Annotated in this window: 47 protein-coding genes and 1 other annotated feature; of the genes, 19 read left to right on the top strand and 28 right to left on the bottom strand. The window is 52.1% G+C overall.

Features of this window, described 5'->3' with window-relative positions; translation table 11 throughout:
* Positions 1-111: 111 nt before the first annotated feature.
* Entirely contained in the window at positions 112-1,530 is a 1,419-nt protein-coding gene (locus SJI19_RS20210) for a S8 family serine peptidase (RefSeq protein WP_323480064.1), read from the top strand.
* Here SJI19_RS20210 and SJI19_RS20205 read toward each other — a convergent pair.
* Positions 1,519-2,286: a DedA family protein gene (locus SJI19_RS20205; protein WP_323480063.1), complete on the bottom strand. Its 768-nt coding sequence runs from the start codon at positions 2,284-2,286 to the stop codon at positions 1,519-1,521. The genes SJI19_RS20210 and SJI19_RS20205 overlap by 12 nt on opposite strands.
* 203 nt (positions 2,287-2,489) lie before the next feature.
* Between SJI19_RS20205 and SJI19_RS20200 the strand changes: the two genes are divergently transcribed.
* The 3 genes from SJI19_RS20200 (at position 2,490) to rluA (ending at position 8,930) form a co-directional block, all read left to right on the top strand.
* Positions 2,490-4,892: a DNA polymerase II gene (locus SJI19_RS20200; RefSeq protein WP_323480062.1), complete on the top strand. Its 2,403-nt coding sequence runs from the start codon at positions 2,490-2,492 to the stop codon at positions 4,890-4,892.
* A 430-nt stretch (positions 4,893-5,322) separates the two neighbouring features.
* Entirely contained in the window at positions 5,323-8,229 is a 2,907-nt protein-coding gene (rapA, locus tag SJI19_RS20195; RefSeq protein WP_323480061.1) for an RNA polymerase-associated protein RapA, read from the top strand.
* Between the two features lie 47 nt (positions 8,230-8,276).
* Complete coding sequence (gene rluA, locus SJI19_RS20190) at positions 8,277-8,930, top strand: bifunctional tRNA pseudouridine(32) synthase/23S rRNA pseudouridine(746) synthase RluA (protein ID WP_323480060.1); 654 nt, start codon at positions 8,277-8,279, stop codon at positions 8,928-8,930.
* 47 nt (positions 8,931-8,977) lie between these two features.
* Here the strand turns inward: rluA and djlA are convergent, their stop codons facing one another.
* On the bottom strand, positions 8,978-9,796 hold the full coding sequence (djlA, locus tag SJI19_RS20185; protein WP_323480059.1) for a co-chaperone DjlA: 819 nt from the start codon (positions 9,794-9,796) through the stop codon (positions 8,978-8,980).
* Between the two features lie 182 nt (positions 9,797-9,978).
* Between djlA and lptD the strand changes: the two genes are divergently transcribed.
* The 5 genes from lptD to apaH all read left to right on the top strand — a co-directional run bounded on the left by lptD (position 9,979) and on the right by apaH (position 15,964).
* A complete protein-coding gene (gene lptD / locus SJI19_RS20180) occupies positions 9,979-12,333 on the top strand; it encodes an LPS assembly protein LptD (protein ID WP_323480058.1) in 2,355 nt (784 codons plus the stop codon).
* A 66-nt stretch (positions 12,334-12,399) separates the two neighbouring features.
* Positions 12,400-13,695, top strand: a complete 1,296-nt coding sequence (surA, locus tag SJI19_RS20175) for a peptidylprolyl isomerase SurA (RefSeq protein ID WP_323480057.1) — start codon at positions 12,400-12,402, stop codon at positions 13,693-13,695.
* A 180-nt stretch (positions 13,696-13,875) separates the two neighbouring features.
* Entirely contained in the window at positions 13,876-14,694 is an 819-nt protein-coding gene (gene rsmA, locus SJI19_RS20170; RefSeq protein WP_323480056.1) for a 16S rRNA (adenine(1518)-N(6)/adenine(1519)-N(6))-dimethyltransferase RsmA, read from the top strand.
* A gap of 14 nt (positions 14,695-14,708) precedes the next feature.
* Positions 14,709-15,086, top strand: a complete 378-nt coding sequence (apaG, locus tag SJI19_RS20165; protein WP_323480074.1) for a Co2+/Mg2+ efflux protein ApaG — start codon at positions 14,709-14,711, stop codon at positions 15,084-15,086.
* Between the two features lie 2 nt (positions 15,087-15,088).
* Positions 15,089-15,964, top strand: a complete 876-nt coding sequence (gene apaH, locus SJI19_RS20160) for a bis(5'-nucleosyl)-tetraphosphatase (symmetrical) ApaH (RefSeq protein ID WP_323480055.1) — start codon at positions 15,089-15,091, stop codon at positions 15,962-15,964.
* A gap of 3 nt (positions 15,965-15,967) precedes the next feature.
* On the opposite strand, the gene folA is transcribed toward apaH, so the two are convergent.
* From folA to SJI19_RS20145, 3 genes are all read right to left on the bottom strand, one after another.
* Complete coding sequence (gene folA / locus SJI19_RS20155; protein WP_323480073.1) at positions 15,968-16,447, bottom strand: type 3 dihydrofolate reductase; 480 nt, start codon at positions 16,445-16,447, stop codon at positions 15,968-15,970.
* A 185-nt stretch (positions 16,448-16,632) separates the two neighbouring features.
* Complete coding sequence (locus SJI19_RS20150; protein ID WP_323480054.1) at positions 16,633-17,097, bottom strand: threonine/serine exporter; 465 nt, start codon at positions 17,095-17,097, stop codon at positions 16,633-16,635.
* A complete protein-coding gene (locus tag SJI19_RS20145) occupies positions 17,094-17,876 on the bottom strand; it encodes a threonine/serine exporter ThrE family protein (protein ID WP_323480053.1) in 783 nt (260 codons plus the stop codon). Before SJI19_RS20145 ends, SJI19_RS20150 begins: the two co-directional genes overlap by 4 nt.
* Positions 17,877-18,662: 786 nt before the next feature.
* Here SJI19_RS20145 and speFL point away from each other — a divergent pair.
* From speFL to SJI19_RS24905, 4 genes are all read left to right on the top strand, one after another.
* The gene (gene speFL, locus SJI19_RS20140; protein WP_323480052.1) at positions 18,663-18,767 is read left to right on the top strand and encodes a leader peptide SpeFL; all 105 of its coding nucleotides are present in this window, start codon (positions 18,663-18,665) and stop codon (positions 18,765-18,767) included.
* Positions 18,768-19,024: 257 nt separating this feature from the next.
* The gene (gene speF / locus SJI19_RS20135) at positions 19,025-21,187 is read left to right on the top strand and encodes an ornithine decarboxylase SpeF (protein WP_323480051.1); all 2,163 of its coding nucleotides are present in this window, start codon (positions 19,025-19,027) and stop codon (positions 21,185-21,187) included.
* Between the two features lie 96 nt (positions 21,188-21,283).
* Positions 21,284-22,603 carry a putrescine-ornithine antiporter gene (gene potE / locus SJI19_RS20130; RefSeq protein ID WP_323480050.1) on the top strand — a complete coding sequence of 440 codons (1,320 nt, stop codon included), beginning with the start codon at positions 21,284-21,286 and terminating at the stop codon, positions 22,601-22,603.
* 53 nt (positions 22,604-22,656) lie between these two features.
* Positions 22,657-22,860 (top strand): type II toxin-antitoxin system prevent-host-death family antitoxin, encoded by a 204-nt coding sequence (locus SJI19_RS24905; RefSeq protein WP_416347579.1) that lies wholly within the window; start codon positions 22,657-22,659, stop codon positions 22,858-22,860.
* Between the two features lie 221 nt (positions 22,861-23,081).
* On the opposite strand, the gene carB is transcribed toward SJI19_RS24905, so the two are convergent.
* The 8 genes from carB to ribF all read right to left on the bottom strand — a co-directional run bounded on the left by carB (position 23,082) and on the right by ribF (position 34,695).
* Positions 23,082-26,309 carry a carbamoyl-phosphate synthase large subunit gene (carB, locus tag SJI19_RS20125; protein ID WP_323480049.1) on the bottom strand — a complete coding sequence of 1,076 codons (3,228 nt, stop codon included), beginning with the start codon at positions 26,307-26,309 and terminating at the stop codon, positions 23,082-23,084.
* Positions 26,310-26,323: 14 nt separating this feature from the next.
* Complete coding sequence (gene carA / locus SJI19_RS20120; protein ID WP_323480048.1) at positions 26,324-27,472, bottom strand: glutamine-hydrolyzing carbamoyl-phosphate synthase small subunit; 1,149 nt, start codon at positions 27,470-27,472, stop codon at positions 26,324-26,326.
* Positions 27,473-27,939: 467 nt separating this feature from the next.
* The gene (gene dapB, locus SJI19_RS20115; RefSeq protein WP_323480047.1) at positions 27,940-28,761 is read right to left on the bottom strand and encodes a 4-hydroxy-tetrahydrodipicolinate reductase; all 822 of its coding nucleotides are present in this window, start codon (positions 28,759-28,761) and stop codon (positions 27,940-27,942) included.
* Between the two features lie 233 nt (positions 28,762-28,994).
* Positions 28,995-29,945: a 4-hydroxy-3-methylbut-2-enyl diphosphate reductase gene (gene ispH / locus SJI19_RS20110; RefSeq protein ID WP_323480046.1), complete on the bottom strand. Its 951-nt coding sequence runs from the start codon at positions 29,943-29,945 to the stop codon at positions 28,995-28,997.
* Positions 29,926-30,396 (bottom strand): FKBP-type peptidyl-prolyl cis-trans isomerase, encoded by a 471-nt coding sequence (gene fkpB, locus SJI19_RS20105; RefSeq protein ID WP_323480072.1) that lies wholly within the window; start codon positions 30,394-30,396, stop codon positions 29,926-29,928. The genes ispH and fkpB overlap by 20 nt, the downstream gene beginning before the upstream one ends.
* 5 nt (positions 30,397-30,401) lie before the next feature.
* Complete coding sequence (gene lspA, locus SJI19_RS20100) at positions 30,402-30,908, bottom strand: signal peptidase II (protein ID WP_323480045.1); 507 nt, start codon at positions 30,906-30,908, stop codon at positions 30,402-30,404.
* Positions 30,908-33,724: an isoleucine--tRNA ligase gene (ileS, locus tag SJI19_RS20095; protein ID WP_323480044.1), complete on the bottom strand. Its 2,817-nt coding sequence runs from the start codon at positions 33,722-33,724 to the stop codon at positions 30,908-30,910. The genes lspA and ileS overlap by 1 nt, the downstream gene beginning before the upstream one ends.
* A gap of 32 nt (positions 33,725-33,756) precedes the next feature.
* Positions 33,757-34,695, bottom strand: a complete 939-nt coding sequence (gene ribF / locus SJI19_RS20090; RefSeq protein ID WP_323480043.1) for a bifunctional riboflavin kinase/FAD synthetase — start codon at positions 34,693-34,695, stop codon at positions 33,757-33,759.
* 401 nt (positions 34,696-35,096) lie between these two features.
* Between ribF and rpsT the strand changes: the two genes are divergently transcribed.
* Positions 35,097-35,360, top strand: coding sequence for a 30S ribosomal protein S20 (rpsT, locus tag SJI19_RS20085; RefSeq protein WP_162364018.1), 264 nt, complete (start codon positions 35,097-35,099; stop codon positions 35,358-35,360).
* Positions 35,361-35,449: 89 nt separating this feature from the next.
* Here the strand turns inward: rpsT and nhaA are convergent, their stop codons facing one another.
* The 6 genes from nhaA to tal form a co-directional block, all read right to left on the bottom strand.
* Positions 35,450-36,649, bottom strand: coding sequence for a Na+/H+ antiporter NhaA (nhaA, locus tag SJI19_RS20080; protein ID WP_323480042.1), 1,200 nt, complete (start codon positions 36,647-36,649; stop codon positions 35,450-35,452).
* A gap of 172 nt (positions 36,650-36,821) precedes the next feature.
* Complete coding sequence (gene dnaJ / locus SJI19_RS20075) at positions 36,822-37,955, bottom strand: molecular chaperone DnaJ (RefSeq protein ID WP_323480041.1); 1,134 nt, start codon at positions 37,953-37,955, stop codon at positions 36,822-36,824.
* A gap of 108 nt (positions 37,956-38,063) precedes the next feature.
* Positions 38,064-39,989: a molecular chaperone DnaK gene (dnaK, locus tag SJI19_RS20070; RefSeq protein ID WP_323480040.1), complete on the bottom strand. Its 1,926-nt coding sequence runs from the start codon at positions 39,987-39,989 to the stop codon at positions 38,064-38,066.
* A gap of 333 nt (positions 39,990-40,322) precedes the next feature.
* Positions 40,323-41,639, bottom strand: coding sequence for an MFS transporter (locus tag SJI19_RS20065; protein ID WP_323480039.1), 1,317 nt, complete (start codon positions 41,637-41,639; stop codon positions 40,323-40,325).
* A 71-nt stretch (positions 41,640-41,710) separates the two neighbouring features.
* The gene (mog, locus tag SJI19_RS20060; RefSeq protein WP_323480038.1) at positions 41,711-42,325 is read right to left on the bottom strand and encodes a molybdopterin adenylyltransferase; all 615 of its coding nucleotides are present in this window, start codon (positions 42,323-42,325) and stop codon (positions 41,711-41,713) included.
* A gap of 113 nt (positions 42,326-42,438) precedes the next feature.
* On the bottom strand, positions 42,439-43,392 hold the full coding sequence (tal, locus tag SJI19_RS20055; RefSeq protein ID WP_323480037.1) for a transaldolase: 954 nt from the start codon (positions 43,390-43,392) through the stop codon (positions 42,439-42,441).
* Between the two features lie 259 nt (positions 43,393-43,651).
* Here tal and SJI19_RS20050 point away from each other — a divergent pair, with 259 nt between their 5' ends.
* Positions 43,652-43,834, top strand: a complete 183-nt coding sequence (locus tag SJI19_RS20050) for a hypothetical protein (protein WP_323480036.1) — start codon at positions 43,652-43,654, stop codon at positions 43,832-43,834.
* Between the two features lie 116 nt (positions 43,835-43,950).
* The gene (gene yaaA / locus SJI19_RS20045) at positions 43,951-44,727 is read left to right on the top strand and encodes a peroxide stress protein YaaA (protein ID WP_323480035.1); all 777 of its coding nucleotides are present in this window, start codon (positions 43,951-43,953) and stop codon (positions 44,725-44,727) included.
* 190 nt (positions 44,728-44,917) lie between these two features.
* Here the strand turns inward: yaaA and thrC are convergent, their stop codons facing one another.
* The 5 genes from thrC to SJI19_RS20025 form a co-directional block, all read right to left on the bottom strand.
* Positions 44,918-46,207 carry a threonine synthase gene (gene thrC / locus SJI19_RS20040; RefSeq protein WP_323480034.1) on the bottom strand — a complete coding sequence of 430 codons (1,290 nt, stop codon included), beginning with the start codon at positions 46,205-46,207 and terminating at the stop codon, positions 44,918-44,920.
* 3 nt (positions 46,208-46,210) lie between these two features.
* A complete protein-coding gene (gene thrB / locus SJI19_RS20035) occupies positions 46,211-47,140 on the bottom strand; it encodes a homoserine kinase (RefSeq protein WP_323480033.1) in 930 nt (309 codons plus the stop codon).
* A gap of 4 nt (positions 47,141-47,144) precedes the next feature.
* Complete coding sequence (gene thrA, locus SJI19_RS20030) at positions 47,145-49,604, bottom strand: bifunctional aspartate kinase/homoserine dehydrogenase I (RefSeq protein WP_323480032.1); 2,460 nt, start codon at positions 49,602-49,604, stop codon at positions 47,145-47,147.
* Between the two features lie 25 nt (positions 49,605-49,629).
* Positions 49,630-49,746 (bottom strand) — a sequence feature (Thr leader region).
* Complete coding sequence (gene thrL / locus SJI19_RS24900; protein ID WP_416347580.1) at positions 49,685-49,753, bottom strand: thr operon leader peptide; 69 nt, start codon at positions 49,751-49,753, stop codon at positions 49,685-49,687. Its footprint overlaps the feature before it by 62 nt.
* A 201-nt stretch (positions 49,754-49,954) precedes the next feature.
* Positions 49,955-50,647: a tRNA/rRNA methyltransferase gene (locus tag SJI19_RS20025; RefSeq protein ID WP_323480031.1), complete on the bottom strand. Its 693-nt coding sequence runs from the start codon at positions 50,645-50,647 to the stop codon at positions 49,955-49,957.
* 486 nt (positions 50,648-51,133) lie between these two features.
* On the opposite strand from SJI19_RS20025, the gene arcA reads away from it, so the two are divergent.
* On the top strand, positions 51,134-51,850 hold the full coding sequence (arcA, locus tag SJI19_RS20020) for a two-component system response regulator ArcA (RefSeq protein ID WP_323480030.1): 717 nt from the start codon (positions 51,134-51,136) through the stop codon (positions 51,848-51,850).
* A 53-nt stretch (positions 51,851-51,903) separates the two neighbouring features.
* Here the strand turns inward: arcA and creA are convergent, their stop codons facing one another.
* Positions 51,904-52,389, bottom strand: coding sequence for a protein CreA (gene creA / locus SJI19_RS20015; protein WP_323480029.1), 486 nt, complete (start codon positions 52,387-52,389; stop codon positions 51,904-51,906).
* Between the two features lie 205 nt (positions 52,390-52,594).
* On the opposite strand from creA, the gene robA reads away from it, so the two are divergent.
* A complete protein-coding gene (gene robA / locus SJI19_RS20010) occupies positions 52,595-53,467 on the top strand; it encodes an MDR efflux pump AcrAB transcriptional activator RobA (RefSeq protein WP_323480028.1) in 873 nt (290 codons plus the stop codon).
* On the opposite strand, the gene gpmB is transcribed toward robA, so the two are convergent.
* The gene (gpmB, locus tag SJI19_RS20005) at positions 53,464-54,111 is read right to left on the bottom strand and encodes a 2,3-diphosphoglycerate-dependent phosphoglycerate mutase GpmB (RefSeq protein WP_323480027.1); all 648 of its coding nucleotides are present in this window, start codon (positions 54,109-54,111) and stop codon (positions 53,464-53,466) included. The two genes, robA and gpmB, sit on opposite strands and share 4 nt — an antisense overlap.
* 49 nt (positions 54,112-54,160) lie before the next feature.
* Here gpmB and yjjX point away from each other — a divergent pair, with 49 nt between their 5' ends.
* On the top strand, positions 54,161-54,697 hold the full coding sequence (yjjX, locus tag SJI19_RS20000) for an inosine/xanthosine triphosphatase (RefSeq protein WP_323480026.1): 537 nt from the start codon (positions 54,161-54,163) through the stop codon (positions 54,695-54,697).
* Here yjjX and trpR read toward each other — a convergent pair.
* Both trpR and sltY read right to left on the bottom strand, forming a co-directional pair.
* Positions 54,694-55,014, bottom strand: a complete 321-nt coding sequence (gene trpR / locus SJI19_RS19995; RefSeq protein ID WP_323480025.1) for a trp operon repressor — start codon at positions 55,012-55,014, stop codon at positions 54,694-54,696. The two genes, yjjX and trpR, sit on opposite strands and share 4 nt — an antisense overlap.
* Before the next feature lie 120 nt (positions 55,015-55,134).
* The gene (gene sltY, locus SJI19_RS19990) at positions 55,135-57,063 is read right to left on the bottom strand and encodes a murein transglycosylase (RefSeq protein WP_416347578.1); all 1,929 of its coding nucleotides are present in this window, start codon (positions 57,061-57,063) and stop codon (positions 55,135-55,137) included.
* Positions 57,064-57,671: the final 608 nt, after the last annotated feature.

The raw sequence follows: 57,671 nt of genomic DNA, 5'->3' as shown, positions 1-57,671 counted from the left end.
TGTTACATAAATGAAGACCATGCGTTCTTAATAGTGAATAAAACATAAACTGATATTAAGTATGTTGCATATTTTTTATTTGAAGTTAACGACTTCTGGAGAATTTAAACAATGAACCTTAAAAGTCACAAAAAAATCGATTTTTATGCACGGCGTGGGGTGAAATACACCTATATAGTATTTCAATTGCGAAAAAGCAGTAACACATATTACTTTGCCGAAGCTCAACGCATTGAACATGAGTTAAAACTCACCTACGAAACCTTGGGAGTTAAGCCGTTATTTGATACTACCACCACGCTTGAGGATAGCGTCACCAGAGAATCCAGTCATCGACACGGGCTGGATCGTTATTTTATGGTGAGTTTTTTTAATGAAAATGTAAACGCCGAAAATTATATCAATGAAATCCTGCTGGCCATCGCGTTGACTAATACCGTTGAGTTAGTCTATCCCGCGAGCGACCCCATATCATTACGCGGCGGTAACCAGGACAGCCTATCGTTCGAACCAGCGTACACCAAACCCACGACCGGTCATGATACGACTACCCTATCCCTGGCAAATTATCAGCCTATGCAGCACTACCTCTGGCCGGCGAAGCATGTATCAACCGGTTATAAACTCGGTGGAATAGACGGTACCGCCGGCCTGGCATATCGCGGTGGAAGAGGCGAAAACGTGACTCTTATCACCAATGAATTAGATGCCTGGTTTACCGACCATATTAACCTGCCCCACAAACGGTCGCTGGTTGAAGGCAACACCAAGATAGGCGGCGATAATAGTGCCACGGTGGGCATCATGGCTGGCCAGAGTATCGGGCGGGGCATTGTCGGTATCACTCCCGCTGCCATGCTGGGATACGCCAGTCAGGGTGTACAAAATCTGTATCATCTCTACCATCGGCTCAAACCGGGAGATATCATCCAAATCGGGATGCAGCACCTGGGTGTGAAAATGGCCTACAGCGACACACCGGCTTATTTACCGGTGGAATTTGAATCAGCCTGGTTTGATATCATCTCTATGTTAACGGATAAGGGTATCCATGTTATCCAGTCCGCAGGCCACGGCGGCGTCAGCCTCGACCATCCAGCATTAAAAGGCAAATTTGATCGGAGCCAACGAGATTCGGGCGCGATCATCGTCGGGGCACTGGATCCGCGCACCGGCTTACGGCTTCCTTTCAGCAACTTTGGATCCCGCGTGGACAACGCCAGTTGGGGGACATCGGTCGTCACCACGTCTTATGGCCAGGCTACGTTATTTAATCAACCTAACGCGTGGTATATCAACAATTATTCCGGCACTGCTGCCGCTACCGCCATCGTTGCCGGGGCAGTGGCATGTCTGTCGAGCATCGCCATCGCCTATAACAAGTCGCTCTCGCCACAGCAATTAAGGCTGATCCTTACCAGTAATGGAACGATATTAAAAGAGAATAACTCCGCACTGATGGGTACCCAGCCGGATCTTGGCCGGGCCATTTATGCGATGTTTTCCTTACCCGAGCGCTTAGAAGCGTAGCACTTGCCAGAATTGGCTGGCGTATATCGGCATCAGCGGGTGGTGCAATACTGTTATCAACGCCACCATAGCAGCAAACAGCGTCAGTATTGTCAACCCGCGCAACATTGACAGTGGTAACCAGCGCGCCAGGCGATCGGGTGAACGTCTGCCCGTGCGCCACCAGCGCCAGGAAAACCACAGGGTCAACCAGATTAACAGGGCTACGGTCAGCAACAGCCAGCGGAATTGGCCGCTATGCTCACCGTCGGGAATGTTGATGGCCACACCTGCCAGGATACCCGGCAAAAAATAAACCGGTGGCCAGGTTATGCAACCGATGATATTAGGCACAGCGAATCGCAGAGGCGGTAAATCTAGCATCCCAGCAGCCATCGGTATCAGCGGCCGGGTCGGGCCAACAAACCGGCCAATCAAAATGGTGAGCACACTGTGTCGATGCAGCGCGTACTCAGTCTTATCAAGCAAGGTGCGATATTTGTTTAAAAACGACCACTTTCTCAACGGTTTTTTAAAACCATGGCCGATAAAATAAGACATCCAATCGCCGATAATGCAGCCGATCACCCCAACCCCCCAGGCGGGATAGAATCCCATCGTTCCGTGACCGATCAGCGCCCCCAAGCTCGCCATCATTACCGTGCCGGGCAACAAAAGCCCAACCAAGGCCAGTGACTCTAAAAACGCCACCAGAAAAACAGCGATCAGCGAAAAAGCCAAGGATTGGGTTACCCAATGTTCAAATAACGCGTTCATAACCCTCCCTGGGTAATCGAAGAGGCCGGATTGTCAGGGTATATAGCCACTGGGTCAACCCATCAATTGTATACAGATTTGCCGAAGGGCGTAACCACACCCTGATAAGCGCCCGATAGGCGCCGCTGGACAATAACTGTATAAATAATCATACTTATGCTTTAGCCGTCGACAGTGTATGTGTTCGTGGATATTCAAACGCTATGCTAGACCTATCGCCGCCACGTCAAGGTTTTGTCCTGACCCGCCATTGGCGGGACACCCCTAATGGCATTGTCATCGACTTCTGGCTGGCGACCGACGCGGGCGCACAAAAAATCACCCTGTCGCCACAACCCGCCATCGCCTTTATGCCGGCGGAATACCGGGAGCGCGCACAGCCATTATTGCTGGCAATAAAAGGCTGTAGCCTGCGATCACTGGATCTGCGCGACTTTCATCACCGGCCGGTGCTAGGCGTTTATTGTCGGCATTATCGTGACCTGGGGCGACTGGAAAAAAGCTTGAAAACTGCCGGCATTCCGCTTTATGAAGCCGATATCCGCCCACCCGAACGTTATTTGATGGAAAGATTTATTACCGCCCCGGTATGGTTTAGCGGCCAAACCTGCGATCAAAATAGCATTACCGACGCGCGTCTTAAACCGGATATGTACTACCGTCCCAAACTGAAACTGGTGTCACTGGATATTGAAACCAACCGCTTTGGCGAGCTCTATTGTATTGGCCTGCAAGGATGTGGCCAGCGGCAGGTGTACATGCTGGGCGAGCCGCCTGCACCATCAGATATTATCATCCCCGCCGACGAAGATCGGCCGTTCGAACAGCAGAATGTGGAATATGTTGCCACCCGTGCGCTGCTGATTCAACGCCTGAACCAATGGTTCACCGAGTGGGATCCCGATGCTATTATCGGGTGGAATCTGGTGCAGTTCGATTTACGTATCTTGCAAAAACATGCCGAGCGTTACCAGTTGCCGCTGCTGCTCGGGCGTGATGGTGGTACATTGGAATGGCGTGAACATGGGGCCAAGGCCGGTTACTATTTTGCCAACGCCGCCGGGCGGCTGATTATCGACGGTATTGAGGCATTGAAGTCGGCTTTTTGGCAATTTTCCTCCTTTAGCCTGGAAAACGTCGCGCAAACCTTGCTCAAAGAGGGTAAGGATATCGCAACACCTTACCAGCGCATGGACGAAATTGACCGCCTGTACCGCGAGGACCGGCCAGCGTTAGCCCGCTACAATCTTCGGGATTGCGAACTGGTTACCCGCATCTTCGAGCATACCCAACTGCTGGCTTTCCTGCTCGAACGGGCAACGGTGACCGGTCTGGCGGCGGATCGCAACGGCGGATCGGTGGCCGCATTTACCTGGCTTTATCTACCGCGGATGCATCGCGCCGGTTTTGTCGCACCCAATGTGGGGGATGTGCCGGTACATGCCAGTCCCGGCGGTTATGTCATGGATTCCCGCCCCGGCCTCTATGATTCAGTGCTGGTTTTAGATTATAAAAGCCTTTACCCCTCCATTATCCGCACCTTTTTAATCGACCCGGTGGGGCTGATCGAAGGTATGGCCGAAACTGACTCAGCCCACACCGTCGACGGTTTTATCAATGCGCGTTTTTCACGCACCCATCATTGTTTGCCAGACATTGTCAGTGACCTATGGCAGGGCCGCGAACGCGCGAAACGTCTGAAAAATCAGCCACTGTCCCAGGCCATGAAAATCATTATGAACGCATTTTATGGCGTACTGGGAGCGCCTAGCTGCCGTTTTTTCGACGCCCGGCTTGCCTCCTCGATTACCCTGCGTGGCCATGAGATCATGCATAAAACCCGTGAACTGATCGAAGCCCAGGGTTATCCCATCATATACGGCGACACCGATTCCACCTTCGTCTGGCTAAAACGGGCGCATGACCCGTTGGCTGCAGACGCCATTGGTCAACAGTTGGTCACTCATATCAACCAATGGTGGAAAACTCATTTATCGAGTACCTTGGGACTGGAAAGCGCACTGGAGATGGAATATGAAACCCATTTTACCCGTTTTTTAATGCCAACCATTCGCGGCGCTGAACTGGGCAGTAAAAAACGCTATGCTGGCCTGGTGCATGATGGTCAAGGCGATCGCATGGTATTCAAAGGACTTGAAACGGTACGTAGCGATTGGACCCCCCTGGCCCAACAATTCCAGCAACAACTCTATGAACGTATCTTTCGCCGCGAGCCCTACCGGGAATTTATCCTGGACTACGTGCGTCGTACCCTGAATGGTGAGTTGGACCATCTGCTGGTCTACCGTAAACGCCTAAGACAAAAACTGATTGAATATCAGCGCAATATCCCACCGCAGGCCCGCGCTGCCAGAATTGCCGATGAGTATAATCTGCAACAGGGTCGCCCGCAGCGTTACCAGAACGGGGGTTGGATAAGTTATATCATGACCGCCCAGGGGCCCGAGCCACTAGAGATCGTGCTAGCCAAACCGGACTACGATCACTACCTGCAAAAACAGCTGCAGCCGGTGGCAGACGCCATATTGCCCTTCCTAGAGGATGACTTTGCGACACTGCTATCAGGTCAGATGGGGTTGTTTTGACATAAAAGAGGTCGATTGGTAGGTGACGAAACCACCCTCATCCATTAACATAGCGCCCTTCCAGATCGCAATATTAACCCTAAACGATTTTTGCGCCGCAGTACCGGCCATCACCTGCTAGGTTATCGGCCTCTGCCTATACTGGCAACGGCCCTACCGTCCTCCTGGGTATGCCGCGTTACTGCCGTTATACCCAATAGATGTCGAGTTGCAAGAAGGCGGCAAGCGAGAGACAACTCTGTCGGGAACAGATTTGAACCGCGCTTACGCTGGCCCGAAGGGTGAGCCTCAGGATGAGGCTTATAAATCCCGATGAACTGACTGGGCAATTCGGGTGCATGAGTACCGCCAACGTACCTGCGACTCGAAAGATCACGGGTAGATATTTGCCTAACATACTTTGACCAACATAAAACCGAGCCGAGAATTTATGCCTTTTACCTTAGGTCAACGCTGGATCAGCGATACGGAAAGTGAATTAGGATTGGGAACCGTGGTCGCCCAGGATGCCCGCATGATTACCCTGTTGTTTTCCGCTACCGGTGAAAACCGTTTGTATGCCCGCGCGGATGCCCCTATTACCCGGGTGATATTCAATCCAGGCGACACCATCACCAGCCATGAGGGCTGGCAGCTCAACGTGGAATCGGTAGAGGAAAACGAGGGATTGCTGACCTATATTGGTACGCGTTTGGATAATAACGAGAGTAATACGGCGCTGCGCGAAGTATTACTTGATAGTAAACTGACCTTTAGCAAACCACAGGATAGGTTGTTTGCCGGCCAAATCGATCGGATGGATCGCTTTGCCTTGCGCTACCGGGCGCGAAAATTTCACAGCGAACAATTCCGCCAGGCCTGGAACGGACTGCGCGGCATTCGTGCCAATCTGATCCCCCACCAACTGCATATAGCTTCCGAAGTCGGGCAGCGTTACGCACCGCGGGTATTGCTGGCCGATGAAGTCGGCCTGGGCAAAACCATTGAAGCCGGCATGATCATTCATCAGCAACTCCTCACCGGCCGGGCCGAACGGATACTGATCATTGTGCCCGAATCGCTGATGCACCAGTGGCTGGTGGAGATGCTGCGTCGCTTCAATCTGCTGTTCTCCTTGTTTGATGAAGAGCGCTACGCCGAAGCCATGCAAGACAGTGACAACCCCTTTGAAACCGAACAGTTGGTGCTATGCTCGCTGGATTTTGTCAGGCGCAATCACGACCGTTTGGAAAAGCTGGGCAACGCCGACTGGGATTTAATGGTGGTGGATGAAGCCCATCATCTCTCTTGGAACGAAGAAACCCCGAGTCGGGAATACCAGGTCATCGAACAACTGGCGAACACCATCCCCGGTATCCTGCTGCTCACCGCCACACCGGAACAGCTGGGGCTGCAAAGCCACTTTGCCCGGTTGCGGTTGCTCGATCCCGACCGTTTTCACGACTACGCCGAGTTTGTAGCGGAACAGCAGCGTTACCGGCCGATCGCCGACGCCGTCACCTTGCTGCTTAACGGCAAGGCACTTGATGCCGATGCCAAAAATCTGCTATCCGAGATGATCGGCGAGCAGAATATTGAGCCATTACTCTCGGTGACCAATGGCCAGGATTCACGGGCGCAAGCCGCCCGGCGCGAGCTGATCGCCATGCTGATGGATCGTCACGGCACCAGCCGGGTGCTGTTTCGCAATACCCGCCAGGGCGTAAAAGGTTTCCCGCAGCGGATACTGCACCAGATTAAACTGCCGCTGCCCAGCCAATACCAGACCGCCATCAAGGTGGCCGGCATTATGGGCGGGAAACAAACCCTGGAACAGCGCGCACGTAACATGCTCTACCCCGAGCAAATTTACCAGCAATTCGAAGGTGAAAATGCCACCTGGTGGAACTTTGATCCGCGCGTAGAGTGGTTAATGGATTTTTTGCTGCAAAATCGCCAGGAGAAAGTGCTGGTGATCTGCGCTCATGCCGCCACCGCCCTGCAGTTGGAGCAAGTTTTGCGCGAGCGTGAAGGTATCCGCGCCGCTGTGTTCCATGAGGGTCTGTCGTTGCTCGATCGCGACCGTGCCGCCGCTTATTTCGCGTCCAACGATGAGGGCGCACAGGTGCTACTGTGTTCGGAAATTGGATCGGAAGGACGTAATTTTCAGTTCGCCAGTCAAATGGTGATGTTCGATTTGCCGTTTAACCCCGATCTGCTGGAACAGCGCATTGGCCGTTTGGATCGTATCGGTCAACATCACGACATCAGCATTTTTGTTCCTTATCTGGAGCAAACGGCTCAAGCGGTGCTGATCCGCTGGTACCATGAAGGACTGGATGCTTTCGAGCATACCTGCCCGACCGGCCGCGCGCTCTACGATCACTTTTTTCAACCGTTGATCGGTTACCTCGCTGAACCGACCAAATTTGAGGGATTCGATGCCTTTATCCACGACAGCCGCCTGGAGCACGATAGGTTAAAACTTCAGCTAGAACAGGGCCGAGATCGCCTGCTAGAACAGCATTCCAATGGCGGTGCCGAGGCTCAATCCTTGGCTGAAGCCATCGCCGGACAGGACAGCGATCCGCAATTGATCAATTTCGCGCTCAATTTATTTGATATTGTCGGCATTAACCAGACCGACCGTAGCGATAGTCTCATTGTCCTGACGCCGTCAGATCATATGCTGGTACCTGACTTTCCCGGTTTGCCGGAAGAGGGCTGTACCATTACCTTTAACCGTGAGCAGGCACTAGCGCGTGAAGAAACCCAATTCATCAGTTGGGAACATCCGATCATTCGCAACGGCCTGGATCTGGTATTATCCGGCAACAGCGGCACCAGCGCGGTATCGTTGCTAAGAAACAAAGCACTGCCGGCGGGTACCCTGCTGGTTGAATTGATTTATGTGGTGGAAGCCCCGGCACCAAAAAAATTGCAGCTCAACCGCTTTTTACCGGCGACACCGGTGCGACTGTTACTCGATCAAAACGGCAACGATCTTGCCGGTCAGGTAGAGTTCGAGCAATTTAATCGCCAGCTTAACGCGGTAAAACGCCACACCGCCGGTAAGCTGGTCAGCGCTGTACAGCCGGAAGTGCATGCGCTATTAAAAAGTAGCGAAGCACTGGTGGCTAAACAGGCGCAAGAGTTGATCGCGCAAGCCAGGATGTTGGCTGATGACAGCCTCACCACCGAGCTCAACCGACTGGAAGCGTTGAAAGCCGTGAATCCGGCGATTCGTGAGGACGAGTTGGAAACGCTGGCGTCAAACCGTCAACAGGTGCTGGCCCATCTGGATCAGGCCAATTGGCGCCTGGATGCCATTCGGCTGATCGTGGTGACCCACCAATAAGTACCCTATATGCTCCGCAACCCGTTTGCGGAGCAAGACGGAGCAGTATGGAACCCTATAATCCCCCCAGTGAGCCTTGGCTGCATATTTTATATCAAGATGCACATATTATGGTGGTGAACAAACCCAGCGGACTGCTGTCGGTGCCCGGCCGGGCACCGGAGCATCATGACAGCGTCATGGCGCGCGTGCAGCAGCAGTTTCCCCAGGCCCAATCGGTACACCGTCTGGATATGGCGACCAGCGGGGTGATCGTGGTGGCGTTGACCAAAGCAGCAGAGCGAGAGTTGAAACGGCAGTTTCGCGATCGTGAGCCACGAAAATCTTATATTGCCCGGGTGTGGGGACATCCTGATCGGGAAGAGGGAGAGATCGACTTACCTCTGATTTGCGACTGGCCGAACCGACCTAAACAAAAAGTGTGTTTTGACACCGGCAAAGCGGCACAAACCCACTATCAGGTATTAGCCTATGACGATGACAACACTGCCAGAATGTTACTGACGCCGGTGACCGGACGATCCCATCAGCTGCGGGTACATATGCAAGCTATGGGACATCCGATTTTGGGCGATGGTTTTTATGCTACGCCAGAAGCCTTGGCCAAATCGCCCCGATTGTTATTACACGCCCAGGAATTGGCCATTACCCATCCGGCATTTCATACGCCGATTCATTTTCGCTGCGAGGCGGATTTTTGAACCTGACCTATCATGCCGCCATGATAGGTTAGCTGTATACCAAGGGGTTAATGAAAACCCTTTTCGCGTTTGATCAAATCATAAGCAGCTTGAATCGCCTGGGTCTTCTGCTTGGCCATCTCCATCATTTCCGGCGGCAACCCCTTGGCCACCAGTTTATCCGGGTGGTGTTCGCTCATCAGTTTACGATACGCGCGTTTGATGGTGGTGGCGTCATCGGTACTGTTGACACCCAATACCTTGCAGGCGTCTTCGACCGTCGGACCACGATCGGCCCCTGGCGGATAATATTCGCCACCACCACCGTGTCCACCAAACTGCTGGCCGCCTTCCATCATGCGAAGGAACTGGTCGAACTGAATGCGGGAGATACCTAACTCCTCGGCAATCACGTACAGCACCTGGCGCTCATTGGGATGCAATGAACCATCGGCGAATGCCGCCTGGATCTGTATTTCCAAGAACATTCTAATCAGATCAAAACGTCCGAAACACACCTGCCGGAACTCACGCAACGTCTCACGCAGCGGAAACTGCGCCTCCTTCCCTTCACGAAAGGCTTGCTGCGCCGCCGTGCGTGCCAGGCCATCGAGACGCAGTCGATCCATCATCAGGTTGGCGTTTTGAATATCCAACTCGGTGACCCGGCCTTTAGACTTGGTCAGATGGCCCATAACCTGAAACGTGGTACGAAAAAAAACATTTTGTCTGGTTTGCTGGTCAGAAAAATAGCCGCCGCCTCCGAGCCTGGTGACACGCGCTTTGTCAACCATATGGCCAATAAGGAAACCAATAACTACGCCCCAAAAACCGGCTCCGGAAAGAAATCCCAGAATTACGCCCAACACCTTACCCCAATACCGCATATACTCCTCAATTCATCATGCCGTCAGTGCAATTTTGCTTTATCATACCTGTCATTTATCGCTGTGCCTAACGGTGCGCGGATAAACGGCGGGATTTAACACTGGCGCAACTCCGGTGAGTGAGATAGTCTCTGACCGTTTGACGGCATGAAGCCCAAGATGACGGAACACCTTAAAAGCATATGAAGAAACGTTTCCCCACATTGCTGGCCAGCCTAATCTGGTCGGCGCTTTATAGTCAGCATGCGTTGGCCGATTTCGCCGATCAATGCATGCTGGGCGTGCCCGCCTATACCAAGCCGCTGGTGAAAGGCGATCCTAATCAGTTACCGGTGCATATTCAGGCTGACCAGGCTACGGCCAACTATCCGGATAACGCGACATTTACCGGTAATGTGGATGTCGCGCAGGGTAATAGCAGCCTCACCGCCAAACAGGTGGAACTTGATCAAAAACAAGTGGCCAAAGGCGATCCGGTGCGTACCGTCACGGCGACCGGGGATGTGCACTACGACGATAACCAGATTAAACTCAGCGGCCCCAAAGCCTGGTCAAACCTGAATACCAAGGACACAGACGTCTATCAGGGGGATTACCAGATGGTCGGACGCCAGGGCCGTGGCAATGCCGACACCATGAAAATGCGCGGCAACAATCGTTATACGGTATTGGAAAACGGCACGTTTACCTCGTGTCTGCCCGGCGATGATAGCTGGAGTGTATTGGGTTCGGAAGTGATCCACGATCGCGAAGAACAGGTGGCGGAGATTTACAACGCCCGCTTTCGCATTGGCAACGTACCGGTATTTTACAGCCCTTATCTCCAATTACCGGTAGGTGATAAGCGCCGTTCTGGTTTTTTGATTCCCAACGCCAAATACAGCTCCAAAAGCGGTTTTGAAACCTCAATACCCTATTATCTGAACCTGGCGCCCAACTATGACGCCACCCTTACGCCGCATTATATGAGCAACCGCGGCACGCAGTTGCAAAGTGAATTCCGCTATCTGACCACACCCGGCCTGGGACTGGTGCAGTTCGACTGGTTGCCGAGTGATTCACAATATGCCAAAGATGCTGGCACTATCTATCCGAAAGACAGCAACACCGATCGCTGGATGTTTTATTGGCGGCATAACGGTGTTATGGACGACGTTTGGCGCTTTAACGTCGACTATACGCGGGTCAGCGACCCCAATTATTTCACCGATCTGACCTCGCAGTACGGCGCCACTACTGACGGTTACGCCACCCAGAAATTCAGCGTGGGTTACGCCGATGAGCATTGGGACGTTACGCTGGCGAACAAACAGTTCCAGGTGTTTTCTACCCAAAGCAATAACGATATTTATCGTGCCTCGCCCCAGTTAGACATTAACTACTACCAGAACGATGTGGGCCCGTTTAATACCCATATCTATGGCCAGGCCGCCAATTTTACCAATGTCAACGATTCGCTTCCTAATGCTACCCGGTTACATATCGAACCGGCGATCAGCCTGCCGCTGGCCAACCGCTGGGGCAGCCTGAACACCGAAACCAAGGTGATGGCGACCCATTGGCAACAAGAAAATCTCGATTATTACAATGCCAATAACCCCGATCAGCAGTTGCAAGGCTCGGTCAACCGGGTCATGCCGCAGTTTAAAACTGACGGTAAGATGGTCTTTGAACGAAATATGGATTGGTCGCAAGGTTATACCCAAACCTTGGAACCCCGACTGCAATACCTCTATGTCCCGTATCGCGACCAGAGTAATGTCCAGGTTTACGACTCCACGCTGCTACAGACAGACTATTCCGGCTTATTCCGCGATCGCAGCTACAGCGGCTTGGACCGCATCGCGTCCGCTAACCAATTGGCCGGTGGCGTCACCACCCGACTTTATGATGACGCGATGATTGAACGTTTTAACGCTTCTTTGGGTCAAATCTACTACTTCACCCGTTCGCGCACCGGCGTGGCTAATAGTAGCCTTGATCAAGATGCGCAAACCGGCAGTGCGGTATGGGCGGGAGATAGCTACTGGAAGATTGATAATCAATGGGGCGTACGGGGTGGGGTGCAGTATGATACCCGCTTGGACAAGGTGGCACTGGGCGACGCCGTACTGGAATACCGCCGTGATGAAAACAGGATGGTGCAGCTGAGCTACCGTTATGCCAGCCCCGAATATATTCAGGCCATGTTGCCTAATATTACCAATCCGGGTTATCAGCAGGGTATTTCGCAGGTCGGCACCATCGCCAGTTGGCCTATCGTCGACCGTTGGTCGGTGGTTGGGGCGTATTATTATGATACCAAGGCGAGCAAACCCGCCGAACAGCTGATCGGCGTACAGTACAATACCTGTTGCTGGGCGGCTACTGTGGGTTACTCGCATAAGATTACCAGTTGGAACTACAACAACAGTACCAGTACCTACGAAAATGCCGTGTCGTTTAATATACAACTACGTGGTCTGAGCAGCGATTACGGCCTGGGAACGGATAAAATGCTGGCGTCCGGCATCATTCCTTATCAACGGGCATTTTAAGGCTGTTTCACACCAGCGAACATTAAACTTGAATCCGCAAATGCGGCTGATATAAATGGAAAAGTTATGAAAAACTGGAGAACGCTTATACTCTGCATGGCGATGTACGCCGGTTCCGCGTTCGCAGCGCCGCAGATGGTGGATAACGTCGCCGCCGTGGTTGATAACAGTGTGGTTCTCGAAAGTGACGTTAATGGGCTGTTACAATCGGTTAAGCGCAATGCTGAAGAGGCAAAACAACAGGTCCCCGATGACGCAACGCTGCGTCACCAGATCCTTGAACGTTTAATCATGGATAATATTATCCTGGAGATCGCCAAACGTAATAACGTTACCATTACCGACGATCAATTGACCCAGTCCATCACCCATATTGCAGAACAGAACCAGATGACACTGGATCAGCTGCGTAGCCGTTTAGCCGCTGAAGGGACCACTTACGACACCTATCGTAAACAAATCCGCAAGGAGATGATGATCGCGGAAGTGCGTAACGGTGAAGTTCGTCGCCGCATCACCATACTGCCACAAGAAGTGGACTCCTTGATGCAACAAATCGCTGCCCAAACCGGTGACGGCGCCCAGTACAATCTCAGCCATATTCTGATCCCATTGCCAGAGAACCCAACTCAGGAACAGGTCGATAAAGCCGAAGCCAGGGCCGACGGGCTGGTTGAGCAATTGAAAAAAGGGGCGGATTTTGGCAAGCTGGCCATCAGCTATTCTGCCGATCCCCAGGCGTTGAAGGGCGGTCAAATGGGCTGGGGAAAACTGGAAGAATTGCCGACAATATTTGCTGAACGTCTGCATGGCGCGCCAAAGGGGGCGATTATCGGTCCGATTCGTTCAGGTGTTGGCTTTCATATCCTCAAGGTTAATGATATTCGTGGCGGCAATGAGAAAGTCTCGGTCACCGAAGTACATGCCCGACACATCCTGTTGCGTACGTCGGTGGTTATGACCGATCAACAAGCGGAAGCCAAGTTAAATGAGGTGTTGGCGCAGATAAGAAGCGGTAAGATCGATTTCGCTACCGCGGCCAAACAGATCTCTCAAGATCCCGGCTCGGCCAATCAGGGCGGCGATCTGGGCTGGTCCGCACCGGACGCTTACGATCCGACGTTCCGAGACGCACTTATGCGCCTCAAAAAAGGTCAAATCAGTCCGCCGGTACACTCGTCTTTCGGCTGGCATTTGATTCAGTTGCTCGATACCCGCCAGGTCGATCGTACTGAGGCTACCAAAAAAGATCAGGCTTATCGTTTACTGTTTAACCGTAAGTTTGCCGAAGAGTCGCAAACCTGGATGCAGGAACAACGCGCCGGCGCCTATGTTAAAATCATGGACAACAGCGCTCAATAAACCACCGCGGTCACCCCACCCCGGCAAGCGTGTCCGTGCGGCACCGACGGGGTGTCTGTGATCTTGCCTTAATTCGTCCCTTCGTCGATAGCATCCCGTGGTTAAAACCGGAACCTGTCGTCGAGGGCCGCAAGTATTAAACCGGCGTCCAATCTCGCCATAAAATGATAAATTATCGTAATGAGTAAACTTGTACATCAGGGCCATCTAGCCCGTAAACGTTTCGGTCAGAATTTTTTACACGACGAAAATATCATCGATTCCATCGTTTCGGCGATTTATCCACAGCCGGATCAGGCTATAGTGGAGATCGGACCGGGCTTAGGCGCATTAACCGCGCCGGTAGCTGAACGTATTGACCATATGACGGTGATAGAGTTGGACCGTGATTTGGCGGCCAGGTTGGCCACGCATCCATTTCTGCAATCAAAGTTAACCATCTTGCAGCAGGATGCCATGACAGTGGATTTTGCTGAGATGTCACGGCAATTGGGCCAGCCGTTACGAGTATTTGGCAACTTACCTTATAATATTTCCACGCCACTGATGTTCCATCTTTTCGGCTATACTCAGGCCATTCGCGATATGCATTTTATGTTGCAGAAAGAGGTCGTTAACCGACTGGTTGCCGGACCGGATAGTAAAGCCTATGGTCGACTGAGCGTAATGGCACAGTATTATTGTCAGATCATTCCGGTGCTGGAAGTTCCGCCGGCGTCATTCAGGCCCGCGCCGAAAGTCGATTCCGCAGTGGTCCGTCTGGTACCCTACGCACAACTGCCCTACCCGGTCAGCGATCTTCAGGTACTGGCGCGGATCACCAGCCAGGCGTTCAATCAACGCAGAAAGACGGTACGCAATAGTCTGGGTGGTCTGTTTAGCGTAGAACAACTGAAAGAATTGGGTATCGATCCCATCATGCGCGCCGAAAATATCTCAGTGGCGCAATACTGCCATCTCGCTAACTGGTTGGCGGAGCATCCTTCGCAACAGATATAACAGGAGCAGCTGTGATGATTAATTCGCCACGCGTTTGTGTACAGGTCCAGAGTATGTATGTCGAGACCCAGTCGCTTCCCGAACAGGAGCGCTATGTCTTTGCCTATACTGTCACCGTGCGTAACCTCGGACGACATAACGTACAGCTGGTCGGCCGTTATTGGCTGATAACCAATGCCAACGGCAAGGAAACCCATGTGCAAGGAGAAGGCGTGATTGGCGAGCAGCCACTGATCCTGCCCAACAATGAGTTTCAATATACCAGTGGGGCCATCCTGGAAACGCCATTAGGCACCATGGAAGGCCATTACGAAATGCTGGATCATGAAGGGCAGTCGTTCCGTATTGCCATTCCCGTCTTCCGCTTAGCGATCCCAACTCTTATACACTAATTATGTCGACATACTTAATCGGAGATATCCACGGCTGCTACCACGAGCTTAACGCGCTGTTGTCGCAGGTAAACTTTCAAGCCTCAACCGATGAGCTTTGGCTCACCGGCGATCTGGTGGCACGCGGACCAGACTCCCTTGGCGTTCTGCGTCTGGTACGCGATCTGGGCGATAGCGTCCGTTTGGTACTAGGTAACCACGATCTGCATCTATTGGCGGTATATGCCGGTATCAGTTGTAATAAACCTAAGGATCGCATTACCACGCTACTCGAAGCGCCCGATGCCGACGAGCTGATTAATTGGCTACGTCGCCAACCGGTGCTGCAAGTAGATGAGGAAAAACGGCTGGTGATGGCGCATGCAGGTATCACTCCGCAATGGGATATCGATACCGCGCGTGTTTGCGCCAGGGAAGTCGAGGCCATGTTATCGAGCGACAGTTACCCGCTATTCCTCGATTCCATGTATGGCGATATGCCAAACAACTGGCTACCGGAGTTAAGCGGCCTGGCACGGCTGCGTTTTAGCACCAACGCCCTGACCCGCATGCGTTTTTGCTTCCCCAAAGGGCAATTGGATATGATCAGTAAGGACGCACCGGATAGCGCGCCGCCGCCCTTGCGCCCGTGGTTTATGATCCCCGGACCAGTGTCGGAACACTACAGCATCGCATTCGGTCATTGGGCATCGCTGGAGGGCAAAGGTACACCTGCGGGCATTTATGCCCTGGATACCGGCTGCTGCTGGGGCGGCGATCTGACCATGCTGCGCTGGGAAGATAAACAGTATTTCCGTCAACCCGCCAGCCGCCCGGATGACCGTGGGATTGAAACTCAGTCTGATGCCCAGGCGCGTGATATCACACGCCTGGGTTAAGCCTTAGCGGCGATGAAGGATTTCAAAGCAAAAGCTATGGCTGTTTTTTTCGTCGGCGTCATGGAACTCACTAAACGTCGACTGCCACTGGTCGGGCTCATAATCGGGGAAATAGGTATCACCGTTGATTTCTGCGTCGATATGGGTCAGATAAAGCCTGGCAGCCTTTGGTAAAAAAGCGTGGTAAATCGCACCGCCGCCAATAACCATCAACTCCTCAACCTCACCCGCTGCGGCCAGGGCCTCATCGGGAGACCCCACCCAGACAACCCGGTCGTCAGTACCCGGATGGCGACTCAATACGATATTGCGACGTCCTGGTAAAGGCTGTCCTATGGACTCATAGGTGCGACGCCCCATCACCACGGGTTTATTAAGCGTAAGACGTTTAAACCATGCCAAATCGGCGGGCAAATGCCATGGCATGGCATTCTCTAGGCCAATCACGCGGTCAACAGCCAACGCGGCAATCAGGCTAATTATCATATGGACTCTTGAAGGCTTGAAAATTGCTGCCACTATACGGAAACCGTTGGCAGCCGTCGATAGCTTCACCCACTGGTTGTCACAAAATTCAGAAAGCGCCTAACAAAATGATCATGCTCTTTCGCTTTCAAGCCGCAGGTACATTGGCTGCTCGCTGCCAGGCAACGTATTCAGTATAGGCGTTAGACACCAGGGCGTTTACGATACAGCCACAATCCGGGCAGCGACAAACCTATGGACAGCGCACCGACGATAAAACCAGCCTTAAGGAACTGGGTGACTAAAATAGACATCAATCTATCATTGTAACCAAACTGGGCGATCTCTACCGCCGCGACCATGGCACTATAGGCGGAAATGCCTGGAAACATGGGGATCACCGCCGCCACGGTAAACACTTTGGGATGCGCGAGCAACCAGCGCGACCAGTGAATGCCGATCACGCCAATTAAGATGGCGGCCAACAGGGAAGCCCAGGCGATGTTTAGCCCATAATGCATCATCAGCATGCGCGAGCCATGCCCTATCGCGCCCAGCAACGCGCAGTAGCGCAACACCTTGACCGGCACATTAAATACCATGGCAAACCCCAACGCCGGTACCGCCGCCAACAGCATATCTTCCAGTAACGCCAGCAGCAGATTCATGACCAGCCCCGAAAGTCCCACACCGCCATGGACAATACGATGCCAATACAGATGGCGAGCGTCAGCAAGCTGGCCATGGTCCAGCGCGCCAGGCCGGTATTCACATGCCCCTTAAACATATCCGCCACTGCGTTAATTAACGGAAAACCCGGTACCAGCAACAGAACGCTGGCCGGCATAGCCACTAATGACGAGCCGGAAAATACCGGCACCCGCATCAATAGACCCGAAGCAGAGGTGGCGACAAAGGCAGTAATGCAGAAATTTATCAACGGGTTAATTTGCCGGGCAGTCAATAACTGACGGACATACATCGCCAAACCGCTTGCACACAGCGTAACGATAAACGCATCCCACCCCCCACCGTTAAGGCGGCTGAAACAGCCACAAGACAATCCTACCACCACCACCATCAGCCAACGGGGATAACGTAGTGACTTGATGTTGGCCAAGCGTTTGGCCACATCATCTGTATCCAATAGCTGATGTTCGGTCATTATCACGATATGTTGAACCTGGGTTACCACATGCATATTAATACCGCGATCGTTATTTTTGCGCGTGGAGGTCAGGCAAAAATCATTAACGATAGTGGTCAATACAATTGCGTTGGCGGAGATGGAACTTTCAACGCGATCCACGCCCAGAGCCCGGCCCAGACGCGTGGATAGCTGTTCTATCAGCATGCTTTCGGCGCCGTGTTGCAACAACATCAAGGCGCATTCAATACATAACCGGGTGATGACCCGCTGCTGATCCTGCGCTATCCTCTTATTCATCGGCCAATATCCCGCTCATTCACTCGGCAAAATCTGGGCAATAATAGCCGTTATTGCCTTAATTTGTAACAAAAACCTCAACTATTCGCCACTACGAACGGTGAATACGCTGGCTCGTGTAATATTCCCCGTACGCCACGTAAGATTTCCTCATGATAACTCAATACATACACCATATTAACTTTATTAAACTAAAGCTTGGGATTTTCTCGCTAGGTAATGTCAATACTTGTACATGGCATATATTATCATAAACATGCTGGATTTTAGCTTTTTGTGCTATTTTAGCAACAGTCATATTACGGCAAAAAAGGTGTTTTTTCACACTGTATGCGATAACGCACCAAAAAATATTTTTTTAGTTCATGCAGTTATTATGTGTTCTCATGCAAAATTGCTGCACACATTAGGGGCGATTGGCATATGGGCTCAAAAAAATTAAAAATCCACGAATGCACCTTTTGTCTAAATTTTTTATGGAATAAATGATTAAATGCTGTTTATGTTCATTACTTGTACATGTCATTTATTATTTTCCACTTAGCAATAAATTAATATGGTTTTATTTGTCATCTATGTTGTATTAAACCGTGATGAATTATCATGCGTTCTACTAAAAAACCCTACATGGAAAAATTATCAATTAAGCCAACTTAATTGCTTTTTGCCTGTTAATCCCTAACGATAAAAGCCGTACCAATCATGATACAGATCACGGTAAATAGCCTTACGGCCGATAGTATAGCTATTGTTAGTCTGTTTCTTACGCATGAATAGGTAACCAAAATGGAAAACAATAATAGTAAAATGGCGCATATCCGGAGAGTCAGACATATTATGATGCCGCGGTTTCGCGACTATTTCTCTTTCTCATTTTTTTCATTCAGATAACCCCCCAAGGAATATCATTCCATCCAAGCGGGCCTGCTATTGACCTGTTTCCACTGAAATATTTTCAATCAAGACGATCTCATTTATCTTGAGCAATGGCTATTGCCGTGGAAATTATCTATCCCACTTGCGGAGTGTTTCGCATCTATTAACAAAAGGTCATAGAGTGCCCATTATTTATAAAACGCTACATTGGGTAGCTGGGCCCCTATTGACCAAAATTTAATCTTTTTTTTAAATTAGGAGAATGTTTATATATGAACCAGTTAAAAATTGCCACCAGTCGTGGACTTGATAAATGTTTTAATACTCATCGACCCATAGTGGATATTAATTATTCTGACTTTTCAGATGTCGCAGCGGTGGTGTTGTCATTGCGCGAGGCCCATGATGGCGCGCTCGATACCATCAGGCTCACTGGGTTGAATATTCCCATATTTGTCGCCATCAATAGTAATGAAGAATTGGATAGCCAAGATCTTTCGAGAATTAATGGCGTATTCACCTTGGGCGATGGCAATGCTGATTTTTACGGGAAACAGTTGGAGGCCACTGCGGAAAAATATGAGAGCGAACTCTTGCCGCCGTTTTTCTCCGCATTAAAAAAATACGTGGAAATGGGAAATACCACCTTTGCCTGTCCCGGCCATCAAGGGGGACAATTTTTTCGAAAACATCCGGTAGGACGTCAGTTTTTTGAGTTTTTTGGTGAAACGTTATTCCGCTCTGATATGTGCAACGCCGACGTCAAAATGGGTGATTTATTGATTCATGAAGGGGTGGCCTGCGCCGCACAAATGCAGGCAGCCAAAGTATTTAACGCCGATAAAACCTATTTTGTCCTAAATGGCACCTCGGCGTCGAATAAAGTAGTCACCAACGCCCTACTGTCACGGGGAGATCTGGTGCTATTTGATCGCAACAACCATAAATCAGTGCACCATGGCGCACTCATCCAGGCAGGCGCGACGCCGGTTTACTTGGAAACCGCGCGTAACCCGTTTGGTTTTATTGGCGGGATAGATGCCCATTGCTTTGACGAGCATTACCTGCGGGAGCAAATTCGCCATGTCATGCCCGAGCGCGCCGGCGAACGGAGGCCGTTTCGCCTGGCGGTTATTCAACTGGGCACCTATGACGGCACGATTTACAATGCGCGCCAGGTAGTGGACAAGATCGGCCATCTATGCGACTACATTCTGTTTGATTCAGCCTGGGTCGGTTATGAACAATTTATCCCGATGATGAAAGAGTGTTCACCTTTATTATTGGAACTGAACGAAAACGATCCGGGCATTATCGTTACCCAGTCGGTTCATAAACAGCAGGCAGGGTTTTCGCAAACCTCACAAATACATAAAAAAGATCGACATATCAAGGGCCAGTCCCGTTACTGTAATCATAAACGATTCAATAATGCGTTTATGTTGCATGCATCCACCAGCCCATTTTATCCACTGTTCGCGGCACTCGATGTCAATACCAAAATGCATGCCGGTGAAAGCGGGCGACGTCTCTGGGCAGATTGCGTGAAACTGGGGATAGAAACCAGAAAAATCGTGCTAAACACCTGCTCGATGATTAAGCCTTTTGTACCACTCACCATCGACGGACGCCCTTGGCAGGATTTTGACACTGAGATTATGGTCAAGGATCTACGTTTTTTTGACTTCGTACCGGATGAAAAATGGCATGCATTCGAAGGCTACACGAAAAACCAATACTTTATTGATCCGTGCAAACTGCTGTTAACGACACCAGGAATTGATAGCGCCAGCGGTCAATATACCGATTTCGGCATTCCCGCGACCATACTGGCTAATTTTCTGCGCGAAAACGGTATTGTGTCAGAGAAATGCGATCTGAATTCTATCCTCTTTCTGCTCACGCCAGCTGAGGATATGGCGAAAATGCAGCATCTGGTTGCGCAAATTGCACGATTTGAACGTTATGTGTCCGAAGATGCTCCGTTGAACGAAGTCTTGCCAACGATTTATGCCAACCACAAGCAACGTTATCAAGGTTATGGCCTCCGGCGCCTTTGCCAGGAAATGCATGATTTGTACGTTAGCTACGATGTAAAGCAACTGCAAAAAGAAATGTTCCGCCAGGCCTATTTCCCCCGTATAGCGATGAATCCTCAGGATGCCAACAGCGAGTTGGTACGTGGCCACGTCGAACTAGTGCGTCTGAGCAAAGCAGAAGGACGCATTGCCGCCGAAGGGGCGCTGCCTTACCCCCCCGGAGTACTGTGCATGGTACCGGGAGAAGTTTGGGGTGGTCCGGTACAGCGTTATTTCCTCGCTTTGGAGGAAGGTATCAATCAGCTACCCGGTTTTTCCCCCGAATTACAAGGCGTCTATCTTGAAAGCGATCAGGATGGGATCAAACACGCCTGCGGTTATGTCATTAAATCATAACCTTCTGATAAAACGCTGCAGACCAATAACGGCTCACGTGGGCAATACCTTCCGTATTGGTGCAAAAGTGATGATTCTTACTAAGAGAAAATGATTATGACCAAGTCAAAAAACAAAATGGGTGTGGTTCAACTCACTATATTGACTGCCGTAAATATGATGGGTTCAGGTATCATCATGCTACCCACTAAGCTGGCAGAGGTCGGTACCATATCCATCGTATCCTGGTTGGTTACGGCCGTAGGATCAATGGCGTTGGCGTTTGCTTTTGCCAAATGTGGTATGTTTAGCCGAAAAACCGGCGGCATGGGAGGGTATGCGGAGTATGCCTTTGGCAAATCCGGCAATTTTATGGCCAACTACACCTATGGTGTTTCCCTCCTGATCGCAAATGTCGCCATTGCAATTTCTGCTGTAGGGTACGGCACTGAGCTTATGGGCCATAGCCTGACGCCGCTGGGGATCTGCATCGCTACTATCGCAGTGCTCTGGCTGGCTACAATAGCCAATTTTGGCGGCGCACGTCTTACCGGGAGCATTAGCAGTATTACCATTTGGGGCGTGATAATACCGGTGGTGGGCATTTCCATATTCGGATGGTTTTGGTTTAGCGGGTCCGCCTATATTGCTGCCTGGAACCCGCACGCCACACCGACCTTCGAGGCTATCGGCGCATCTATTTCCATGACGCTTTGGGCATTTTTGGGGCTAGAATCAGCATGTGCCAATATGGATGTGGTCGATAATCCAGAACGCAATGTCCCCATCGCCGTATTAGGTGGCACACTTGGCGCGGCGGTTATCTATGTCGTGTCCACCAACGTTATCGCTGGCATTGTGCCGAATAGCGCACTGGCTAATTCTACTGCACCGTTTGGACTGGCATTCGCCTATATGTTTACCCCTTTTATTGGCAAAATCATTATGGCGCTGATGATTATGTCCTGCGTTGGTTCACTACTGGGTTGGCAATTCACTATCGCGCAGGTATTCAAGTCATCCGCCGACGCCGGTTACTTCCCCCGAGTTTTTTCCCATACAAGTAAGGCTGATGCACCGATCAAGGGGATGTTGATTATCTGCATCATCCAGACCGGATTGTCGCTGATGACCATCAGCCCGTCGCTCAATAAACAGTTCAATGTGCTGGTCAATCTGGCAGTGGTAACCAATATTATTCCATACATTCTGTCCATGGCCGCCACTGTAGTGATTCAGCAGGCGGCAGGATTACCACCGGAAAAAGCGAAAATGACCAATGGGATTGCATTTATCGGCGCGATGTACAGTTTTTATGCACTTTATAGCTCAGGAGAAGAAGCGATGATGTGGGGTGCCATTGTCACCTTCCTCGGCTGGACATTATACGGCATCATCTCACCACGCTTCGAAATTCCCAATATTAAGCTCAACTGATAGACCCGGCGCCACGGCGCCGGAAACAATTATTGATAGAAGGAAAGAAGTGTATGCGGACCATTAGTTATACCGCGCTGCGGAACAATTTGGCGCACGCTCTTGAGTCTTTACAACAGGGTGAGGTCTATTGCGTAACCCGGCGCGGCCGCGAAGATCTGATTTTGAAAGGAGAGACGGTAGCGTCTTCGAAATGCACCGCTGAGGCAACGACCAGTAAAGGTGACTTCAGCTTCCACATGGAAGATCTCCTGTGAACTCGGTGGCAACGTATACCCAGCGGTATAACGAACCTCGTCACCCCCGTTCAGCTATATCAACGTTCGCTTAAGCCTGGTCAAGCCACTGCATCAGCGTGCCGCCAGTGAGTAAAAGTGAACAATGGCCAATCTTCGAGCACATTACATACTGACCAGAACATAGACAGCTCAATCCTGGCTGCCGGGCGTTATTATTCGCCTAGCAGTCAGGATTAAACTTATCTCCCCAGCAATTGTTTATGCATTTCCTGGACAGAAATGACCCGTTCAGTCGGATCGGAGTTCAACGACATGGCGGTGGCGAACCCGCCGTTCATCGTGGTGTCGTAATGCACCTTATACTGTAACGCACTGCGGCGGATAAGCTTTGAATCCGCAATAGCCTGCCGTCCAGCGGTGGTATTGACAATATAGCTGTATTCCCCGTTCTTAATCCGATCCTGAATATGCGGCCGCCCCTCGTGAACCTTATTGACCAGTCGTGGGTTAATGCCCGCTTCGCCCAGCACCACTGCGGTGCCGTGAGTCGCATCCAGTTCAAAACCATGCCTGAGCAGTTTCACTGCCAGATCAACCACCCGGCCTTTATCTCCCTGGCGCACCGACAATAATGCCCGCCCAGACTTCTTCATCGTGGACTGACTGCCCAGCATGGCCTTGGCAAAGGCTTCAGCAAAGGTACGACCGACACCCATGACCTCACCGGTAGAACGCATTTCCGGCCCCAAAATCGGATCGACACCGGGGAATTTATTAAACGGCAGCACCACTTCCTTCACCGAATAATAAGGTGGGATCACCTCTTTGGTTACCCCTTGCGCGGCCAAGGACTGCCCTACCATCACGCGAGCCGCCACTTTCGCCAAAGGAACGCCGGTGGCCTTGGAAACAAACGGCACCGTACGCGCGGCGCGCGGATTGACCTCGATCAGGTAGACTTCATTAGCTTTAACCGCGAACTGCACGTTGACCAGGCCACGCACCTTCAGTTCAAACGCCAACTGCTTCACCTGCTGGCGCATGACATCCTGAATTTCCTGGCTCAGGGTATACGCCGGTAACGAGCAGGCCGAATCGCCGGAATGCACCCCGGCCTGCTCGATATGTTCCATGATACCGCCGATAAGCACCTGTTCACCGTCGCAGATGGCATCCACATCCACTTCCACTGCGTCGTCCAGGAAGCGATCAAGCAGCACCGGCGCATCGTTGGAAACACTGACTGCCGTTTGGAAATAACGCAGCAGATCCACGTCATCATTGACGATTTCCATGGCCCGGCCACCCAACACATAGGAAGGACGAACCACCAGCGGATAACCGATCAGCGCTGCTTTCTCCACCGCCTGGTCGATAGTGGTTACAGTGGCGTTGGCCGGTTGCTTAAGGCCCAGACGTTCTACCGCGTGCTGGAAACGCTCACGATCTTCAGCACGGTCAATAGAGTCCGGACTGGTACCGATGATCGGCACCCCTGCAGCTTCCAGCTCACGGGCCAGTTTAAGCGGGGTCTGCCCGCCATATTGTACAATAACCCCCTTCGGCCGTTCGATGCGCACGATCTCCAACACGTCTTCCAGCGTCACCGGTTCGAAATAGAGCCGGTCAGAGGTATCATAATCGGTGGACACTGTCTCCGGGTTACAGTTGACCATAATGGTCTCATAACCATCCTCGCGCAGCGCCAACGAGGCGTGCACACAACAGTAGTCGAATTCGATACCTTGACCAATGCGGTTCGGCCCGCCGCCCAGCACCATGATTTTTTCACGATCGCGGGTAGGATTGGATTCGCATTCGTCATCATAGGTGGAGTACATATAGGCGGTATCGGTGGCAAACTCGGCCGCGCAGGTATCCACCCGCTTGTATACCGGGTGAAGATCATAGGTCTCACGCAACTGGCGAATCTGACTTTCGGGCACCCTGGCCAAAGTGGCCAGGCGAGCATCGGCAAAACCTTTGCGCTTGAGCTGCCGAAGAAAAACCGCGTCCAAAGCCTCAACACCTTGTGCCGCCACCACATTTTCCAACGTGACCAGCTCTTCAATTTGCACCAGGAACCAACGGTCGATATTGGTCAGGCCGAAGACGTCATCCACCGACAGTCCAGCACGAAAAGCGTCGGCGATATACCAAATCCGATCGCATCCGGCATCTGTTAACTCGCGCCGGATAGTGGTCAACGCTTGCGGATCATCCAGGCTAACCTTAGGGTCAAAACCGTTTACGCCGACTTCCAGACCGCGCAAGGCTTTTTGCAACGACTCCTGTTGAGTACGACCAATCGCCATCACCTCACCCACTGATTTCATTTGGGTGGTCAGGCGATCGTTGGCACCGGCGAATTTTTCGAAGTTGAAGCGGGGGATCTTGGTCACAACATAATCGATGGAGGGTTCAAACGACGCGGGTGTGCGCCCACCGGTGATGTCGTTCATCAGTTCGTCAAGGGTATAACCCACCGCCAGCTTTGCGGCCACCTTGGCAATCGGAAACCCGGTAGCCTTGGATGCCAGGGCCGAGGACCGCGACACCCGTGGGTTCATTTCTATAATGATCAGCCGGCCGTTTTCTGGATTAACTGAAAACTGCACGTTGGAACCCCCCGTTTCCACGCCGATTTCACGCAGTACCGCCATCGAGGCGTTGCGCATAATTTGATATTCTTTGTCCGTAAGGGTCTGCGCCGGTGCCACGGTTATAGAATCACCGGTGTGGATGCCCATGGCATCCATGTTTTCAATGGAACAGACAATGATGCAGTTATCGTTTTTATCGCGCACCACTTCCATTTCATACTCTTTCCAACCAATCAGCGATTCATCGATCAACAGTTCGGTAGTAGGGGAAAGATCAAGACCACGTTCGCAGATCTCCTCGAATTCTTCGCGGTTATAAGCAATACCGCCGCCGGAGCCACCCATGGTGAACGAGGGGCGAATGATGCAAGGAAAACCAACGTCGGCCGCCACGGCCAGGGCTTCTTCCATATTATGGGCAAAACCGGAGCGCGCGGTTTCCAGGCCGATTTTTTTCATGGCCTTATCAAAACGCTGCCGATCCTCGGCCTTATCAATGGCATCAGCGGTAGCACCAATCATGGTTACGCCAAATTCAGCCAGCACGCCATGACGCTCTAAATCCAGTGCGCAGTTAAGCGCGGTTTGGCCACCCATGGTCGGAAGAATGGCGTCAGGGCGCTCTTTCTCGATGATTTTGCGCACCACTTCCCAATGAATCGGCTCAATGTAGGTGGCGTCCGCCATATCAGGGTCGGTCATAATGGTGGCGGGGTTGGAGTTAACCAGCACCACCCGATACCCCTCTTCCCTCAGGGCCTTGCACGCCTGCGCTCCAGAGTAATCGAACTCACAGGCCTGGCCGATAACTATCGGACCGGCACCCAGAATCAGGATACTGGTTATATCTGTACGTTTTGGCATTGTTTTGCTCCTGATTATTTTACCTGAGAACGATATATCTTGATCAACTCAATAAAATGGTCGAACAGCGGCGCAGCATCATGGGGGCCAGGACTGGCTTCGGGGTGCCCCTGAAAACAGAATGCCGGTTTATCGGTACGATGCAAACCCTGTAATGAGCCATCAAACAGCGAGGTGTGCGTCACCCGCAGTGTCGCGGGCAGCGAAGCCGCATCGACGGCAAAACCGTGGTTCTGGGCAGTGATCATCACCCGGTTGGCAACGAGGTCTTTTACCGGATGGTTGCCACCGTGGTGGCCGAACTTCATTTTAACAGTCTTGGCCCCACTGGCCAGGGCCAGCAACTGGTGACCGAGGCAAATGCCGAATATCGGCGTCTCGGTGGTCAGAAAAGTTTGGATGGCTGCAATGGCGTAATCGCAAGGTTCCGGGTCACCCGGGCCGTTCGCCAGGAATATGCCGTCGGGATTCATGGCCAGCACGTCGTCGGCCGGCGTCTGGGCCGGTACCACCGTCAAACGGCAGCCGCGGTCTACCAGCATACGCATGATGTTGCGTTTGATGCCAAAATCGTAGGCCACCACATGGTAGGGCAAAGTGTGCGCCGCGACCGGCGCCGGCAGACCAGAACCCATCTGCCAACTGCCCTGGGTCCAGCTGTAGGGTTTGGCGGTAGTGACCTCTTTAGCCAGGTCCATACCTTTAAGACCCGGAAACTCACGCGCCTTGCGCAAGGCCAGATCGGCGTCTGGTGCGTCACCGGCAATAATGCAGCCGTTCTGCGCACCTTTCTCACGCAGCAATCGGGTCAGTTTACGGGTATCAATATCCGCAATGCCGATAACATTATTCTGCTTTAGGTAATCGGATAACGAGCCGGTACTACGATAGTTGCTGGCGATAAGGGGTAAATCGCGAATAACCAGGCCCTGAGCCTGAATGTGGGATGATTCTGCGTCGTCTTCGTTGGTGCCAACATTGCCGATATGGGGATAAGTGAGAGTAACGATTTGGCGGGAATAGGAGGGATCGGTGAGGATTTCTTGATAACCAGTCATCGATGTATTGAAGACCACTTCCCCCACTGCCGTTCCCTCTGCCCCGATGGCCCGACCGTGGAATTGGGTTCCGTCTTCCAGAACCAATAGCGCTGACTTTATCAAAACACCCTCCAAGGAATATTCAGTCATTGTATTTGCATATTAATTCAGATTTAGCGATCTTAATCAATGCAAAAAACACCTTCAAGGTGGATTTTCGGCAAATTGGGCGCATTTTAAAGATGGACTGGTCTTTTGTCCACCCCGAGATGACTTTATTTGCTAAATAATAGCAATAAGGACCATTATTCGGCATGAACCCGTTAAAAACCATGGATTAGACACATTAGGAATCGGTTGCCTATCACGATGACTGCAAAATAGACAGACTGGTGTTGAAAAAAGAGATTTAATGGTGTCATCTGCATTCCATGGTGACACAATGTGTGTGAAAGAAAGATAAATAGCTGTTTATGATATTTTTTTTAATTAAATCCCTATTTTCATATAAAAAAGTGGGCGATAACAAATAATCACCCATTAATCATTACATTAAGTTTAAAAAAATCACATCACCATGGTTACATGTGTTACAAACCATCCAGTCCAAGCACATCTTTCATCTCATAAAGCCCTGGTTTTTTATCTTTCAACCAAATTGCCGCCTTAATGGCACCATTTGCAAAAGTCATGCGACTGGAAGCCTTATGGGTAATCTCGATTCGCTCGCCCACATCAGCAAACATGGCGGTATGTTCACCGACAATATCACCGGCACGCACGCTGGCGAAACCAATCGTATGAGGCTGACGCTCGCCGGTATGACCTTCACGGCTATATACCGCGCAATCCGTTAGCTGGCGTCCCAAGGTCGCAGCGATAACGTCGCCCATGGCCAGCGCCGTGCCCGACGGCGCATCAACTTTATGCCGGTGGTGGGCTTCGATAATTTCAATGTCGCAATAATCACCCATGACCTGGGCCGTCTTTTCCAGAAGTTTAAGCATCACATTGACGCCAACGCTGAAATTAGCGGAGAAGACAATGCTGATGTGTTCTGCTGCGCGCTGAATTTGGGCTTTTTGCTGAGCATCAAAACCGGTAGTACCGATAATCATGCCTTTGCCGTGTTGCACACAGTAATCCAAATGGGCCAAGGTGCCCTCGGGACGGGTGAAATCAATGAAAATATCAAAATCATCTTTAATCGACGCCAGGTTGTCGCCAAGGGTAATGCCCAGCGGCGCCATACCGGCCAACTCACCTGCGTCGGTGCCCACTAGGCTTGAACCTGAACGTTCCAGGGCAGCACCCAACCTCGCGTGATCCGACTGTTGGACTGCCTGGATTAACTGGCGGCCCATACGGCCTCCCGCACCAGCGATGGCGATGCGAATTGGTGTTTTGCTCATATATACTCTCTGATTGATTAGTCCGACGATAATCACGTTAGGTTAACCGGGTGACCGTTTTGCCGCCAGTGCAATTGCCGGCTAATAAGCATTTTCTGTTAGCGCTTGGTTTACATCAGAAAGGGCAATGGACCCGCATATTGTCGAGCCCAGTGCAGTAACGTGCATTCAAATGAATTTTTATTCAGAATAGGATCAAAAAAAGGATTGGTCAGGAAAGCCGCCACCGACGTCTATTCCACGACGTTGATATTGACCCGCAGTTCCTTTGGCACTTCGAAAACGACATTTTCCTCGCGTCCCACCAATTCTTCCGAGGCGCTGCCACCGAGTTCCTGCAGACGGCTGATGACCTCTTTCACCAAAATATCCGGTGCCGACGCGCCGGCGGTTACCCCAATGGTCGCAATATTTTGCAGCCATTCTGGTTGGATGTCAGTGGCCGCATCGATCAAATAGGCCGGTTTGCCCACGCGCTGGGCCAATTCGGCCAGCCGGTTGGAATTGGATGAGTTTTTCGAGCCCACTACCAGCACCACGTCCGCGCCGGCCGCCAGTTCACGCACCGCTTCCTGCCGATTGGTCGTGGCATAACAAATATCGTCTTTACGCGGGCCAACGATGCGGGGAAAACGTTCTCGTAGCGCATCGATAACCTCGGAGGTATCATCCACCGAGAGTGTCGTCTGGGTCATAAAACACAGGTTTTTTTCGTCTTTGACTCGCAGTTGCCAGACGTCCGCAGGCGATTCCACCAAATACATCCCGCCCTTGGGGTTGCTATATTGCCCCATGGTGCCTTCCACTTCCGGATGCCCAGTATGACCGATAAGAATTGCTTCGGTGCCTTTGCGGCTGGCGCGCGCCACTTCCATGTGCACTTTGGTCACCAGTGGGCAGGTGGCGTCGAATACCGTTAAATCGCGGTTTTTTGCTTCGACCCGCACCGCTTGGGATACGCCGTGGGCGGAGAAAATCAGGATTGAACCATCGGGAACTTCGCTGAGTTGCTCGATAAAAATTGCGCCGCTGGCCCGCAGGGAATCCACCACGTAACGATTGTGTACCACTTCGTGCCGGACATAGATCGGCGCACCATAGATTTCCAGCGCGCGCTCCACAATACTGATGGCACGATCAACACCAGCACAAAAACCACGCGGATTAGCCAGTAAGATGCGCATTTTTATTCTCCTGCTGCGGATTGATTGCCAGAACCTCAATATCAAAATAGACCGGCTGACCGGCCAGCGGATGGTTAAAATCCACGGTAATGGATTCGTCAGCCACCTCGCGTATCAAACCGGGCATCTCACCCCCACTGATGGCGGTGAACAACATAATTGTCCCCACCTCCGGTACACCGGTTTCACTAAAATCCCGCCGGGAAAAAAATTGGACCAGATCGGGATTGCTTGGACCGAATGCCGCCTCAGGTGCCAGTGAGAATGCTTTTTTGTCACCGACCCGCAGGCCGAGCAAGGCCTGCTCCAAGGGCACGGACAGGCTACCGTCACCCAGGCGGAACAACGCCGGTTTGTTCTCGCGCCGGGTAGATTCAGCCAGGGCGCCATCGTCGAGTTTGAGATCAAAATGCACCAGCACCGCGCTATCGGAACCTACCTGTTCAGTCATCATGTTTACTCTTTTTGATGGGGCGTTTTATCTGCGGGACGGATCAATCCTTCCAGCACAATCAACACCGCGCCAATACAAATGGCGGAGTCCGCCATGTTAAACGTGGGAAAGTGCCAATCACCGACATAAAAATCGATAAAGTCGATAACCATGCCATGTATCAGGCGATCGGAAAGATTGCCCAACGCGCCGCCGATAATCAGGGCATAGGCGCAATTGGTCATACGCTGGCGATAACTTGACCTGTACATCATAACAATAAGCGTAACGGCAATGACCAACGCAATAACCGCAAACATCCAGCGCTGCCAACCGCCCTTATCCGCCAGGAAGCTGAACGCTGCTCCGTAGTTATGGGCATAGAAAAAATTAATGAAAGGCATGATCGGCAGGGTTTCATGCAGCTCGAAATTCTGCATGACCCATTGCTTGGTGCCAAGGTCGATAATCAGAACGACCAGCGTCAGCCAAAGCCAACGCAGGCCGGTACTGCTCAGTGATCTCTTCATTAGACAAATTTTCGCTCTTCGCCCGCGCCGGCCACATTGGTGACACAGCGACCACAAATTTCCGGATGATCGGCATCAGTACCGATGTCGGTCTCAACATGCCAGCAGCGTGGGCATTTTTTCCCTTCTGCCAGCGCCAGCGATATTTTCAGCCCTTTAATACCTTCGCATTGCAGGGCATCAGCCCCCGCCATATCATAAGCCGCCACGGTCGCACGTGACGTCAACAGCGCAAAATAGAGCTCGGAGCCAAGCGCTTCCAGGTCGGGGGCCACGGTTGCGTCGGCATACAAGGTGATCTGCGCCGCCAGCGAACCGCCGATGGTTTTATCCGTGCGCGCCTGCTCAAGTATTTTATTGACTTCGCTGCGCACCTTCAGCATCCGCTCCCAGTACGCATCGTTCATCGTTTCATCGGCATCGAGCCCGAACAACCCGTCATACCACTCTTCGGTAAACACAAACGCCGAGCGTTTTCCTGGCATGAAACCCCAGATTTCGTCTGCGGTGAACGACAGTATAGGTGCCATCCAACGAACCAATGCTTCGACAATGTGGTAAAGCGCAGTTTGGCAACTGCGGCGGGCCAGGCTATCCGCTTGGGTGGTGTATTGCCGATCTTTAATAATATCGAGGTAAAAAGACCCCATTTCGATCGAGCAGAACTGCATCATGCGTTGCACCACGTTATGCAGATCATAGCTGTCGTACGCGGCGACAATTTCCGCCTGCGCCGCCTGGGCTCGTCCCACCGCCCAGCGATCCAGTACCACCATATCCTCCGGCCGTACGCTGTGCACCGCCGGGTCGAAACCTTTTAGGTTGGCCAGCAAAAAGCGCGCGGTATTTCGAATCCGGCGATAAGCATCGGCGGAACGCTTAAGAATTTCGTCGGATACCGCTATTTCACCGGTGTAATCGGTGGACGCTACCCACAAACGCAGTATATCCGCCCCTAGCTTGTCCATCACCTGCTGCGGGCTCACGGTGTTACCGATGGACTTAGACATCTTGCGTCCCTGTCCGTCGACGGTAAACCCGTGAGTCAATACCTGCCGGTAGGGTGCCTGGCCTTTGATCGCCGTGGAAATCATCAGCGAAGACATAAACCAGCCACGATGCTGGTCGGAACCTTCAAGGTACATATCAGGCTCATGACCGGCAAACTCTGGCCGCACCGCCACCACTGAGGAGTGTGTCGATCCTGAATCGAACCAGACATCCAGCGTGTCGGGCACCTTGACATAATTTTCCGCATCGGCACCCAAAATATCGGCCGGATTCAAATCCCACCACGCCTGGATACCGTCTTTTTCTACCCGCAGTGCCACTTCTTCCATCAATTCCAGTGTCCGTGGATGGAGCACCTCGGTATCTTTATGCACAAAGAGCGACATCGGCACGCCCCAGGTACGTTGGCGTGAAATACACCAATCAGGGCGGTTGGCCACCATGTTTTCAATCCGCGCCTGGCCCCAACCCGGTATCCACTGCACGTCCTTGATTTCTTCCAACGAACGCTGACGCAGACCCTGCTGATCCATGCTGATAAACCACTGCGGCGTCGCCCGAAAAATAATTGGCGTCTTATGGCGCCAGCAATGAGGGTAGCTGTGCAGCAGTTTTTCCACGTGCAGTAACGCGCCGCGTTCGCGCAACAAATCGACCACCACATCGTTGGCTTTGAAGACCTGCATGCCATCTAGCCCTGGATAGGTCCCGGGCAAATAACAGCCGTCGGGACCGACCGGGTTGGCCACTTCCAAATGATACTGCTGGCCGATGACATAGTCGTCCGGACCGTGGCCTGGCGCGGTATGTACCGCACCGGTGCCGGCTTCCAGCGTGACATGCTGTCCCAGGATAACAGGGACGTCAAAACCCATGAACGGATGGTTAAAACGCAACAGCTCCAATGCCGTACCTTTACAACTGCCCAATACCGTCCAGGTGGCGATGCCAGCACGTTGCATCACGCTGGCTGCCAGTTCGGCCGCCATGATCAGGTTTTTTCCGTCCGCCAATATCAGTTGATATTCGAAATCCGGATTAACCGAAATGGCCCGGTTAGACGGCAACGTCCAGGGAGTGGTGGTCCAGATCAACAGCGACAGCGGGCCGTCAATGTCGGACACGCCAAATTTCGCCGCTACTGCTACGGCGTCAACCGCCTGGAAAGCCACGTCAATGGAAGGAGAGGTGCGATCGTAATATTCCACTTCCGCTTCCGCCAGTGCGGAACGACAGTCAATGCACCAATGCACTGGCTTGGCGCCTTTATGCATATGCCCGTTGCCGATCACTTTGCCGAGAGCGCGGATAATATTGGCCTCAGTGGTAAAATCCATCGTCAAATAAGGACGTTCCCACTCACCCAGCACACCAAGTCGAATGAAGTCTTTTTTCTGACCCGCCACCTGTTCAGCGGCATATTTACGGCACTCAACGCGGAATTCCGCGGCAGAGACTTTTTCCCCAGGCTTGCCGATCAGCTGCTCAACCTTCAGTTCGATAGGCAAACCGTGGCAATCCCAGCCCGGCACATAAGGGGAGTCATAACCCATCAGTCCTTTGGACTTGATAATAATATCTTTGAGAATTTTGTTAACCGAGTGACCGATATGAATACTGCCGTTGGCGTACGGAGGTCCATCATGCAGGATAAAGGTTTTTTTGCCTTTTTTAGCGTCACGAATCTTCCCATACAGATCCTGCTCATACCAATGCTGCAGCATGCCAGGCTCACGCTTGGCCAAATCGCCACGCATAGGGAACCCGGTGTCAGGTAAATTCAGGGTATTTTTGTAATCACTCATTCGATTCTCGGTTCCGTTTTCGGTGAGAGAGTTTAAAGGGGGGCCGCCAGTCTGAAAAATTCCCGGCCTGCCACCGCATCATTCGTGATTTGCCGCTTCAACTCATCAAGGGAGGCAAACCGTTGTTCATTTCGTAATTTTGCGCGTACCACGACTTCTATGTGACAACCGTAGATATCCATTGCCACATCCAGCAAATGGACTTCGACGCGCTGGCGCAGCCCGGCGACCGTCGGACGGGTGCCGATATTCGCCACGCCCTCGATGGGTTGTGGGCCAAGCCCGTTCACCTCTACGGCGTAAACCCCGTTTATCGGGGCGGGGCGGCCCTTCAGCGAGACGTTAGCCGTAGGGAAACCCAGGGTGCGGCCAAGCTCATCACCATGCTCTACACGTCCTGAGATGCGATAAGGATGCCCCAGCAACATCTCGGCGACAACCAATTGATCGCTCGCCAGCGCTTCACGCACTGCGGTGCTGCTAATGCGTTTGCCGCCGGTCGCGTAGGTGGCGGTACTCATGACGTCAAATCCCGCCGCCGCGCCCATCTGTTGTAAAAAGGCAAAATCGCCCCGCCGCTGTGTACCAAAACGAAAATCATCACCGACGCAAAGAAACCGTACGCCAAGTTTCCTCACCAACAGGTCTGTGACAAAAGATTCGGCGCTAATGGCGGCAAACCGTACGTCAAAGGTGACGCATAGCACTACGTCGACCCCGGCCTCGGCCAGGTATTTAATTTTATCCCGCAGGCGAGTCAGCCGCGTGGGCGCGTCCCGGCCCGCAAAATGTTCCTGCGGCTGGGGTTCAAAAATCATCACCATTACCGGCAGGCCAAATTTACGGCCTTCGGTTTGCAATTGTGTAATCAACGCCTGGTGCCCACGATGAAAACCATCAAAATTGCCAATAGTAAGCACGCAACCGCAGTGACACGCCTGCAGGTTATGTAAACCGCGAATAAGTTTCATCAGCAGGCTCAAGACAGTGGAAATCGGCGGATTATACCTTGTACAGCAGATAAGGTTAACCCGCTAATCCAATCTTTGACAGTAACAGCGGAGAAAGTCATGGTTATTTTGCCCAACCGGGGGGTTTTAGACGGATTATGACGTGCCACAGGGTCAAATCCACGCCACCATGGCAGGAAACACCCTATCCAATATTTTCTTTCTGGCCGATACTCGCTTTTTTCGCGTCAAAGACTGTATTCCCGCGGCGTAAACTGGTAGAATCCTGCGCCATCACATTGTAACAAGCGTTGCGTAGTTAAGCGGCGCTTATTTGCACAAATCCATTGACAAAAGAAGGCCGAAAGGGCATATTCCTCGGCCTTTGAATTGTCTCATAGAACATGTTTGGGAGTTTGACCTTGGCTAATATCAAATCAGCTAAGAAACGCGCCGTACAGTCTGAGAAGCGTCGTCAGCACAATGCCAGCCGTCGCTCCATGATGCGTACCTTTATTAAAAAGGTATACGCCGCTATCGATGCAGGTGATAAAGATGCAGCGCAGAATGCTTTTTCTGCCATGCAGCCTATCGTGGACCGTCAAGCCAGTAAAGGTTTGATCCACAAAAACAAAGCAGCACGTCATAAATCAAATTTGACCGCGCGTATCAACGCAATGCAGTAACACCTGCCGCTTCGTTGGTTCTTTGCAAAAAGTACTTTGTTAAAAAAACCGGCTTTTGCCGGTTTTTTGTTGCGTGCTGTTTAAGCGGGTTATCGCGGTAGCGACGTTTTCAGCATCCAGTATCCCGACACCGCTGCCAATACCGAACCAATAAGAATGCCCAGCTTGGCCAGAGTGATACTGCCAGGATTGTCGCCGCCAAAAGCCAGACTGGCAAGAAAAATCGACATAGTAAAACCAATGCCGCACAGCAGCGAGACGGCGCTAATTTGCCTAAAGCTTACTCCGCCTGGTAACCGTGCCAATCCCAGTTTGATCGACAGTAAACAAAAAGTCAGAATACCCAATGGCTTGCCCAACACCAGCCCTAAAACTATGCCCATGGGAAGGATAGAAAACACATCATCCAGCGAATATCCCTGTAGTGCAACCCCAGCATTAGCAAACGCAAACAGCGGTAGAATCATGTAGATCACCCAGGGCTGAAGCTTATGTTCCAGCACCACTGCGGGAGAATGCCAGGTGTGCCGTGCAGCCCGGTTCTCGGGGAGAGTTGAGCCCTTTGGTGGCAAGCGCAATGGGATAAGCGCGCCAAGAACCACGCCAGCCAGTGTGGCATGGACACCCGACAGCAGTACCATGCCCCACAGCCCCGCGCCCACCAACAAGTACCAGCCGAGATGCCTGACGTTGCATCGATTCATCACCACCAGAGCTACAATGGCCGCTGCGGCACCCGCCAGCGCGAAAAACGAAAGGTCATGACTGTAGAACAGTGCGATGATAATAATGGCGCCCAAATCGTCGATTATTGCCAACGCGAGCAAAAACGTCTTCAAATTGGCCGGCACCCGACTGCCCAACAACGCCAATATGCCGAGCGCAAACGCGATATCCGTGGCGGTCGGGATTGCCCAGCCGACGTGGTAGCTGGGTTCGCGCCAATTGATCAACAAATAGATCAGCGCCGGGACAATCATTCCTCCCACCGCAGCAATGGCCGGGAAAGCCGCCTGACGGCGGGTGGCTAACGCCCCTTCCATTAATTCACGCTTCACCTCAAGGCCGATCATCAAAAAGAAAACCGCCATGAGCGCGTCGTTGATAAACAACAGTAGCGAGAACGACGCGCTATGTCCTGCCGTCGGTTCCTGCGGAAAATGGATCAAAGCTTCGTAGAAGGGCTGCGCCGGGCTATTGGCCATAACCAGGGCGATAAGCGCGGCGATGATCAATAAAACGCCGCCTGCGGCCTCATGCTGTAACCAGCGGCGAATAAATATAGTCAAAAGGCTGTCCTTCTTGTGCCAAAATAAATGGTAACAATATTGTGCGTGAAATTTAACCGTAGGTAAATAATAAGGCCATCATAAGAGCGATTAATTACTGGAAGGCGCTCGCAAAATGCAAAAATCCCCGGTGTGAGAACCGAGGATCAGTGTCATTGCGGCGAAATTGAAATTAACGGGTCAAATCGTCAAAAAATTTCTTTACCCCATCGAGAAAGCTTTTAGAGCGTGGGCTGTTTTGTTCACCGCTCGCCCCACCGAAACTCTCTTCCAATTCACGAAGTAATTGTCTTTGCTTTTCACCGAGCTTGACGGGGGTTTCCACTACCACCCGACAGAGCAAATCGCCCTGGCTGCCACCGCGCACCGACTTAACCCCTTTTCCTCGCATACGGAATAGTTTGCCTGTTTGCGTTTCAGCCGGCACTCGTAATTTGACCCGGCCATCGAGGGTCGGCACTTCAATCTCGCCCCCCAGCGCCGCCATGGCGAAGTTAATCGGCACTTCACAGAACAGGTTGTTCTCTTCACGTTCAAAGATGGGATGCTGGCGCACTTGTACCTGAACATACAAATCGCCGGATTGCGCACCCTGCTCCCCCGCTTCGCCTTCGCCAGTGAGGCGGATACGATCGCCAGTATCGACCCCGGCCGGAATCTTCACCGACAGCGTCTTGGACTTTTCTATCCGTCCATGACCATGGCACTTATGGCAAGGCTCTTTAATAATTTTGCCGTGCCCCTGACAGGTGGGGCAAGCTTGCTGCACCGCGAAAAACCCTTGGCGCATCTGCACTTGTCCCGAACCGTGACAGGTGGGACAGGTAATAGGCGACGTGCCAGCCTTGGCACCGCTGCCATGGCAAACCTCACATTCTTCTAAAGCCGGAATGAGGATCTCTTTGGTCACGCCACGAACCGCCTCCTCAAGGGTAAGCTCCATGTTGTAGCGCAGATCCGAACCGCGGCTTGCACGCTGACGGCGTCCGCCGCCAAAGATGTCGCCGAATACGTCACCAAAAATATCTGTGAAATCCGCGCCACCGGCAGCACCGCCACCGTAACCGCCACCCATGCCACCCTGCTCAAATGCCGCGTGGCCGTATTGGTCATAAGCTGCACGTTTTTGCGGATCGTTTAAAATTTCGTAGGCTTCTTTCGCCTCTTTGAATTTTGCTTCGGCACTCGCATCAGGGTTACGATCCGGGTGGTATTTCATCGCTAGGCGTTTATAAGCCTTTTTGATTTCACGCTCTTCCGCATCGTTGGGAATGCCCAAAACCGCATAATAGTCTGCTTTCGCCATTGTATTTTCCTGCCCTAAACATGCTTGCACGGGCGTAAGGTTTCCCCGACGCCCGTGCCTGTTGCCAGCCGCAATACTCTTTATCGGGGCTGTGCCCGCTCAGGGCGATTATTTTTTATCTTTAACTTCTTCAAATTCAGCATCGACGACATCGTCGTCTTTTTTGCTTTCGTCAGCAGTTGCTTCAGCACCAGCCTCAGCAGCACCGGCCTGAGCCGCCTGCTGCTGTGACACTTCCAACAATTTGCCGGAAACCTCGATCAGCGCCTGCATCTTGGCTTCGATCTCAGCCTTGTCTTCGCCTTTCAGCGCCGTTTCCAAGCCGCTGAGCGCAGTCTCAATGGCGGTCTTGTCCTCGGCGGGAAGTTTATCACCCGCTTCAGTCAGTTGCTTGCGGGTGCTATGCAGTTGATGATCGGCTTGGTTACGCGTCTGAACCAATTCTTCAAACTTACGATCCGCCTCGGCGTTAACCTCAGCTTCCCGCACCATTTTCTGAATTTCTTCTTCATTCAGGCCAGATGACGCCTTGATGGTGATTTTCTGCTCACGTCCGCTATTTTTGTCTTTAGCGGATACGTGCAAAATACCATCGGCGTCGATATCAAAGGTGACCTCGATCTGCGGGGTACCACGCATGGCAGGCGAAATGCCGTCCAGGTTGAACTGACCCAACGATTTATTATCCGCCGCACGTTTACGCTCACCCTGCAACACATGGATAGTCACTGCGCCTTGGTTATCTTCCGCCGTTGAGAACACCTGACTGTGTTTGGTCGGGATAGTGGTGTTTTTGCTGATAAGCGATGTCATGACACCACCCATGGTTTCAATACCCAGAGACAGTGGGCTGACGTCCAGCAGCAATACGTCTTTCACGTCACCGGCCAATACGCCACCCTGAACAGCCGCACCGATGGCTACTGCTTCATCAGGGTTAACGTCCTTACGCGGCTCCTTGCCAAAGAATTCGGTCACGGTTTTTTGCACCAGCGGCATACGGGTTTGGCCGCCAACCAGAATCACGTCCTTGATTTCATTGACCGACAGTCCGGCGTCTTTCAGCGCCATTTTCAGCGGATCCATGGTCCGTTTAACCAGGTCTTCGACCAAGGATTCCAGTTTGGCACGGGTAACCTTGATATTCATGTGTTTTGGACCGGAGGCATCCGCCGTGATGTACGGCAGGTTGACGTCGGTCTGTTGTGCAGAAGACAGCTCGATTTTGGCTTTTTCAGCGGATTCCTTCAAACGTTGCATGGCCAGCGGATCGTTGCGCAGGTCAATGCCCTGGTCTTTCTTGAATTCATCGACCAGGTAGTTGATCAACCGGCTGTCGAAGTCTTCACCACCCAAATGGGTGTCACCGTTGGTCGCCAGCACTTCAAAGGTTTTTTCACCGTCCACATCATCGATTTCGATGATGGAGATATCGAAGGTACCGCCACCCAAATCATAAACCGCGATGGTACGATTGCCGGTTTCTTTATCCAGGCCATAGGCCAGCGCAGCAGCGGTCGGTTCGTTGATAATACGTTTTACTTCCAGGCCCGCGATACGGCCGGCATCTTTGGTCGCCTGGCGTTGCGCATCGTTAAAATAGGCCGGTACGGTAATGACCGCTTCGGTTACCGGTTCACCCAGGTAATCTTCAGCCGTCTTTTTCATTTTTTTCAAAATTTCAGCAGAAACCTGCGGAGGCGCCATTTTTTGGCCCTTGATATCCAGCCAGGCGTCACCGTTGTCGGCTGCGACAATTTTATAAGGCATGATATTGGTATCACGCTGCACTTCCTCGTCCTGGAAACGACGGCCGATCAAGCGCTTGATCGCAAACAACGTATTTTGCGGGTTAGTGACGGACTGACGTTTAGCTGGCTGGCCTACCAGAATTTCACCGTCCTGGGTATAGGCAATAATTGAAGGAGTGGTACGATCGCCTTCACTGTTTTCCAGCACCCGTGGTTTGGAGCCTTCAATAATTGCGACACAAGAGTTGGTCGTACCCAAGTCGATACCAATAATTTTACCCATCTAAACATCTCCACTAAAGTCATATTCGTTGTGGTCGTAAACCTGATATGTGGCCGGCCAACTGTTTTTTCAAGCCACCGGCACCGTTTTGTTCGCAGGTTAAACAACGTTGGTTGCAAATAAGATGGGGCCAGCGCGCCGCGCATCAAGGGGTAGCGCGAAAAAAAAAACGAATTTTCGCCCCCACGCCGCAATAAAAGGCAAACGATTCGTTTAAAAACGTCCTATCTACTTGAATTAAAAACTATTAGCGATGTAATGTGCTGACGTTTCCAAAAAGCGACATTAAATTTCCATCGTGTCAAAATTTGGCTAACACGATAAAAACATCGCTTATGCGACGACTTTTGTCTGATGAGGGTGAACCCGTCGGTCTCGCAGACCTGAAGGCAAAAAAATACCGAGTACTACGCCCATCACCGAGAGCCCCAGCACATACCAGGCGGGGGCCATCGGCGTTGCCCGCATCAGCAGGGTAACCACGATCGGGGTTAACCCACCAAAAATGGCATAAGCAACATTATAAGAAAAGGAGATTCCGCTAAAACGCACGGCAGCGGGAAACGCATGCACCATAACATAAGGAACGCCACCCACGACGCCCACGCTTAATCCGGCCAGACCATAGGTGAGCAACAGTTGCAGTGGATGATAGGTTTGAGTGTGGTAAAACAACCAGCTAAACAGACCCAGCAACACGCAGCCAACCACCAGTGTTTTGCCAGCGCCCACACGGTCGATGACGGTGCCGGTGACCACACAACCGATGGCCAAGGCGATAATCGCCACACAGTTGGCGCGCAGAGCCATGGCGGGTGAAATGCCCAACTGCTGTTGCAGCCACAGTGGCGCCATCAGAATCACCACCACAATGCCGGCCGAGAGTAACCAGGTCAGCAGCATGGAAATCAGCACGGCAACTTTATGATTGAGCACCACGGATTTCAACGGAAATTCCTTGGCCAGTGCCTGTCGCGCCTGCATTTCGATAAACACCGGGGTTTCTTGCAGCCAACGCCGTAAATACATGGCCACCAGCCCGAACAGCCCCCCCAGTAGAAAGGGGATTCGCCATGCACCATTGATAAGCGTGTGTGGCATAAAAAAAACGTTCATTAAGGTCGCGACAAAAGAACCCAGCAGAATGCCGACGGTCAGACCCGCAGTTAGCGTGCCACAAGCAAAACCGATGCGCCGGGACGGCACATGCTCCGCCACAAACACCCAGGCGCCGGGGACTTCGCCGCCGATAGCCGCCCCTTGCAGAATCCGTAATAACAATAAGAGCAGCGGAGCGCTAATGCCAAGAGTGGCATAGGTCGGCAGCAGCCCCATCATTAATGTGGGTAGCGCCATAAGCAGGATCGACAGACTAAACATTTTTTTCCGTCCGACCTTGTCACCAAAGTGCGCCATGATTATACCGCCCAATGGTCTTGCCAGGTAACCGGCGGCAAAAATGCCGAACGTTTGCATTTGGCGTAGCCAATCAGGTAAATCCGGTGGGAAAAATAGCTTGCCGATCACCGCAGCAAAAAAAATGAAGATAATAAAATCGTAGAACTCCAACGCCCCACCCAACGCTGCCAAGGAGAGGGTTTTATAATCCTGTCGGTTTAAGCGACGCTGCGGATCGACTGATATATTCATTCGCGATAAGCCTGGAATAAAACAACGTATCAGGCATTGTAAAGATAAACGTACTTTGTGGAAACCTTTTTTCACACCCCCGAGGGTGGACAGGTTGCGCTCTTCGGCCGGAAAGCCTTAACCACCGCGGGGTCGGTGTCGACATAGGGCCCTTCCAATAGCTGGATACAATACGGCACACTGGCAAAAATACCGGTAACCAGCACGTTGCCTTGCCCATCTTTTACCCCTTCCAATGTCTCTTTAATCGCCCGCGGCTGTCCCGGCAAATTCAGAATTAACGCCTGCTTGCGGATCACAGCCGTCTGTCGCGAAAGAATGGCGGTTGGGACAAAATGCAGGCTGATCTGGCGCATCTGCTCACCAAATCCGGGCATTTCGCGATCACCCACGGCCAAGGTAGCGTCAGGTGTCACATCGCGACGGGCCGGCCCGGTGCCGCCGGTAGTCAGTACCAGGTGACAGCCGGTTTCATCGACGAGTTCACGTAGGGTTTGTTCAATCAGCGGCTGCTCATCAGGTACCAGGCGGGTCTCAAGCCGAAAAGGCGTGTTAAGCGCGCCAGTCAGCCATGATTCAAGTGCGGGAATGCCCAGATCCTGATATACGCCGTTGGCGGCGCGGTCGGATATTGACACCAGACCGATTCGGCATGTTTTGTCTCCGAGTAGGGAAAGGGTTTGCATGATAGACAGCCAGACTTCGCCATAGCGCTATCTGCAGGCGTTATTAACGAAAAGCGGCCCGGAGACCGGGCCGTTTAGGCAATAATAACATCTGTGCGTCAGCCGTGAACGGATTAGAGAAGATCTTTGATCATCGCTTCCAGCTTTTCCTGATCAACAGCAAACTTACGGATGCCGTCGGCCAGCTTATCCACCGCCATGGGGTCCTGGTTGTGTTGCCACAGGAATTCCGCTTCGGTCAGTTTGGCAGGACGGGCTTTAATGTCACCTGTATAGAAAAGTTTACGCTCGAGGGGACTTTCACTTTCAGCCAGCTCTTTGAGCAACGGCGGCGCGATGGTCAAACGATCGCAGCCAGCAAGCTCAACGATTTCCCCAATATTACGGAAACTGGCGCCCATGACCACGGTGTCGTAACCATGCGACTTGTAGTACTGGTAAATTTCCGTCACCGATATCACGCCGGGATCCTGCTCGGGGCTAAAGTCTTTCTGTGCGCCGTTGGCCTTGTGCCAATCGAGTATACGCCCGACAAAGGGTGAAATCAGATAAGCGCCAGCCTCGGCACAAGCGCGGGCCTGGGCGAAAGAAAACAGCAGGGTCAGGTTGCAATTAATACCGGATTTTTCCAGCCGTTCGGCGGCACGGATCCCCTGCCAGGTAGACGCCAACTTAATCAGAATATGATCGTTGGATATGCCGGCATCATTGTAAAGCTTAATCAGGCTTTCAGCTTTGGCAACACTTGCCTCGGTATCGTAGGACAGTCGGGCGTCAACCTCAGTGGAAACGCGTCCCGGCACCAATTTGAGGATCTCCAGGCCAATATTCACCGCCAGTTTATCGGTAGCGAGCTTGACCTGTTGCGCGGCATCGCGACTTTGTTCCTTTGCCCAGGCGACTGCCTGATCAATATACTTGCGGTATTCGGGAATTTGCGCTGCATTGAGAATTAAAGAAGGGTTGGTGGTTGCATCCTGCGGCTGATACAGTTTAATGGCGGTGATATCACCGGTATCGGCAACAACGGAAGTCATTTTGCGTAGGGCACTTAATTTATCTGTCATGATGGAATTTCTCGTTGTGAAGGGGGTGCATTTCCTATGGCGTTGCGCTGCCTTTTTCGATAATACCACGCGCGTTGCCCGGCGCAAGCGGACTGCCAGCGGATTAGCCCCCGCCGTGCGGCCGAGGACTATACCGCATTGCCAGGATAAAATTTTGTGAATGGGTTGTTGGCAAACGTTAATCGTAGCCAAACTACAATTAGTGACATAAATAGCTAAATTATTCCTGTTTGTCGATGATTTGTTATGGAACTTGGTATTGACTTACCTGCTGATTGGCACCGGCATTTGGTTCACCTGGCGCACGGGATTGATCCAAATCCGCCACTTCGGCCATCTATTTTCCATTTTCAACGGCTCTGGTCGAAATAATCGCGCTGGGAGTTCACCGTTCCTGGCGTTATGCACCTCGCTGGCAGCGCGTATTGGCTGCACGTCGTAGGTAAACTACTCACCTTTTATGCAGCACATTTCCCCGCGATTGCGGCCCAACTTTTTGCCGAAATTTGGGAATGGCCGCCAACGCGAAAATGACTTTAACAGACGGAACCGCACTTTATGTTAATCGTAATTTCACCCGCTAAAACGCTGGATTATACCACCCCGTTGGCCACCGAGCGTTATACCCAACCGGAGCTGTTGGCCCGCTCGGAACAACTCATCGCCCAGTGCCGACAATTCACTCCGACACAGTTGGCCAGTTTGATGGGTATCAGCGATAAGCTGGCCGATCTGAACGCGGCACGGTTCCAGTCATGGAACGCAACTTTTACCCCGGACAATGCACGCCAAGCGATCTTGGCGTTTAAAGGTGATGTGTATACCGGTCTGGCGGCTGATGATTTTAGCGAAGCCGATTTTGATTTTGCACAGCGCCACTTGCGCATGCTCTCCGGTCTGTATGGAGTACTGAGGCCGCTGGACCTGATGCAGCCCTACCGGTTAGAGATGGGCATCCGGCTCGCCAATTCGGCCGGTAGCGATTTGTATCACTTTTGGGGGTCTACATTAACGCAAAAACTCAACCAAGCGCTGGCCGCCCAAGGTGACGATCTGCTCATCAACTTGGCATCGCAGGAGTATTTCAACGCAGTGAAGGTCCATGAACTATCAGGCCGGGTGATTAAGCCCGTGTTTCTGGATGAAAAAAACGGCAAGTATAAAATCATCAGTTTTCATGCAAAAAAAGCACGCGGCATGATGAGCCGGTTTATTATTACCCAGAGGTTGGCACGGCCGGAGCAATTAACCGAGTTTAATGAGGGAGGCTACACGTTTGACCGCGCAGCCTCCACGCAAACGGAATGGGTTTTTAAACGGCCAGAGACATCATAGGAACAGCGTGATCCAATGATGTCAGGCCATACAGGTGGGTCCGCTTGGTTGACGCTTTGCGTTTGTCCGAGCGCCCCCTGGACCTGGCGCAACGCTGTCCAGCGGCAACGCCGACACCAGAGTGTGACATCGCCTTCTGCACGAACACATTGCCAGGGACAAGCGCCGCGCAAAATGGCCGGCGCCACGGTTAGGCAGGCAAATCCATTAACAGCGTGCGCAACTGCGAGAAGTCCGCAGGTAGATTGCGTGAAAGCAGCGGCAATCCGGCTCTCAGTGCCAGCGCTTTTGGTAACGGCAGGGATTGTTCCAAAATCTCATCCACCGTCTCCTTGAACTTGGCCGGGTGCGCGGTACCGAGGAACAAACCGAACTCGCCCGGCTGCAGCCCATCCCTTAGCAGTCGATAGGCAATCGCCGCGTGGGGCTCACAAATGTATCCCAGGGCCGCCAACTCCTTCATGGATTCACGGGTGAGACTGTCGTCCACACTGCCATAGCCCAGGTTCTCCAGGGACCACCCCTTGCGCCTGAACAACTCTTCCACCCGAGGCCAATTATTAGGCTGGCTAACATCCATGGCATTGGACAACGTGGCCACGGTGGGATTCGGCAACCATTCTCCGTTTGCCAGAAAACGCGGTACGGTATCATTGGCATTGGTGGCGGCAATAAATCTTTTTATCGGCAGGCCCAGTGACTTGGCCAGTAACCCGGCGGTCAGATCACCAAAGTTACCGCTTGGGACCGAGACCACCAGTTGATTACGCCGTTCTTGCGGCAGTTGAGCCACCGCCTCAAAGTAATAACAAATTTGCGCCAGCAGCCGGCTGATATTGATGGAGTTGGCGGAATTGAGTCCTAACTGGTGTTTGAGCTCTTCGTCGTCAAAAGCCTGTTTCACCAGCGCCTGGCAGCCATCAAAATCCCCATCGATAGCCACGGTATGAATATTGCCGCCCAAGGTGCAGAACAGTTTCTCCTGCAGCGGGCTGATTTTGCCACGTGGATAAAGGATCACCACGCGCACATTGTCCAGACCATAAAAGGCATGGGCCACAGCTGCGCCGGTATCGCCGGAAGTGGCAGTCAGAATGGTCACCGGTTGGCCTTTAGCCACTTCGGTGAGCAGCTGTGCCATCAAGCGGCCGCCAAAATCCTTAAACGCCAGGGTCGGGCCGTGGAATAACTCCAGCACTGAGATATCTTCGGCAACGGCAACCACCGGCGCCGGAAATTCAAATGCAGCCTTTACCCGCCGATAAAGGGTTTCCAGCGGCAGCTCATCCCCAATATACGCCGACAGGATACGCGCGCTGCGGGTGACCAGATCGAGATCCAACAACGCATCGATTTCGCTCGCGGAAAACTCAGGCAGGTCCATGGGGAAAAACAGCCCTTGCTGGCGGCCCAGACCTTGTTTGATCGCCTGCGCAAAGCTGACCTGCTCGTTATGATCCTTAATATTATACAATTTCATACGTTATCCCATCACTCGCGCGCCGGTAGTATCCAGGCGACAAATATGAACAAAACCTTCGGCATTTTGCAGGTAATGCTGCGTCAACCAGGAGGCAAGACGCTGCGCAGTATCTTCACGATCGCATACCGCAAACAACGTCGGTCCCGATCCGGAAATACCGCAGGCCAACGCGCCGATGGACGACGCGGCCTGGCGGGCGTCGACAAATCCCGGCAGCAATTTGGTTCGATACGGTTCGGCTATCACATCTTTCATCAATTTAGCCGCCAAGGCCGGCTGTTGGGTATGGCTGGCGTGAATAAAACCGGCCAGCAAACGGCCATGGTTGATGCAATCTTGCCGGCGATACTGGGCGGGCAAAATCGCCCGCGCCTCGGCGGTGGAGACCTTGATGCCGGGATATGCCATCACCCAGAGCCACTCACTAAAACTTGGGACCTGTTGGCTGATGATATTGCTTTCTTCCAACAGCAGTTGAATTCCGCCAAGATAGCAAGGTGCCACGTTATCATAATGAACGCCGCCTGAAATCCGCCCTTCCATCTCACCCATCAACCTGAGCATCTGGTTTTTATCCAGTGGGTATTCGCAATGGGCGTTCATCGCAAGCAACGCGGCGACCACCGAGCACGCGCTGGAACCAAGCCCAGAACCAATGGGCATATTTTTTTCCAGCCGCATGGCCACCGGAACGTTTTTATTTATCGCCTGGCAAAACCGTTCCCAGCATTGATAGACGATGTTTTGCCGGGGATTGGCCGGCAGCTTGTCGGCAAAATGACCGTCAATGCTCAAGCTGAATTCTGACGCAGCGTCCACCGTCACGCAATCACCCAGCAATGTTCCATCAATGGGCGATACCGCTGCGCCCAATACATCAAAACCCACGCCAACGTTGCCAATTGACGCCGGTGCATAAACCTTAACCATTATTTTAGACTCCCAACTTCCATGACAGCGTACGCAAGAGATCCGCAAATACGCCAGCGGCCGTCACATCATTACCGGCGCCATAACCGCGCAGCACCAACGGCAACGGCTGATAATAGCGCGTATAAAAAGCCAAGGCGTTCTCACCATCCTTCACTTTAAATAGCGGTTCGTTTCCGTCCACCGCCGCAATCTTAACCTGGCACTTGCCAGCCTCGATGCTGGCAACATAACGCAACACCTGGCCTCGATCGCGTGCAGCAGCAACCCTGGCGGAGAACGCGTCATCCAGGGATGGCAGCCGGGACATAAACGTCGGCACATCACCTTGCGCATCGAAGTCTGCGGGCAGCACCGGTTCAACGTCAACGTCGTCCAGTTCAAGCTGATAACCCGCTTCACGCGCCAGAATCAACAACTTACGCGCGACATCCATACCTGACAAGTCATCACGCGGGTCCGGTTCAGTATACCCCAACGCTTTAGCCGCCAAGGTTGCCGCCGACAACGACATACCTTCATCCAACTTGCCGAAAATATACGATAGCGATCCAGACAGAATACCGGAAAAACGCAGTAGTTCATCCCCGGCGTTCAAGAGATTTTGCAAATTTTCAATAACCGGTAAACCGGCACCCACGTTGGTATCATAAAGGAACTTGCGACGTGAGCTGGCGGCGGCGTTACGCATCTGCTGGTAGTAATGCATGGAGGCGGTATTGGCTTTCTTATTGGGCGTCACCACATGAAAACCATCCCCCAGGAAATCCGCATACTGATCAGCAATCGCCGCGCTGCTGGTGCAATCCACGATAACCGGATTCAGTAAATGGTACTCTTTTACCAGCCGAATCAAGCGCCCGAGGTTAAATCCGTCGGTGGCTTGTTCCAGTTCCTGCTGCCAGGTTTCTAACGAAATACCGTGTACATTGGTCAACAAGGCGCGGGAATTCGCGATACCGCATACGCGAAGATCGATATGTTTGGCTTTCAGCCAGTGATGCTGGCGGTGAATCTGTTCGATCAATGCCCCCCCGACGCCACCGGATCCGATGACAAACACTTCTATCACCTGATCGGTATTGAACAGCATTTGATGAGCAACCCGTACACCCGTGGTGGTGGCATCGTTATCCACCACTACCGAAATGGACCGCTCAGACGAACCCTGCGCAATGGCGATAATATTAATATTGGCGCGCGCCAGCGCTGCAAATAACTTGGCCGACAAACCGCGCTGGGTCCGCATGCCGTCACCGACCACCGAAATGATCGCCAACGTGCTGATGATATCGAGCGGTTCGAGCAACCCGTCTTTCAGTTCCAGATAAAATTCGTCTTCCAGCGCGTGACGAGCACCATCCAACTCGTGCTGTGGCACGCAAAAACTGATGCTGTATTCCGACGAGGACTGGGTAATCAACACCACCGAACTGCCCGCACGTGACATGGCGGCGAACACCCTGGCGGCCATACCGATCATGCCTTTCATTCCCGGCCCGGAAACATTAATCATCGCCATATTATTCAGATGGGTGATCCCTTTCACCGGATGTGCACCATCGGGTTCGCTTTGGCCAATCAACGTGCCGGGAGCCTGGGGATTTTCGGTGTTTTTGATCAAACAGGGAATTTGGAATTGAGCGATGGGCGCGATGGTCCGAGGATGAAGCACTTTCGCACCGAAATAAGACAACTCCATGGCCTCTTGGTAGGACATGGATTTCAGCAGACGGGCATCAGGGACCTGACGCGGGTCACAGGTATAAACCCCGTCAACATCGGTCCATATTTCACAACAGTCGGCGCGCAGACAAGCCGCCAATACCGCCGCAGAGTAATCCGAACCGTTGCGCCCGAGCACCACGAGCTCGCCTTTATCATTGCCGGCGGTAAAACCCGCCATCAAGATAATATGATCGTGGGGAATCGCGGCATCGTTGATCCGGCGGGTCGATTCCACGATATCCACCGCCGACTCAAGATAGTGGCCCTGGGCCAGGAGTTTCTCTACCGGATTGATGACCGTCACGGCAAAACCGCGCGCCAGAAAAACCGCTTCCATGATGGCAATGGACAGTTTTTCCCCCCGGCAGATTATTGCGGCGTTAATGCTATCGGGGCACTGTTTAAGTAAGGTAATACCGTGCAGCAGTTGCTTAAGCTGGGAAAATTCCAGAGATACCAAGGAACGCAGCCCAGCATAATCAAAACCCGGCTGCGATTGTGCCAACCCCTGTAACAGATCCGAGAAAATACGCTCGGCGTCATTCATCGTGGGCAGAATATCCATACCGGCTAAGGTTTTTTCAATCATCAATACCAGGTGGTTAGTGATTTTTGCCGGTGCGGAAAGCACAGCGGCCACTTGCCCCTGGCCGGTATTGCTTTCAATGATATCGGCCACACGAATGAAACGTTCAGCATTGGCAACCGAGGTACCCCCGAATTTAAGTACTCGCATTTTTTTCATCTCCTGTTTTTAAGCTTAAAAAAAAGCCCGCACGGTTTAGGTGCGGGCTTTTTTTTGTTTATCTGTATGCGTCAGCCCGCACCGCTACTGGTAGTATCGGTGAAGGTAATAATAATGGTGTTCAGGCTGAAAAAACGCATGTCTTGAAAAATCTATATTATTTTCTAATAGCTTACTGGTAAAGCAATTGAGAGAGAAAGTCAATATTATTTTGTTTTAGATGCTTTTTTGTACAATTCAAAATGCACTATATTTTCCGGCAGTGAACGATGACAACCTGGCCATAACCCTCACAATAGCCAAATATGCAGTCATAAACACTATTAATACACATTTAGTCGCTATTTTTTTACGGTGAGTGCTTTTTCAATGTCGTGCAACAATGTATGCAGCATTGCAGTATCCCGCGCGGTCGCTAATCCCAGCCGTTGATGCAACCAATCGGTCAGTTTTTGGTCACCAGTGACATTAAGTCGATCAAATAATTGATCAAAACGCTGCCGTAACGCATCCAGCTGGCCGGGCATGGCCGGCGCATGTTCACGATGAGCAAGCTGATTTAATGCTGCTAATTGGTAGCAATACACCATCACGGCTTGTCCCAAATTAAGTGAAGGGTATACCGCCTGCATCGGTACACCGGTCAACATATCCGCCAGTGCCATCTCCTCGTTGGTCAGGCCACTATCCTCGCGGCCAAACACCAATGCCGCCTGATCAATCCACTGCTGTTTCTCTTGCAACTGTGGTAGTAGTTGCTCGGCACTACAGTAATAGTGAAACCTGGCGCGGTGGCGCGCGGTGGTGGCCACGGTAAAGTCCATATCATCTAGCGCGTCAGCCAGGGTGGGGTAATAAACGGCGCGGGCGAGGATATCGGTGGCACCATGGGCAACGCGCACCGCAGCCGGGTCCTGGTGCGCCAGACTGTCGACAATGCGCAACGAGCCGAACCCCATGGTCTTCATGGCGCGGGCAGCGGCGCCGACGTTTTCTGGCCGAGCGGGTGAAACAAGGACAATATGTAGCTGCATGACAATTCTCGGTTAACACGGGATGGCAAATCAAGCGCAGTCCTGCAATGGCCCAACGCCGTCACGATATTACCACCTTTCGAACCGATTTTTTACTGGTGTAAATGTGTCGCTGAATCGATGGCATTTGCCAGCAAAATATGCAAAATATGCTGGTATTTAAGGCAGTTCCCATAATTAAGCACTGCCAAGGTGGTTAATTTGATATATGTCAGCAAAATGAAATTTTCTTGAGTGGCAAAATCGGTTCGCGCTGTTATAGTGTTGTTAATAAGGGTAAGCTATACGGTATTTCAGCATGAGAAAAAGCGCCCCAGAATCCGGTCAGCGGTGCCATCGTTATCCGTAATGCATCACCTGGAGCACATTTATGTACTTTAGCCTCATAGGCTTCGGGGTAAAAATACCTTCCCCGGGCGACGTTGCAGATAACCGCGGCTTTGGTACTTTCCCTTTCAATTTTGTCAGTAATTTTAGGTAGCAAACATGCAGACCCCGCACATTCTTATTGTTGAAGACGAGTCAGTTACCCGCAATACCCTCAAGAGCATTTTTGAAGCTGAGGGTTACATGGTTCATGAAGCCATTGATGGTGCTGAGATGCACCAAATCTTATCGGAAAACGATATCAACCTGGTGATTATGGACATTAACCTGCCAGGTAAAAATGGATTGTTGCTGGCTCGGGAATTACGCGAGCACGCAAGCGTGGCGCTGATGTTTTTGACTGGCCGCGATAATGAAGTGGATAAAATTCTCGGTCTTGAAATCGGTGCCGACGACTACATTACCAAACCCTTTAACCCGCGCGAATTAACCATTCGTGCGCGCAATCTGCTGTCCCGCACCATGAATCTGGGCAGTGGTGGTGAAGAGCGTAAGCTGGTTGAAAGCTATAAATTCAACGGATGGGAGTTGGATATCAACAGCCGTTCCCTACTGAGCCCGGCGGGTGATCACTATAAGCTGCCGCGCAGCGAGTTCCGCGCGATGTTGCATTTTTGTGAAAACCCCGGCAAAATACAGTCACGAGCAGAGCTGCTGAAAAAAATGACCGGCCGTGAGCTCAAAGCGCATGACCGTACCGTTGATGTGACTATCCGTCGGATTCGTAAGCATTTTGAGGCGACTCCCGATACCCCGGAAATTATCGCGACCATTCATGGTGAAGGCTATCGTTTCTGCGGTGATCTGGAAGAGTAAAACCCTATGGCCCGACGCCCATAAGGGCGCTCGGGTTGTGTTACCCCCCGCTCTTACTGACGCTCGGCGGTCCAGGGCATAATCGGCACCGCGCTCAGGGCGTTTTTCGGCGACCCTTCCACCACCCGGTCAGAATACGATAGATAAACCAGCGCGTTGCGTTTTTCATCATAAAAACGCACCACCTGTAACCGTTTGAAAACCAAAGAAGTCCGTTTCTCGAATACCACGGTGCCACGTTGCTTAGCGTTTTTAATCTTGTCAGTTAACGTAATGGGCCCTACCTGATGGCAGGAAATAGCCGCATCGGCGGTATCCTCGGCCAAACCAAGGGCACCTTTGATGCCTCCGGTTTTAGCCCGACTGAGGTAGCAGGTGACATTTTGAACATCCGGATCGTCAAAGGCTTCTACCACAATTTTATGGTCGGGTCCAAACAGCTTGAATACCGTATCCACCGAGCCAACCTCCTCAGCGTGCACGGTAGCACCGGCGGCCAGTAGGCTTAAAAATAGGGCAGAACATATTATCTTTTTCATGAATGTGGGCGTCTTCTTAGGAATGGCAACTTGCCGCTGGCAATACCCCCATGGGACATCATGATGGAGGCATTACCGATGATGGATTACTGCTATCATGTCAGGTATTAATTAGCTAATAAATCTTTGTCGGTCTGACTGCAAAAAATTGCTATCATGCGTCAACTTTTTTTAATGTGCTCCAAACGCTCTCTGAGGATGATCTATGGATCAAGCCGGTATAATTCGTGATCTGTTAAGCTGGGTGGAAGGACATTTGGACCAGCCCTTGTCTCTTGACAACGTTGCAGCAAAAGCGGGCTACTCCAAGTGGCATTTGCAGCGAATGTTCAAAGAGGTGACAGGCCATGCCATCGGTGCGTATATCAGGGCCCGCAGATTATCCAAAGCGGCCGTGGCGTTACGTTTAACCAGCCGACCCATTCTGGATATTGCCTTGCAATATCGTTTCGATTCGCAACAAACTTTTACCCGGGCGTTCAAAAAACAATTTTCCCAGACACCAGCATTGTATCGCCGTTCGCAAGAGTGGGATTCCTCCGGGGTTCGCCCACCGATAAGATTGGAAAAATGGAGCGTCCCGCAACCGGAATTCGTCACCTTACCACTGCGGCACCTGGTTGGGTTGACCCAGAGCTACTCTTGCACCTTGGAACAAATCAGCAGCTTTCGCAGCGAAATGCGCATACAGTTCTGGCACCAGTATCTGGGCGAGGTAAAATGCATTCCGCTGGTTCTCTACGGCTTGAATGATAGCCGGCCGAGTCAGGAGAAAGATGATGAGCAGGAGATTCTTTACACCACAGCAATCGATCCCCAAGATGCACCGGAGAATATACCGAACGGACAACCTATTGATCTTGCTGGCGGAGAATACGCCCAGTTTGTTTACCAGGGTCCATCCGACGGGTTGCAAAACTTTATTCTGTCCTTGTACGGCACCTGTCTGCCAATGTTGAAACTGACCCGCCGTCAGGGGCATGATATTGAGCAGTTTTATCCAGATAAACAAAGGCTTGACCCGCCGTCACCTCACTCCATTATTCGTTGTGAGTACTTAATTCCGGTGCGCCGCTAACGCTGAATTTCATCTAATGCGGGCATATCCAAATGCGAGGTTTCGCCCGCAGTTTCCACCACCCAGCCCGAAGCCAGCCACGGGCTCTGCTGGTAATCCATGCGTGATAGAGAACAGTTGCGTAACCGTAAACGGCGCTCGGCATAGGGTGGGAGTCCCAGCACGGAACTGATCAGGCATCCCAAGGCCATACCATGGCTAACCAATAGCGGGATACTGCCAGCGGGTAACGCGCGGCAGCGATCCAGCGCCTCCTGCATGCGCAAGGACAGTTCGGTCATGGACTCACCCTGCGGGATGCGACCACCCGGTGTTCCGTCCACCAGCTGCTTGCGCCAGCTTTCCTCTTCCTCGGTCAGGGTATCAATATCACGCATTTCGAGGATCCCCATATCCAGTTCGCGCAGGCGAGGATCGGTTATCACCTCGCAACGGCATACTCGGGCGATAATGTCGGCCGTATGGCGTGTACGACCAAGGTCGCTACTGATAATATGGGTAATACCTAATTGCTTTACGCGTTCTGCGACTTGTTGTGCCTGGCGTTGACCTTTGGCGGTTAATGCGCTATCGGATTGCCCTTGAATTCGACGCAAGGCATTCCATTCTGTTTCGCCATGGCGAACAAGATAGACCTGTAACATGGTTGTTTTCCGTTATACTGCGTGAAAATGACTGGAGTGATAAAACACTATGTATGACGTTGTTGCTGCTACTACCAACCCAGCTAAAATTGATGCTATCAGCCGGGCGTTTAATGATACTTACGGACCGGACAGTTGCCGCGTCGTGGGTATAGATGTCGACAGCGGTGTTCCCTCTCAGCCTATGGGTGACGTTCAAACGCGCAGCGGAGCACGCAACCGGGTCATGGCGGCGCGCCAAGTGAGTCCGGAGGCAGATTTCTGGGTCGGGGTGGAAGCCGGTATAGAAGATAATATGACCTTTGCCTGGATGGTTATCGAAAATACTCATTTGCGCGGTGAATCACGCTCTGCGAGCTTAATATTACCAGAAAGTATATTGCAAGGAATCACTGCAGGCAGGGAATTAGGGCAAGAAATGGCGAAATTAACCGGAATTAACGATATTAAACGTCAAGGTGGTGCCATTGGCGTGTTTACCGCTGGCAAACTCACCCGCAGCAGCGTCTATCACCAGGCGCTGTTATTGGCGCTGGTGCCATTCAATAACAGCATCTACCAGACCAACCGTCCGCAAGGAAATTAATCCGGCAACTGCTTTAAATGCTGTTCCAACCACAATTTAAGTTCCACAGGAGCGGCTTTGAGGCTATTGGAACCGCGGGTAATGGTCGCGATGCCGGTGCCCAGCGTCGTTTTCAATTCACGCTGACTCACCTCACCATCGAGCAACGCCCGGATAATACGAATGCGGGTGCCGATGGCGTCTCGTTCATCCGACGTCAGCATCAACTGCAGTAACGGTACGTGCAGGCCATCGGTAAACGCCTGCCCTAATAACGCGGCAAAATGTTGCCAATCCTGTTCGGACCGATCGGTAGCGGGAATTGAACCGTCATTCATAATAGACCTTAAATAATTCACGTCGCAGGAAGGCCAACGCGGCTGCAACGTGAAGTATGACGGGTATAGACCGCCATACCTATTGACTAGTACAACGAGTCTACCCTATTTCGCGTGGATTCAGTAGCTCCGCTGCCACTCCGCATCCGTTAGAAGTTTCGCCGGTTGCCGCAGGAAATAGCGATAAAATACGTCGTAAGCCAACACATTTTTCACATAACCCCGGGTTTCGGAAAAAGGAATGCTTTCAATAAAAGCGACCGGATCTACGCGCCCGGCGCTATTGGCAAGCCACGTAGTCACCCGCCCTGGCCCAGCATTATAGGCAATACTTGAGAGAATACGGTTGCGGCCAAACATCTGGTAGACGTATTCCAGATACGAGGTCCCCAACGCAATATTGGTTTGCGGGTCCAATAGCTGACTGGGATTGGTATAGCTGGCAATATTAAACATCTCGGCAGTGTGTTTGGCGGTAAGGGGCATCAATTGCATCAACCCCGCCGCGCCTACCGGAGACTGTGCTTGGGGATTCCAGGCGCTCTCCTGACGGGCGATCGCCATGGCGTAACTTTGGCTGATGCCTTTATCCGCCGTTTCCTGGCGAAACACATCAGGCCAGGCGAGTGGGAACCGCTCTTCGAGATGATCCCATAACTTGGCGACAATGGTTGTCTGCACACTCAAATCAGCCCACTTTTGCTCAAACGCGTAACGGGCCAACGCTTCCTGCTGTGGCCGACTGAGACTCGCCACCAAACCGTTCCATTCGTTGCGCGCCTGGTTATCGAAGTTCCAATACATCAGTTCCCGCACCCTGGCTATTTCCGGACGAAGGGTGAGATCCGACGTCGGCTGCGCCGACTTCACTACGTTGAGCACATAATTTACATTGAGCTTCTGCGCCGCCACCATGGGATAAAATCCACGGCCTTGCATCAGATCGCGCAATATCGCCTCGCCTTCGTTTTTCCTGCCTTTATCAATGAGCAGCACGGCACGCCAATAGCGCCACTCATCTTTTTGTTTCGCCTCTTCCGGCAGTCGATCCAGCCAGGCGGCAAGGCCCTGGCGATCACCTTGCCCCAATGCCATTCGAATGCGCCGTTCGATCAATGACGTCGAATGGCCGTTTAAGATGACATTATCGCGCCAGGTCGCCTGCTCAGGAGTGGCATCGGTGCCCATCAGCCGCCAGGCTATGCTCTCTTGTAACTCCAGACGTTCGCTGTCGCTCATGTGCTGGAGCCTGACCACGGTGGGTAGCAGGGCGCGGGCATTTTCTACATTATCCCGCGCCAGGCGTGCAAAGGCGCTAATCGCAGCTTGGCGGGTGAGGTCGGTGGGGCCGACGCTGCGGGCGAACGCGTCAAGGGTAGCGGGATTGTCCTGCAATGCCGCCAGCGCGTTGCCCATGGTCTGATATTCAGTGGGCAATTGTTTGGACAGATAATTAACCAGGCCGGTATTACCTTCTTTCATCGCCAGCAGCATACGCTGAAGGATTGCCAGCGGCCCGCGCTGACCTGCCTGTTCCCAAACACCAAATAATTTATTGCAGCTCTCGGGCAGCGAGTGACCATTGAGCCAAATCTTCTGCGCCCCATCCCAGGCGACCTGCTGCTGACCGGTAGCCCATTTAGCATAATAGAAGTTACAGCGCGCAGAGACCGGTTTTGGCGGCTGAGGACTGAAAACCAGCAGACTTTGCCAGTCTTGGCGCCGGGCCAATTCGTTAACGAACCGCGAGGCAAGTGAACGTGCCGGTGGCAGCGTTGGATTCGCGTTGATAAAGGCGTTAACCTGCGCCATATCGACCAGCGAAAGATCCTGCGACAACTGACGATATTCCAAATAAGGATAAAGTGGGTAGTCGCGTAGCGTCGGCATCAACTGCGCCACCACATCCATGCGGTTGTTGTCCCAGGCCTGCTTGATTTGCTGATAACGCTGACGCTGCGCATCAATTGAATCCGCATGCACGAGGCCACTCACGGCGAGTAAGCAGATTACCGCGCTTGCGTTTCGCCATCTGTACACCTTAACCATATCGCCCCTATCTTCAACCTAATAACGTGATTGTCCGCCCCGTCCAAATCTGAGGGCAGCTCGCAAGCCATGGTATCATATCCCTCTGCGTCCATCATGCGGGGGGGCATCCGGCAAACATATCCTAACGCAACGGGCACTGGATTAACGCAACAAGTGCAACACCCACCCGGTATCATTTTCTATCGGCGTGCGTCCGCCAAGAACCTTTCTGGGCATCATATTCAATCGTCACTCCATCTCTCGAATATCCTGCTCTTTCAGGCCACCTAACGCCCTCTTTTTGGGCCACTTACGCCGCAGCATCCAGCCCAACCGGCCAGACGCGTTATGTCCATAGCTTGTTGCCATCCATATTATAGACTGTCAAGATTATAAGGACCTCATGGATCCATTTGTACTGTATCACTCAGGCTCCCAGAGTAGGTAGGGACTACCAATTACCATACGGATACACTTTCCCCTTAATAAAGTCAGGTGTATCACCGTAATATTTATATCCATTAGGGTGCTGGGTTATTCCTTTGCAAATCACTAATTGATCGCCGGATAACGTCTTCAGGACTGACGGTGTTACGCGGTAATTAGGCTCAAATCCTATGCCCCGA

It is taken from the genome of Acerihabitans sp. TG2, assembly GCF_035013185.1.
GTDB lineage: Bacteria > Pseudomonadota > Gammaproteobacteria > Enterobacterales > Enterobacteriaceae > Acerihabitans.
This window is presented reverse-complemented; position numbering and strand designations above follow the sequence as displayed.

Coding starts and splice junctions, on each gene's coding strand:
- SJI19_RS20210 (WP_323480064.1), top strand. CDS start 112: ATGAACCTTAAAAGTCACAAAAAAATCGATTTTTATGCACGGCGTGGG.
- SJI19_RS20205 (WP_323480063.1), bottom strand. CDS start 2,286: ATGAACGCGTTATTTGAACATTGGGTAACCCAATCCTTGGCTTTTTCG.
- SJI19_RS20200 (WP_323480062.1), top strand. CDS start 2,490: ATGCTAGACCTATCGCCGCCACGTCAAGGTTTTGTCCTGACCCGCCAT.
- rapA (WP_323480061.1), top strand. CDS start 5,323: ATGCCTTTTACCTTAGGTCAACGCTGGATCAGCGATACGGAAAGTGAA.
- rluA (WP_323480060.1), top strand. CDS start 8,277: ATGGAACCCTATAATCCCCCCAGTGAGCCTTGGCTGCATATTTTATAT.
- djlA (WP_323480059.1), bottom strand. CDS start 9,796: ATGCGGTATTGGGGTAAGGTGTTGGGCGTAATTCTGGGATTTCTTTCC.
- lptD (WP_323480058.1), top strand. CDS start 9,979: ATGAAGAAACGTTTCCCCACATTGCTGGCCAGCCTAATCTGGTCGGCG.
- surA (WP_323480057.1), top strand. CDS start 12,400: ATGAAAAACTGGAGAACGCTTATACTCTGCATGGCGATGTACGCCGGT.
- rsmA (WP_323480056.1), top strand. CDS start 13,876: ATGAGTAAACTTGTACATCAGGGCCATCTAGCCCGTAAACGTTTCGGT.
- apaG (WP_323480074.1), top strand. CDS start 14,709: ATGATTAATTCGCCACGCGTTTGTGTACAGGTCCAGAGTATGTATGTC.
- apaH (WP_323480055.1), top strand. CDS start 15,089: ATGTCGACATACTTAATCGGAGATATCCACGGCTGCTACCACGAGCTT.
- SJI19_RS20150 (WP_323480054.1), bottom strand. CDS start 17,097: ATGAATCTGCTGCTGGCGTTACTGGAAGATATGCTGTTGGCGGCGGTA.
- SJI19_RS20145 (WP_323480053.1), bottom strand. CDS start 17,876: ATGAATAAGAGGATAGCGCAGGATCAGCAGCGGGTCATCACCCGGTTA.
- speFL (WP_323480052.1), top strand. CDS start 18,663: ATGGAAAACAATAATAGTAAAATGGCGCATATCCGGAGAGTCAGACAT.
- speF (WP_323480051.1), top strand. CDS start 19,025: ATGAACCAGTTAAAAATTGCCACCAGTCGTGGACTTGATAAATGTTTT.
- potE (WP_323480050.1), top strand. CDS start 21,284: ATGACCAAGTCAAAAAACAAAATGGGTGTGGTTCAACTCACTATATTG.
- SJI19_RS24905 (WP_416347579.1), top strand. CDS start 22,657: ATGCGGACCATTAGTTATACCGCGCTGCGGAACAATTTGGCGCACGCT.
- carB (WP_323480049.1), bottom strand. CDS start 26,309: ATGCCAAAACGTACAGATATAACCAGTATCCTGATTCTGGGTGCCGGT.
- dapB (WP_323480047.1), bottom strand. CDS start 28,761: ATGAGCAAAACACCAATTCGCATCGCCATCGCTGGTGCGGGAGGCCGT.
- ispH (WP_323480046.1), bottom strand. CDS start 29,945: ATGCGCATCTTACTGGCTAATCCGCGTGGTTTTTGTGCTGGTGTTGAT.
- fkpB (WP_323480072.1), bottom strand. CDS start 30,396: ATGACTGAACAGGTAGGTTCCGATAGCGCGGTGCTGGTGCATTTTGAT.
- lspA (WP_323480045.1), bottom strand. CDS start 30,908: ATGAAGAGATCACTGAGCAGTACCGGCCTGCGTTGGCTTTGGCTGACG.
- ileS (WP_323480044.1), bottom strand. CDS start 33,724: ATGAGTGATTACAAAAATACCCTGAATTTACCTGACACCGGGTTCCCT.
- ribF (WP_323480043.1), bottom strand. CDS start 34,695: ATGAAACTTATTCGCGGTTTACATAACCTGCAGGCGTGTCACTGCGGT.
- dnaJ (WP_323480041.1), bottom strand. CDS start 37,955: ATGGCGAAAGCAGACTATTATGCGGTTTTGGGCATTCCCAACGATGCG.
- dnaK (WP_323480040.1), bottom strand. CDS start 39,989: ATGGGTAAAATTATTGGTATCGACTTGGGTACGACCAACTCTTGTGTC.
- SJI19_RS20065 (WP_323480039.1), bottom strand. CDS start 41,639: ATGAATATATCAGTCGATCCGCAGCGTCGCTTAAACCGACAGGATTAT.
- mog (WP_323480038.1), bottom strand. CDS start 42,325: ATGCAAACCCTTTCCCTACTCGGAGACAAAACATGCCGAATCGGTCTG.
- tal (WP_323480037.1), bottom strand. CDS start 43,392: ATGACAGATAAATTAAGTGCCCTACGCAAAATGACTTCCGTTGTTGCC.
- yaaA (WP_323480035.1), top strand. CDS start 43,951: ATGTTAATCGTAATTTCACCCGCTAAAACGCTGGATTATACCACCCCG.
- thrC (WP_323480034.1), bottom strand. CDS start 46,207: ATGAAATTGTATAATATTAAGGATCATAACGAGCAGGTCAGCTTTGCG.
- thrB (WP_323480033.1), bottom strand. CDS start 47,140: ATGGTTAAGGTTTATGCACCGGCGTCAATTGGCAACGTTGGCGTGGGT.
- thrA (WP_323480032.1), bottom strand. CDS start 49,604: ATGCGAGTACTTAAATTCGGGGGTACCTCGGTTGCCAATGCTGAACGT.
- SJI19_RS20025 (WP_323480031.1), bottom strand. CDS start 50,647: ATGCAGCTACATATTGTCCTTGTTTCACCCGCTCGGCCAGAAAACGTC.
- arcA (WP_323480030.1), top strand. CDS start 51,134: ATGCAGACCCCGCACATTCTTATTGTTGAAGACGAGTCAGTTACCCGC.
- creA (WP_323480029.1), bottom strand. CDS start 52,389: ATGAAAAAGATAATATGTTCTGCCCTATTTTTAAGCCTACTGGCCGCC.
- robA (WP_323480028.1), top strand. CDS start 52,595: ATGGATCAAGCCGGTATAATTCGTGATCTGTTAAGCTGGGTGGAAGGA.
- gpmB (WP_323480027.1), bottom strand. CDS start 54,111: ATGTTACAGGTCTATCTTGTTCGCCATGGCGAAACAGAATGGAATGCC.
- yjjX (WP_323480026.1), top strand. CDS start 54,161: ATGTATGACGTTGTTGCTGCTACTACCAACCCAGCTAAAATTGATGCT.
- trpR (WP_323480025.1), bottom strand. CDS start 55,014: ATGAATGACGGTTCAATTCCCGCTACCGATCGGTCCGAACAGGATTGG.
- sltY (WP_416347578.1), bottom strand. CDS start 57,063: ATGGTTAAGGTGTACAGATGGCGAAACGCAAGCGCGGTAATCTGCTTA.